Source organism: Arthrobacter sp. 001422645, assembly GCF_059816125.1.
This window is the reverse complement of record NZ_JCBANT010000004.1, coordinates 115034-172233: the sequence shown is the minus strand read 5'-3', so window position 1 is coordinate 172233 and position 57200 is coordinate 115034. Positions and strand designations below refer to the sequence as shown.

Below are 57200 nucleotides of genomic sequence, written 5' to 3'. Positions count from 1 at the left end.
CATCGAAGGCGTAGATGCCTGAGTTGATCTCGCGGATTGCACGTTCGGCGTCCGTGGCGTCCTTGTGCTCCCGGATGCCGGAGACCGATCCGTCCGCGGCCCGGAGGATGCGTCCGTAGCCCGTCGCGTCGTCCAGGACGGCGGTGAGGACGGTCACGGCGTTGTTCCCGGCCTCGTGGCTGGCGACGAGTTCGCCGAGCAGCTGCCCGGTGAGCAGGGGCACGTCGCCATACGTGACCACCACCGTGCCGCTGACCTGCTGCTGGGGGTGAAGCGCGTCGAGGGCGTCGAGGGCGGCTTCAACGGCACGGCCGGTTCCAGGCACCTCGTCCTGGTCGACAATCAGGGCTGCCGGGTCGACGGCGGCGACGTGGGCGGCCACGAGGTCGCGCTCATGCCGGACGACGAGGGCCAGCTCCTGCGGCCGGATGGTGCGGGCAGCATGCAGCGCGTGGCCGACGAGGGACCGGCCGCCGATCTCGTGCAGGATTTTGGGGGTACGGGACTTCATCCGGGTACCGGCGCCTGCAGCTAGGACGATTACGGCGGCTGGGCCTGTGTTCTCGGGGCTCACGTACGGGCTCTCCTTGCTCTGCGGCTTAGCTCATGCCGCTGCTTGGTGTATCTGGGTGGCCGGCGGCTGGGGCCTGGTGATGCGCCTTGGTTGCCGGATCCGTGCGGCCTGGGCCGCCCGGACACCGGTCACGGCGCCAGATTCATCCTACTGGACTCATCGCGGGCCGCGCCCGCCGGGTGCCGTTTTACGGTGCCACGACGCGCAACAGTTCCGCCCATAGGACTCGAACCTATACTCCACGGCTCCAAAGGCCGGGGTGCTGCCATTACACCAGGGCGGACCATGCCAAGGCGCTGAGCCTGTGGCACGAGAGTCAATTCTGCCATACTGCGTTGCCGCCCAGTGCGGCGGGGACGACCGGAGCGCGGCCGCCCGTCTCCCCCCGGGTGATCTGGGGCATGATGGAGCGGTGAGCAACAGCACAGGGGTATCCGAAGGGGCGGAGGGTCGCGGCGGCCGGCCTGCACGGGCCGCCGGCTACGTGCCGCGGATCCGGATGACAGGGCCCCAGCGCCGCAGCCAGCTCATCGGCATCGGCCGCGGGCTCTTCGCCCTCCGCGGACTGGACGGAACCACCATCGAGGAAATCGCCGCGGCCGCGGGGGTCTCCAAACCGGTGATCTACGAGCACTTCGGCTCCAAGGAAGGCCTGTACACCCAGGTTGTTGAGTATGAGTTCCGGATCCTGCTGAGCTCCATCACCGAGGCACTGTCCGAGGAAGCCAAACCGCGCGTCCTCGTGGAGCGGGCCGCCCTGGCCCTGCTGAGCTATATCGAGGAGCGCACCGACGGGTTCCGCATCCTCATGCGCGATGCCCCGCCGACACAGCCCGAAGGCGCGTTCTCCACCCTGCTCTCGCACGTCACGGCCCGTGTGGAGTACATCCTGGCCGACGAGTTCGCCCGCCGCGGCTTTACCTCGGCCGACGGGGCCATGTACGCGCAGATGCTGGTCGGCATGGTGGCCATGACGGGCCAATGGTGGCAGGACAGCCGGACCCCGGATAAACGCGAGGTGGCGGCCCACCTGGTCAACCTCGCCTGGAACGGCCTCACAGGCCTGCAAAAAGACCCGGAGCTCCGCAGCGAGGATTAGTCCTCAAGAAAACGCCCCGGGCACGGGCACCGACCCGGCCAACGGACATGCCCTCCCCCGGCGGCGAACAATGGACATTTGGCCAATATGCCCATTCCTGGACCTCGCCGTTGGACATGCCCGGGAGTCCTGCACCACCCGAGTGGGCATGCCCATCCTTTGAGGGCGCGTGGAACGGCCTCACCGGCCCCGATTTGAAGTCCGAGGGGTAGTTTGCCCGTGCGGTCACCTACGCGGCGCAGCCAGCCCAGGCTGGCCGGCCTATTCGCCGAGGACTTCCAGGGCTCCCAGCCATTCGAGTTCGAGGGCTTCGCGTTCGACTGCGAGGTCCTTGAGCTGCTTGTTGAGCTCCGCGAGCTTGCCGACGGCGGACGGGTCCGCGGCCGCGGCGGTCATCTGGGCGTGGATCTTGTCCTCCTGCTGCGTGAGCTTGCCCAGCTGGCGGTCGATGCGGTTCTTGGCCTTGCGGGCATCGCGCTTTTCCGCTTCCGAGGGACCGGCGACGGCGGGGGCGGAACTGCCGCTGGCGGCGGTGACGGGGTTGCCGCCGCCGGTGATCGTGGAGCCGGCCATCGCCGCTTCGCGCAGTTCCAGGTACTGGTCCACTCCCCGCGGCAGGGCCCGGATCTTGCCGTCGCCCAGGAGCGCCATCTGGTGGTCCGTGACGCGTTCGAGCAGGTAGCGGTCGTGGCTGACGACGACGAGCGTGCCCGGCCAGCCGTCCAGGACGTCCTCGACGGCGGCCAGGGTGTCGGTGTCGAGGTCGTTGGTGGGCTCATCGAGCATCAGCACGTTCGGCTCCCCCACCAGCAGGCGCAGGAGCTGGAGGCGCCGGCGTTCGCCGCCGGAGAGGTCCTTGACCGGGGTCCACTGCTTCTCGTTGGTGAAGCCGAGCTGCTCCACGAGCTGGCCGGCGGTGAATTCCTTGCCGCCGACATTGAAGGAGCGCTTTTCGCGCTCGATCACTTCGATCACGCGCAGGTCCGAGACGTCGTCGAGCTCCTTGACCTCCTGCGACAGGACCGCGGTGACCACCGTCTTGCCGCGCTTGACCTTCCCGGAGCTGGGCTGGATTTCGCCGTTGAGGAGCTTCAACAAGGTGGTCTTGCCGGCGCCGTTGACGCCCACCAGGCCAAGCCGCTCACCGGGAGCAAGCCGCAGGGTGATGTTGTCGAAGAGCTTCTGCCCGGCATCGCCCCCGAGGAAGTCGAGGGAAACGTTCTCGAGGTCCAGGACGTCCTTGCCGAGCCGGGCGGTGGCCATCTTGCTCAGTGCCGTCGAGTCGCGCGGCTCGGGAACATCGGCGATCAGGGCGTTGGCCGCCTCGATCCGGAATTTGGGCTTCGCGGTGCGGGCCGGGGCCCCGCGGCGGAGCCACGCGAGTTCCTTCTTCACGAGCTGCTGGCGCTTGCCTTCCGTCACGGAGGCGGCGCGGTCGCGTTCAGCGCGGGCCAGCACGTAGGCGGCATAACCGCCGTCGAACGGGTCCATGATGCCGTCGTGGATTTCCCACGTCTTGTTGCAGACTTCGTCGAGGAACCAGCGGTCGTGGGTGACCACGAGGAAGGCGCCCTGGTTGGCCCGCCAGCGGGTCTTCAGGTGCCGGGACAGCCACGCGACGCCTTCGACGTCGAGGTGGTTGGTGGGCTCGTCGAGCATGATGACGTCGTGGTCTTCGATCAGCAGCTTGGCCAGCGCCACGCGGCGCTTCTGCCCGCCGGAAAGGGCGTGCACGTTGGCGTGCCAGTCGACGTCGGACACGAGCCCGCCCATGACCTCGCGGATCTGCGGGTTGCGGGCCCATTCGTAGTCGGCCTGGTCGCCGACGATGGCGGCGCCGACCGTGAGGTCGCCGTCGAGGACGTCGCTCTGGTCCAGGTAGCCGATGTTGACTTCGCTGCGTTTGGTCACGCGGCCGGAGTCCGGGGTGGCCCGCATCGCCAGCAGGCGCATGAGTGTCGACTTGCCGTCGCCATTGCGGCCGACCATGCCGATCCGGTCGCCCTCTTCGAGTCCGAGGGTGATGCCGTCAAGAACGGTACGGGTTGCATACGAGACGGTGAGGTTCTCGCCGCCGAGCAGGTGTGCCACTGGGAACTGCTTTCCTAGAGAAAATTTATGCCAAGCAAATGTGCCGGATCGGTTCGACCCGGGCCGACTACGCCGTGGAGGGGACGGCAGTCCTATTAAAGGAGCGTATCGGAGATGATGCGTGCCCCGTGAACCGGGCCGTGCACCGCCATGGCCTCAAGGCCGTGGTGCCGGAGGTCTTCGGCCAGGCCCTCGGCTGCCGCCGGGCTGTGCGACAGCAGCGCCACCGTGGGCCCCGAGCCGGAGACAATCCCGGCGATCGCCCCCAGCGACTCGCCGAGTCCGAGCGTGTCCCGGAGGCTGGGCGCCAGCTCGATCGAGGCGCGCTGCAGATCGTTGACCAGCACCCTGCTCAGGGAATCGGCGTCGCCCGCCCGGAGGGCCTGGAGGATCATCGGGTCCACGGCAGTGGGTTCGTCGATCACCGCCTCATCGTCAGCGCGCAGCCGGTCCAGGGTCCGGTACACCTCCGGGGTGGGCAGCCCGAAGTCCGCTGTCACGAGGACCCAGTCGGTCTGGGCCTTGACGAGGGCGGGCGAGAGGTCGTCGCCAAGACCGAGCCCGACGGCTGTGCCCCCGAGCAGGGAGAAGGGCACATCGGCGCCAAGTTCTGCGGCCAGGTGGGAGAGCTCGTCGCGGGAAAGCCCGCTGTTCCACAGCGCGTCACAGGCCAGCAGGGTGGCCGCGGCGTCGGCCGAACCGCCGCCCATTCCTCCGGCCACGGGCACCCGCTTGGTGATCTCGAGGTGGACGCCGGTGGAGTGCTCCGAGACGTCTGCCATGATCGCTGCCGCCTTGTAGGCCAGGTTGCGTTCGTCGAGGGGAATGTCCACGCCGTCGAGGTCCAGGGTGCTGGCCGGGCTGATGCTGACGGTTATTTGCCCGGTGTCGGTGCTGGTTGCGGCGACTTCTTCGTAGAGGGACACCGCGAGGTAGACGCTGGCCACCGAGTGGTAGCCGTCCGGGCGCAGGGGCCCGACATCCAGTGAGACGTTAACCTTGCCGGGAGCCTTGACCCGGACAGTCCTCGCGGCAAAGCGCCCTCTCACTGCGTTCATGGCTCCACGCTATGGCATGGCGGGGTCCGGCTCCAAGCACGGCGCCCGGGGCCTGCACGTTGCGGGCCGCCGCCCGGGTTATGGCGCCGGCGTCGCGCGGGCTTCCGCGATCCGGGAAAAAGCCGCGATGTCGATGACCTCACCGCGGGCGGTCGGATCGACGCCGGCCGCGCGCAGGCACCGTTCGGCCTCCGCCGCGCTGCCGGCCCATCCGGCCAGCGCTGCGCGCAGGGTCTTGCGGCGCTGGGCGAATGCGGCATCGATGACGGCGAACACCTGTTCCCGGGTGGCGGTGGTGACGGGCGGCTCCCTGCGTGTGAACGCCACGAGGCCGGAGTGGATTTTGGGCGCCGGCCAGAAGACGTTCATGCCGATGACGCCGGCCTTGCGCATACTGCTGTACCAGGCGGCCTTGACCGAGGGAACACCGTAGGTCTTGGATCCCGGCCCGGCGGCAAGCCTGTCGGCCACCTCGTCCTGGACCATGACCAGCCCGTGGCGAAGGCTCGGGAAGTGCTGAAGCAGATGCAGGACCACCGGCACGGCAACGTTGTATGGAAGATTCGCCACGAGTGCGGTGGGTTCCGCGGGGAGTTCGGTGACCCGCATGGCATCGGCGAGAACCAGATGGAAATCCCCGACGGCGTCCGGCCTCCACCGGGCGACGGTTTCCGGAAGTTTGCCGGCGAGGACCGGATCGATCTCGACGGCGACAACCGACCGGGCGGCGTCCAGCAGGCCCAGGGTGAGGGACCCGAGCCCCGGCCCGATTTCAAGTACCGTCTCGTCCGGGTGGATGTCCGCGGCGGCGACGATCCTGCGGATGGTGTTGCCGTCAATGACGAAGTTCTGCCCGAGGGTCTTGGTGGGCCGGACCCCGATCTCCTCGGCCAGCCGGCGGATGTCAGAGGCCCCCATCAAAGGTGCGGGCGCACCGGCCGGCGTACTGATCGGCTCAGCCATCGGCGCACTGGTTGGAGTACTGCCTGGCGCGGAGGAGGTCGGTTCAGTCACCTAGGTATCCTATCCCGCCGGCGGCCCCGGGCATGGCAAAGGCCGGGTCCGGGGAACCGGACCCGGCCTGGGCCGGGCGTCCGCTGCCGTGGTCAGCCGCTGCGGAAACCGTGCGAGTTCTTGGCGACGTCACCTGACCGTCAGCCGGAGCTGAGGGGCCGGTGCGGCTCCTTTAGCTTGAGGCTGCCCAGCCGCAGCCCCACGGCTGCAGGCCGCGCTGGGCGTAAACGCGGTTGGCGATATCGATCTGCTGGGCCTTGGTGGCCAGGCTGGCGTTCGGGGCGTACGCGCCGCCGCCGGATCCGAGCCAGGTCTGGATGTCGAACTGGAGTCCGCCGTAGTAGCCATTGCCGTTGTTGATGGACCAGTTGCCGGTGGACTCGCACTGCGCGATCTTGTCCCACATGGCTTCGTTCATCATGGCGGGGGCTCCGGCGCCGGTGTTCCCACCGGTCTGGGCTTCCGGCTGCGGCTTTTCCTTGGTGCCGACGGTGACCTTTTTGGTGACCGGCTGCGTGCTGACGGACTGCGACACCAGGGTGCGGGAGGCTTCGCGGCCGTCGACGAGGACAAGCTTGAACTTCTTCTTGATGGAGCCGGCCGCGCCCGCCTGGGTCACCTTTTCTTCGCCCTTGAGCATGCCGGCGTCCTCCGTGGTGAGGGTTTTGAATGGCACGGCTTCGGTTGCTTCCGCCGTCTTGCTGACGTCCACGCGGGAAACCTTGATCACCATGTTGTTGACCACGGGAGCGTTGCCCGGCTGGGAGACGCGGTCGCTGGCCCCCAGTTTGATGCCGGCGTCGGCGAGGAGCTGGCCGACGTTGGCGGCTGTCGTCGTGGTCTTGGCGGCTTTTCCGTCGGCGACGAGGCTCACGGCCTTCGGCGTCGAGATGGAAACGAACGAACCGGAGACGGAGAGCTGGGCGTCCTTCGGGACGGACAGCTCGGAGGCGCTGGCCACGCCGAGTTCCGTCACAAGCTCCCCCACGGTGGGCGAGGTGGTTTTGATGGTCCGCTCCGCGCCGTCCAGACTGACCTTGACGGCCTTGGCGAGGTTGACGTTGATCACGGACCCGTCCTGGACATGGGAATCCGCAGCAGGCGTGATCCGGTCGGCGGACTTGAGTTCGAGGTTGGCGCCCTTCACGACCTGGCCGACGGTGCCGCCGAAGGTCTGGACCGAACTCACTTTGCCGTCCACGTTGAGGGTGACTGTCTTATTGTTTCCGACGAACGCCACCAGCCCCAGCACGAGCGCCACAAGCACCACAAGCTGCGTGCCCACCTTGACGAAGCTGAACTTGCCATCCGATGTGAAGAACTTGACCACGATTGCCCATATCTTTCGGACCATCCGGGCACGGGGAAAAGCGCACACGTCGACCCTCCGCCGACAGCCCGGAGGCAGCACCGGAAGGGGTGCGTTTTGTCCGCGGCAGGCGTGTGCACTGCCACACTCACAAACGAGAGCGCGCATATGGTTCGTTGGCCACGATGCGCGCCCTGCAGGAGTGAAATTATCCGAAGGCCTTCCCCGACCCCGGCTAATAGTTGTCCACTGTAACCGGAGCGTTATAAAGCATCCAACAAATTATGCATACCCGATATCTAACCGAGTGGATGTACTCTCGTCACATCAGTCCCAGGATCCGTATGCCTGAACGGTATTTTCGGCGATCCGCGCGCACAGTTCCGAGAGCTCCCATCCAGTCAATTCGGCCATCGCCCGGACGGTATAGGGGACCATGTAGCTTGCGTTTGGACGCCCCCGGTGTGGATGCGGGGTGAGGAACGGGGCGTCGGTTTCGACGAGGATCCGTTCCGGTTCGGCGATGGCCAGGGCGGCGCGGAGGTTGGCGGCGTTTTTGAAGGTCAGGGTCCCGGCGAAGGACATGTACCAGCCCTCGCTGTTGCAGATCCTGGCCAACTCCTCCCCGCCGGAGAAACAGTGGAACACCACCCGGTCGGGGGCGCCCTCCTCCCGCAGCACCTGGACGACGTCGTCATGGGCGTCCCGGTCATGGATCTGCAGGGTCAACCCGAGGCGTTTGGCAATATCGATGTGGCGGCGGAAGGAATGGCGCTGATGGGCCAGTCCTTTCCCCTCGGTGCGGAAGAAATCCAGGCCGGTCTCTCCGATAGCCCGGATGCGCGGGTGCGCCGCGAGCGCTTCGATCTCAGCCAGGGCCTGTTCCAGTTCACCGCGGGCGGCGTAGGCCGGCGCGTCATTGGGGTGAAGGGCGACGGCACCCAGCAGCCGCGGGTCCAGATCCACCGCCTGCACCGTGAACCGGGACGATTCGAGGTCGCACCCCACCTGCACGGCCCCCTGCACCCCGACGGCGGCTGCGGCATCGAGGGCGTCGGCAATGCCGACCTTCAGCTCGTCGAAGGGGAAATCCAGGTGCGTGTGGTTGTCCATGACCGGCACCGGAAGCGGTTCCGGCGCCGGCGGGTATCCCTGCCTGCCGGCGCCATCGCTGCCGGGCGCACGGAACGGGACGGGAGTCAGGGATTTGTGCATCTTCCCAGCCTATCGGGGCACCCCGGGACGGATGCACCGGGAGCGCCCCGGGGAGTTAACCCGCCCGCGCCATTTCCCGCGCTATGTCCCGCGCTATGTCCCAACCGGGGCACGGCAGATATTTCCCCGGAACTCTCTGTCAGGTCCGGCAGTTGTGTTAGTACGCTGTTAGGAAGACTGGCTATACAAGGAAAATGGAACAACGATATAAACAAAGCTCCGGAACAGACGGCCAGGCACTTATGGCCAGGAAATAAACGGCTAGGAATAGACGGTCAGGAACACAGGCACACACCCGACAAGTGGCCCGGCAGGCTCCATGCCGGGCCACCGGGAACCACCAGGGCTGAAAGGCTACCGATGGACTACCACCGCACCTCCCTAGACGAAGCCCTCCCTGAAGGCCAAAGCCTCCGGGAAGGGTCCGCCGTCGCCGGGCTCCCCGGGACCCGGCGCGCGGCCCAGCCACCGGCGGCCATGGACGCGGAATCGTTCAGTTCCGCCAGCGAGCGCATCCTGACCGCCATCAACACGGTGATCGATGGCAAGGCGGAAGCGGCCAAACTGGCCTTGACCGTGCTGCTGGCGCAAGGCCACCTGCTGCTGGAGGACGTCCCCGGGGTGGGCAAGACCCTCCTCGCGAAGACTCTTGCCCGCACGATCGACTGTTCGGTGAGCCGCATCCAGTTCACCCCCGACCTGCTCCCTTCCGATGTGACGGGCGTGTCCATTTACAACCAGGCATCCCGTTCCTTTGAGTTCCGGCCCGGGGCGGTGTTCGCGAATATTGTCATCGGAGACGAAATCAACCGCGCCTCGGCCAAAACGCAGTCGGCCCTGCTGGAATGCATGGAAGAACACCAGGTGACCGTCGACGGCAAGTCCTACAAACTCGATGAGCCTTTTATGGTGGTGGCTACGCAGAACCCGATTGAAATGGAAGGGACCTACCCGCTCCCGGAAGCGCAGCGGGACCGTTTCATGGCGCGAATTTCCATGGGCTACCCGGACAAGGACGCCGAGATGGAAATGCTGGAAACACACCAGGCGACGTCCCCGCTGACCAAGGTCACCGCCGTCGTCACCGCCGGCGAGGTCGCCTCCATGATCGCCACGGTGAGGCAGGTCTACGTCTCGCAGTCGATCAAGGAGTACACCGTGTCCCTGGGCCGCGCGACGAGGGAAAGCGGGATGCTCCGCCTCGGCGCGAGCCCCCGGTCCATGCTCCAACTGCTGCGCGCGGCCAAAGCCACAGCGGCCTTGGAGGGCCGGGACTATGTGCTGCCGGACGACGTCGTCAGCGTCGCCGAAGCCGTCCTGGCCCACCGGATCATCCTGGACCGCAAAGCCGCGAGCACGGGCGAGACCGCCCAGAGCGTCATCCGCGCCGTCCTGGCGAAGATCCCGGTCAGCCCTGACATGGCGGCGGCGCCGGCAACATCCGCCGGACATGCCGCTGGACATGCCGCCGGCGGCGGGGTTTCCACCCGGGCTGCCACACTGCCGGACCGCCGCTAGGGGTGGCCCGGCCGTGGCGCTGATGGACCGGTTCCCGAGGCACATGTTCACGAGCCGCGGCTGGGGCTTGCTGGGTTCTGGTGCCGTCTTCCTCCTCGCGGCCCAGGTGATGGGACGCCGGGACCTGCTGACGCTGGCCGTCCTGCTGCTTGTCCTGCCGTTGCTCGCGCTGGCCGGAACCCGGGTGCTCAAACCGAATTTCCAGGTCTACCGGGAGTTCAGCCCCGCCAGCGTCGAGACGGCGGCCACGACGACGGTCTGGCTAGCCGTGGCCCGGACCGGCCTGGGATCCGGCCACGCCCTCATGGAGGAGCGCCTGCCCGCGCGGTTCGGGGAGTCCCCGGTGTTCCGGTTCCCGGCGCGTTCTGCCACGGGCGGGACGAGCCGCTATGAATACCATCTGCGCTCCACGAAACGCGGCCAGTTCATGATCGGGCCGGTCACGGCCGAGTTCAGCGACCCCTTCGGGCTGTCCCTGCACCGCCACGCCATCGACGACGGCGACATCCTCACCGTGACGCCCGCCGCCGTCGAACTTCCCGTCACCGGGCTGGCGGGGGCCAGGGGACACGACGGCGTCACCGCCACGCGCATCCGCGCCAACCCGAGCGACGACGACGTTATGACCCGGGAATACCGTCATGGTGATCCGATGCGCCGGGTGCATTGGGCTGCGACGGCACGGCACGGGCAACTTATGGTCCGCCAGGAGGAGTCCGTCACCACCCCGGAAGCCACCATCATCCTGGATCAGCGGCTGGCTGCCTTCACCCGCGGCGCATTTTCCGGCGGCGGAACCGCCCACCGGGGCACCGCCGGTCCCGACGGCCACGAGCTCGTCACCAGCGACACGTTCGAGTGGGCGGTGACGGCCGCAATGTCCATCGGGGCCCATCTCGCCGAACGCAACTATGGGCTGCGCTTCCTTGACGCGGCCGGCGAGCCCGCATTCCAGCACTCGCCCTCCGCGCCCGAGCCGGAGGCCGAAGAGTACATCGGCACGTCCGGTCTGCAGTCCATCGCCGAGAGCCTCGCAGCGATCCAGCTCACCGGCCACCACCACAGCCGCAGGGATACGAGGGTGGCCGTCCCCTCCCGGGGTCCCGGCCGTCACCCCTCCGGAGCGGAGGCCGGCCCGCAGCCGTTCGACGACCGGCTCTTGGACAAACTGGCGGCCCACCGCATGCGTGGGCCCATCCTGGCGGTCCTCGGAAATCTCACGCCGGCCGAGGCCCGGGCGCTGACCCCGGCTGCCGGCTTCACAGCGAACGCCTTTGCCCTGGTCATTGCGGAGCGCCTCCAGGAACTCGACGGTGTGCTCGAAACACTCCGGCTCGGCGGCTGGCGGGCCGTCGCCGTCACCCCCGCAACGCCGCTGCCCGCTGCGTGGGCGTCGTTCGACTCGGACGGCGCCGCGCCGCTGGCAACCGCGGCCGATGTGCGGCGCGGATCAGGGGCCCGGCGATGACACTGACACCGCAGCGCAGCGCGGGCCCGCATTCGGCACAGTCCGGGACGTCCCCGGGAGGCTCCCCCGTCCCGCCGCAGGGTTCCTTCCCAGGTACCCGGAAGGCACCGACGAAGGTCGGCGCACAGCCGTGGCTCATGGCCCTCGCGGTGGCACTCGCCGTCGCCGGTGCCGCGCTGAGCCTCAACGGCGTGCTGCGCGGGTGGGCCTGGTACTCCCCCGTCCTGTCGACGGTCCTCACCGTGGCCCTTACGATGGCCGGGCTCCGGGCGCTCCGTTGGCGCAGCGCGTTCGTGACGGCCGGTGCGCTGGCTGCGCTCGTGCTGATCCTGACGTTCACCTTCTTCCGCGCCAGCAGCATCCTGGGCTTCCTTCCATCCGGCGACACCCTGGCGCAGCTGGACCGTTACGTGCTCCGTGCCAGTGAAACCGTCCTGGCGGAAAGCGCCCCGGTGGCCCCCAACGCCGGAATCGTCCTGCTGGTCTGCGCCGCCCTGGGGCTGCTGGTGATCCTGGTCGATGCCCTCGCCTTTCCCCTGGCCCTGCCGGCCACGAGCGGCCTCGGGATCCTCGCCATCCTCATCGTTCCCGCCATGATCAAGCCGCAGAGCGTCGGCGCGGCCGGTTTCGTTGCGGCCACGGCAGGCTACCTCCTGATCCTCGGCTGCAGCCACTGGTTCGCCCCCGACCCGCGGACGGGCGCCGACACCGCCCGGAACCCGGGCCAGTTCCGGCGCGGCGCCCTGACCGGCGCCGTCGCGCTGACACTCACCCTGTTAGTGCAACTCGTGATCCCGGGATTCGACCAGGGAACGTTCCCGCAGGGCTCGCGGCTGAATCCCTTCGGCACGGCCTCGGGGCTCAACCCGATGATCAGCCTCGGCAACAGCCTCCGGGCCCCCACCGGGGACGGCCGGATCACCTTTGCCACCAATGCGCCGAGCACACCGTACCTGCGCTCCGTGACCGTGGACAGTTTCAACGGCGACAACTGGGCGCCGGATGACCGTAATGACACCCGGCGGCTGGGCACGGGGCGGATGGATTCGGGCTACGAATCCGCCGCCACCGAGGTCCGGGTGGTCACCGCGGTCAACACCGGCCAGTTCACCAGCCCCTATCTGCCCGTGCCCTACGCCCCGGAAGCCGTCAACGGCCTCAACGGCCGCTGGAGCTGGGACCCGGCCACGCTGAGCATCAAGGGCGTCGACACGAACTCCCGCGACCAGCAGTATGTGGTGCTCTCTGCCTCCCCGCAGCTCACCCCGGAGCTGCTGGCCGGGGCCACCGGGCCGGTGCAGGGTGTCCCCGAGCAGTTCATCCGGACGCCGGCCAACGTCCCGGAGATCGTGCAGCGGACAGCCGAGGCCGTGACTGCCGGAAGCTCCACTCCCTACGCCCGGGCCCTGGCCATCCAGCGTTACCTGCGCTCGGTGGAATTTTCCTATTCGCTGCAGTCCCCGGTGCAGGGTGGCTATGACGGCAACGGATTGTCCGTGCTGGCGGACTTCCTGAACCAGAAGAGCGGATACTGCATCCATTTCGCGTCGGCCATGGCGGTGATGGCCCGGCTGGAAGGCATCCCCAGCCGGATCGCCGTCGGTTATGCCCCGGGACGGGCCACCGGCGCCACGGTTTCGATTGGGGGCCAGGGTGCCCTGCCGGAGTACGAGGTGGATGCGCGTGACGCCCACGCCTGGCCGGAACTGTATTTCCAGGGACTGGGCTGGGTGCCGTTCGAACCGACCCCGTCGCGCGGTGTGGTGCCGTCCTATGCCACGGATGCCCAGGTCGCCGGCGGCGCCAGCACGAACGAAAACAACGACGGCCTCCTGCCGAGCGTCAGCCCCAACCCCGCGCCGCTGCCCACAGCGGCGCCGCTGCCGCTTCCGGGCGCTGACGCCACGGCGGACGCGGCCAGCCGGTGGCTGCCCGTGCTGTACTCCGCCGGCGGCCTGCTGCTCCTCGGTCTGCTGCTGGCATCCCCGCAGCTGGCGCGGACCGCCCTGCGCCGCCGCCGGCTGAACGGCGCCCGGGGCGACAGCGCGGCGGCATTGCAGGCCTGGGCCGAACTGCGTGACCTCGCCATGGACTATGGCGTAGCGCCGCGGACCAGCGAGACTCCCCGCCATTTCTCCGACAGGCTGCGCCTCTCGGGCGCCCTCGGGGAACCGCACGGCATCGATGCAGCCGGCCACCAGGCCGTCAGGGCCCTCACGGCGGACTTCGAACAACGGCAATATGGCCGTCCGTCGTCCGGGGGCGACGGCGCCGGCGTCCCGGGCAGTGCCGACAGAGCTGCGGGCAGTGCCGCTGCTGCGGGAAGCGCGGGGTCACCGGCCGCTCACCGGATCGAAGCGGTCCGTTCCACGCTGCGCGCCCATGCCGGGCCGCTGGTGCGGTTCCGCGCGGCATGGCTGCCGCCCTCCATCATGGCCGCCTGGCGGCGTGCCGCCGCCGCCCCGTTCCGCGCCGCCCGCCGCGCAGCACAGCGCACCCGGCGCGGCCTCGCGGGTACTTGGTTGATGACCCGCGGGGCGGCGCACCGGGTGCGTCGGGGAAGCTGGCTGCGCCGGGGCTGAAGCCGGTCCGGCGCAGCCGGTGGTGTTCCTAGCCGGCGTAGGGGTCGGCGATGCCGATGTACTGGGTGTAGAGGTATTCCTCGATGCCTTCGAGGCCACCCTCCCGGCCCAGTCCTGACTGCTTGACCCCGCCGAAGGGTGCCGCGGCGTTGGAGACCACACCGGCGTTCAGGCCCAGCATGCCGGTCTCCAGGCGTTCGCCCATCCGGATGCCCCGGTTGAGGTCCCTCGTAAAGACGTAGGCGACGAGTCCGTACTCGGTGTTGTTCGCCAGCCGGACCGCCTCATCCTCGGTGTCGAAGGTGATGATCGGCGCGACGGGACCAAAGATCTCCTCGGACAGGATCCGGGTGCCCTCGGTGACGCCTTTGAGGATGGTCGGCTGGTAGAAGTAGCCGGGACCGTCCACTGCGGCGCCGCCGATCACCGCGACCGCGCCGGCGGATACGGCGTCGGATACCAGTTCATGGACCTTGTCCCGGCTCTTGGCATCGATCAGCGGGCCCACCTTGGACTCGGCCTCGGTGCCGCGGGCCGTGGTCATACCGGCCATCTTGGCAGCGAACTTCTCCGCGAACTCATCCGCAACGGACTCGTGGACGATGAACCGGTTCGCGGCGGTGCAGGCCTCGCCCATGTTCCGCAGCTTCGCCAGCATCGCCCCGGCAACGGCGGCATCGACGTCGGCGTCCTCAAACACGACGAACGGGGCGTTCCCGCCAAGCTCCATCGAGGTCCGCAGGACCGTCTCGGACGCATCCGAGAGCAGCCGGCGGCCGACCTCCGTGGAACCGGTGAAGGAAAGCTTGCGGAGCCGGGAGTCCTTGATCAGCGGACCCGTGGTGGCTCCCGCCGTGGAGGTCGGGATCAGGTTCAGCACACCGGCCGGCAGTCCGGCCTCCACCATCACGGCCGCGAACAGCTGGGACGTCAGCGGGGTCAGGTTCGCGGACTTCAGCACCATGGTGCAGCCCGCGGCGACGGCGGGGGCGACCTTGCGGGTGGCCATGGCCAGGGGGAAGTTCCACGGTGTGATCAGCAGGCACGGGCCCACCGGCTTCTTCGTGACCAGCAGCCGGGACTTCCCGTCCGGGGACACCGAGTAGCGGCCGAAGGCGCGGACGGCCTCTTCGGAGAACCAGCGCAGGAACTCTGCACCGTAGGTGACCTCGCCGCGGGCCTCGGCCAGCGGCTTGCCCATCTCCAGTGTCATCAGCAGCGCGAAGTCCTCCGCACGCTCGGTCACCAGCTCAAAGGCACGGCGCAGGATCTCTCCGCGCTCACGGGGCGGAACCTTCGCCCAGGAGTCCTGCGCGGCGGCCGCGGCATCCAGTGCCGCCGCCCCGTCTTCCGGTCCGGCATCGGCAAGGCTCAACAGGACTTTGCCGGTCGAGGGATCCTCCACGTCGAAGGTCTTGCCGGACGCGGCCGGACGCCACTCGCCGTCGATCAGCAGGCCTGTCGGAACAGAGGCAAGCAGGGCGCGCTCGCGCTCCGCGGTAACAATGGGCTGGGCAGTTACAGTCACGGTTGACTCCCTCGTCAGCGGTTCGGGTGAATGGGATGGGATTCAGCACTGTCCAAATGACCATTCGGAAGCGCTGGATTTACTGCCACGGTACTGCTGTATTCTCCGCACTGTCTACGCATCCCCGCACTACGCGGCGGGGGGTGCGCTGTGCAGCTGCACAGCGCACGTTCAGCGGGCAGCCCGGCGCGCCTACCGGGCCGCGAGCACGGCGGAGTACAGCTCCCGCTTGCTGACCTTGGCGTCCTCCGCCACGGCCGCGACGGCCTCCTTGAGCCGGATTCCCTGCGCAATGAGCGCGTTGACGTCCGCCACGTGGTCCTCCGGCTTGCCCGGTTCCCGTTCCGGGGCGCCGCCCACAACGACGGCGATCTCGCCGCGCACCTCATTGGATTCAGCCCACTCCAGCAGTTCGCGCAGGGTGCCGCGGATGACCTCCTCATAGGTCTTGGTCAGCTCCCGGCATACGGCGGCGCGCCGGTCCGCGCCGAACCGCTCGCGGAGCGCCCGAAGCATCGGCTCCAGCCGGTGCGGTGCTTCAAAGAAGATCATGGTGCGGCGTTCGGCGTCGAGATCCGCCAGGCGGGAGGACCGTTCTCCGGCCTTGCGGGGCAGGAACCCCTCGAAGCAGAACCGGTCGGTCGGCAGCCCCGAGAGCGCCAGGGCGGTAAGCACCGCGGAAGGTCCGGGAGCGGCGGTGACCGTGAGACCGGCGGCCACGGCCCCTTCAACCAGGCGGAAGCCCGGATCCGAGACGGACGGCATGCCGGCATCGGTCACCATCACAAGAGTCTTGCCGCCGCGAACTTGGTCCAGGAGTTCGCCGGTCTTGGCGGCCTCGTTGTGCTCGTGGTAGCTGATGATCCGGCCGGCCACGGTGACACCCAGGTTCTGGACCAGGCGGTGCAGCCGCCGGGTGTCCTCGGCGGCGACGATGTCCGCCGTCGTCAGCAGCTCGATCAGCCGGTACGTGGCGTCTCCGGCGTTGCCAATCGGGGTTGCCGCCAGCACGATCCGTCCGGGTCCGCCGCCCTGGGGAACGGGCCCCGCCCCGGGGCCTTCGCCGGGCCCCGGACCGGCGCCGTCCTCGACGTCGTCCGCTGCGCCCAGGTTGTCGCCGGACAGGTTCGGGGAAGTGCTGAGTTTAGGGTCCACACGACCAGCCTACTGCTGGCACGGGCCGCGGGCCGACGAACCCGGCGACGGGCGACAGAGGACCCGGCGACGAACCGGACGGAGGACCACAGCCGCAAAAGGTAGCATGGGCAACGTGACGCAGACCCCCACCCGGGACGTCGAGGCCGGTTCCACCGGATCGGCGCCCCCAGCCACCCGCACCGGACGCAACCTGGAGGGGCACCGCTGGGTCAGCCGCCCGGAGGAGGCGTTCACCCCCGAGGCCCTCACGGACCGGCTGATCGGAAACATCCGGAGCTGGCGGGACTACCCGCCCTCGCTCCGGCTGTGGTTCTGGCTCATTCCGGCCATCACTGCGGGCCTCGGCGGAGTCCTGCGCTTCGTCCGGCTGGATTCTCCCCGCACCCTGGTCTTCGATGAGACCTACTACGTCAAGGACGGCTACTCGTTCCTGGTCAGCGGCTATGAACGGGCGTGGCCGGACAAAGCCAACGAAGCCTTTGTCGCCGGGAATCCCGGGGTGCTCCTGGACAGCCCCGAGTATGTCGTCCACCCGCCGGTCGGGAAGTGGATGATCGCCGCCGGCATGTGGCTCTTCGGCCCGGACAATCCCTTCGGCTGGAGGTTCGGGGCTGCCTTGACAGGCACGCTGTCCATTTTCCTGCTGGTCCTCATTGCCCAGAAGCTCTTCCGCTCACTGACCCTCGGGGCTGTGGCGGGCGTGCTGCTGGCGGTGGACGGCCATCACCTGGTGATGTCCCGGACGTCCCTGCTGGATATCTTCCTGATGTTCTGGGTCCTTGCCGCGTTCGGCGCCCTGCTGATGGACCGCGACGACGGCCGGCGCCGGCTCGCCGTTCGGCTCGGGCGGCAGGCCGCGGCCTCCCCGGACGGACGCCCCGGCCTGCTCCAGCTGGCCTCCGGCCCCTGGCTGGGGATCCGCTGGTGGCGGCTCGCCGCCGGAGTATGCCTGGGCCTGGCCGTGGGCACAAAGTGGTCAGCGCTGTTCTTCCTGGCCGGCTTCGGGCTGCTCACGGTCTTCTGGGACCTCAGCGCACGCCGGATCGCCGGCATTCACGGCTGGATCAGCGGCGGAATCCTCAAGGACGGGATTCCGGCGTTCCTCAGCATCGTCCCGGTGGCCGCCCTCGTGTACGCCGCCAGCTGGACCGGCTGGTTCCGGTCCCGGGACGCGTACTTCCGGAACTGGGCCGCAACAGTCCCCTCGGCGGAGTGGGGCTGGCTACCGGATGCCGTCCGGTCCCTGGCGCACTACCACCTGGAAGCCTACAAGTTCCACCAGGGGCTCAGCTCGGACCATCCGTACGAGGCCAGCGCCTGGAGCTGGCTGGTGCTGGGCCGGCCGACGTCCTTCTTCTACGAATCCCCCGAGCAGGGCAGCCCGGGGTGCGACACGGCCAGCTGCACAACGGCGATCCTCTCCGTCGGCAACCCTGTGATCTGGTGGGGCGCCGCCGTCTGCCTCGGCGTCTTGCTCTTCTGGTGGGCCGGGCGGCGCGACTGGCGCGCGGGGGCAGTCCTCGCGGGCGTGGCAGCCGGATACCTCCCCTGGTTCCTGTACCCGGAACGCACCATGTTCTTCTTCTACGCCGTGTCCTTCGAGCCCTTCCTGGTCCTGGCCCTCGTCTACTGCATGGGGCTCGTCCTGGGCCAGCGCACGGATCCCCTGTGGCGGCGGCGTTCCGGCCTGTTCCTCGTGACCCTCTTCGTGGCCACGGCCGTGCTCGTCTCGGCGTTCTTCTATCCGGTCTGGACCGCCGAGACCATTTCCTACCAGGATTGGCGGTTCCGGATGTGGATGCCGTCCTGGATCTAGGGGAGGATTGCAGGGGACGTCCGCCGGCACGAGGCGGACCCGGAATGGAGAAACGGCTGTGAGAGAAGCAAGCACCGGACTGCTCGTCGAGCTCGACCCGGGCAGCAACGTAACGGACCTGCTCCTGGAGCAGCACGCCAAGGATCCCGTGCACGCCCTCTACGCCCGCAAAGGGCAGGCCGGCTGGGCCGATGTTTCCGCGCAGCAGTTCCTGGACCAGGTCCGGTCGCTGGCCAAAGGGCTGATCGCCGGCGGCCTCACACCGGGGGAAACCGTGGCGGTCATGTCCGGCACCCGCTACGAGTGGACCGTGGTGGACTTTGCCATCTGGTTCGCCGGCGGCGTCCCCGTTCCCATCTATGAGACGTCCTCCGCCAGCCAGATCGAGTGGATCCTGCACGACTCCGGAGCCCGGCGCATCTTCGCTGAAAACGAGGCCAAGGCGGCCCTGGTCCGCGAGGTGCTGGACAGCTCCGGCCTGCTCGCTGACTCTGTGCTGCCTGTGGTGCGGATGGATTCCGACGGCGCAGCCCCCAACCTCGCCAGCCTGGCGGCCGCGGGCACCGGCGTCGGCGACGCCGAGCTGGAACGGCACCGGTCCGCGGCCGGCCTCGCGGACGTTGCGTCCCTCGTCTACACCTCCGGCACCACCGGCCGGCCCAAGGGCTGCGAAATCACGCACGGGAATTTCGCCCTGGTCGCCAAAAACATCGTGCCGTTCCTGCCGGAGATCCTGATGCAGCCCCGCACCCGGACCCTGATGTTCCTTCCGCTGGCGCACGTACTCGCCCGCGCCGTCCAGGTGATCTGCCTCAGCGCCGGGACCACCGTGGGACACACCGCCAGCGCCAAGGAACTGCTCGAGGACCTGGCCAGTTTCAAGCCCACCTTCCTGCTGGTGGTCCCCCGGATCTTTGAGAAGGTCTACGCCGGCGCCGCCCACAAGGCCGCCCTCGCCGGGAAGGAGCGCCTCTTCGAGTCGGCCGCCGCAGCCGCCATCAACTACTCCAAGGCGCTCGACGCCGCCACCCGGGGCATCGGGCCCGGTCCCGGGCTGGCGGCCCGCGCCCGGCACGCCCTGTTCGACCGGTTGCTGTACCCCAAGCTGCGCCAGGCCTTTGGAGGCCACCTGGGCTACACGGTCTCCGGGGCCAGTCCGCTGAGCCCCCACGACGCCCACTTCTTCCGGGGCGCGGGCGTCCCCGTCCTCGAAGGCTACGGCCTCACGGAAACCACGGCACCGTGCACGGCCAACACACCGGCCCGTTCCAAGGTGGGGACGGTGGGCATCCCGGTGCCCGGAACCACCATCCGCGTGGCCGAGGACGGCGAGATCCTGGTGAAGGGCATTGGCGTTTTCAAGGGGTACCACAACAATGCCGCAGCCAATGCGGAGGCGTTCGTGGATGGTTTCTTCCGCACCGGTGACCTCGGGTCCCTTGACGAAGACGGTTTCCTGACGATTACCGGCCGCAAGAAGGACCTGCTGGTCACCGCCGGCGGCAAGAACGTCGCCCCCGGGCCGCTGGAGGAAAAGATCCGCGAGCACGAGCTGGTCCTGCAGGCGGTGGTGATCGGGGACGGCCGGCCCTTTGTGTCGGCCCTCATCAACCTGGATCCCGAAGGACTGGAAAACTGGTGCGCTGTACACAAGGTTCCCGCGATGACGCCTGCGGAAGCCAGCGGAAACGATCTGGTCCGCGCAGCATTGCAGCACGCCGTGGACCAGGCAAACGCCCTCGTTTCCCAGGCCGAGTCCATCCGCAGCTTCGTTGTGCTGGACGCTGACTTCACGGTGGAATCCGGGCATCTGACGCCGTCGCTGAAACTCAAGCGCGGTGCCGTCGTGCGTGACTTCGAGGCCCAGATCAACCGGATCTACGGCTGACGCCCCGGTTCATGAAGGCATGAAAAAGCGGCCGGCACCGCGGTGCCGGCCGCTTTTCACGCGGTACGGGTTCCAGACGCCCTAGACGGTGCTGGAGTGTCCCCTCGAGGGGGTTTCATGCGTCCCGGTGCCTGCGGGGCCGGCGGCAGCCGTGCCGGGACGGTCCGTTCCCGGAGCAGTGGCGGGGGTGTTCCCGGCAGCCGCGTCCGTGGCGGCAGGTTCATCCGTGGACGTCAGGCCCGCGGCAGGACCCGCGGCGGTGTCGCCGGACTTGCCGGACTTGTCCCGCCGGAAACGGAACCGCTTGGCCGGGACTGCCTCCGCGGGGGCGGCTTCCTGGGGGTCGGCTTCCTTCGAATCCGGGTCCGCGGGATCCGTTCCTGACGGATCCCCTGCTGCCTCCTCGGCAGAATCAGCTGCCGCGGACTTGCGTTTTTTCGGCAGCCCGCGGCGCTTGCGCGTCGGCCAGGTGAGGATAAGAGTGACGAGCGAGGCGAATAGCACCAGGCCGGCGACAACAATCCCGCCGTCAACCCAGAACTGGCCCGGGAAGAGCCTGATCAGGGTGTCCTGCAGCGAGAACGTCCAGGTGCCACTCGCGAAGAAGACACTGTGGAACTGGGCGAAGAACTGCTCCCAGCCAAGCACCGCCAGTACGCCGAGGCTGATGATGATGACGAGGGTGACAATCGAACCGGCAAACAGGCCGCGCCGCACTCCCCCGGGGCTGCGGCGCCGCAGGTAAACCACGGCGATGAGGCTCAGCAGGATCAGCAGGACGCCGGCGCCGAAGGCGGACATGATGACGAGTTTGACGTCCGCCATGTGGCTGACTTCGCCGTCGCCGAAGAGCTTGTCTCCGCTGCGGTTGACGAGTTCACCTAGGTACCGCGGGCCTGACCAGTTGCTGAGGTAGTCCACGGCATAGGAGCCATAGGTCATGCGGTCGTCGGTGCTGAAGCCGTAGCCGTCGCCTGGAAAACCGGGACGGTTGTACTCCACCCACAGGAACAGGGGGCTGGCGACGGCCCGGACGGCCAGCACCAGCAGGATGACGGGGAAGCACACAGCAAGAAGGACCTGCATCACGCGGGGGGCCACCGGTTTGGCGTTCGCGGCGTGTTCCCGTTCGGCGTTCCGCCGCTGGACCTCCTCTTCCGGCGGGCGGATCTGCAGCGCGGAGGTGGGCAACGGCTCGCTGAAGTGCGCGCCATTGCCCTTGGGCGCCGGTTCGACGGCGGCTTCAGCCGCCTTGCGGTCGGCGCGCGACAGCGGTTCCGGGGCGTTGACGGCCCCGGTTCCGGGGGCGCGGTCGGAAGCCGCAGCGGGGCGCTTGTCCGAAGCCGGCTTCATCCAGTCGAACGCTGGTTCGTCAGCGTCATCGGCCGGATCCAGCTGCGGATCCTGTCGTTTCGGAGGGGTGGGACTTGAGTCAGTCACTGGAGCTTCGCTTCCGTAGGCTTTCGCGCCGCCGGCCGGGGCCCGGCAACGCTACGTATCTGTATCCGAGCCTACCGCCAGCGCCTCGCCGCGGGCGAGGTGCCACCCCGTGGGCGTCGGGGATTCGGCAGGCGGTTTGTGTGGCCGCTGTCGTGCGGGCCCGGGCACCCGTGCCACAGGGGCCGGCGGATTCCCGAACGGTCAGCGCTTGGCGTACTGCGTCCAGGGAATGTTCCAGTCGCCGAAGCCTTCGAGTGGTTCCACGGCCGGGGCCCCGGTGTTGAGGGTCCGGACGACGTCACCGGTCTTCATGTTGTTGAAGAACCAGGCGGCGTCCGCCGGGAGCAGCCCGACGCAGCCGTGCGAGACGTTGAACTTGCCCACAGCGCCCCACGCCGATTCCAGGGCCTGGTGGACGTACACGCCGGAGCTTGTCAGGCGGTTGGCGTACTCCACCGTCAGGGGCGGGTAGTAGCCCTTATCCCCGGGTTTCAGCCCGATGCTGCCGGCGTTGAACTTGGACTTTCGCTGCTGCTCCATGATGACCGCGTAGCCGGTTGGTGAGAGCCATTCATCGTCTCCCAGCGTGACCGGAGCGGTCTTGACGAGCTTGCCGTCGAAATAGACCTTCATAGTCTTGGTGTTGTCATCGACGACGGCGAGGCGCTGCGGCCCCACCTTGAAGGAGACCTTGGTATCGGAGTTCCCGATCATGCCGTTGCCGAAGTCCACGCCAAAGAGTTTCAGGTCCACGGTGACTGCGGTGTTCGAGGCCCAGAATGCCTGGGGGCGGATCCGCACACGACGGTCGGAATACCAGCGCCACGCCACAGCCTGGCCGGAGGAGGCCTTGACGGCGACGGCCTTCTCCATGGCGGCCTTGTTCAGTACCGGCTCGCTGAAGACGATCTCGATGGGCTGTCCGGCGCCCACAGTGGTGCCGTTGAGCGGATAGACGGCGGCGTCCGCTTCATTGGCCGGGGCCACGGTGGTGAACGTCTGGGCCTTCTTCGTCTCGCGGCCGGCCTGGTCCACGATGGTGAAGCTGTACTGGTACTCCGTGTCGAATTCCAGGGGATCCTCGGCGGTCCAGGTCGAGCCGTCAGCGCTGGTGGTCCCCGGGACGCTGTCGCCTCCGGCGGCCGGGACCAGCTCGACGTCCTTCACCACACCGTTGACTGCCTTGACCGAGGGCGCGGCGGCGGGGTTGACGCTGGTAGCGCCGTCGGTGGGGGTGACACCGAGCTCAACGAGTTTCACGACGGGTGCGGCGAGGCCGGACACGTTCCGCATCGGCGTCGAGGCTTCCGAGGGCATGTCCGCATGAGCCCAGCCCGGTGCCGTGGCGACGCCGATGCCTCCCGCTCCGACAGCTGCGCAGATGGCAAGGACGGCCAGCATTTTTCCCGTATTGCGGGGACGGCGCCCCGGCTGCCGGCGTCGACGCCCGCTGTCTTCAGTCATGGCCACTTCCTGTGTTCCCCCGCTGCTCGTGCCTGTGAACCCGCATCAGAGCTCGCGATCTCCTTATGCCAGCATAAGCGAAGCGGCGCGGCGGGCCGGCCACGGTTGCGGCACGATCAGGTCACAAAAGGAGCCCCGGACGGCGGTCCGGGGCTCCTTTGTGACGGCAGCAGTGCACGGGAACGGCGGGTTCTGCGGCGGCGCCGGCCGCTGCGCCGCTGGGCTCCCTAGTAGCGGTAGTGGTCCGGCTTGTACGGTCCGGACACCTCGAGGTCCAGGTAATCGGCCTGCTCCTTCGACAACTCGGTCAGCTCGACGCCGAGGGCGTCCAGATGCAGCCGGGCGACCTTCTCGTCAAGGATCTTCGGCAGCACGTAAACCTGCTTCTCATACTCCCGTTCGCCCTCGGGCTGGTCGCGCTTGGTGAAGAGTTCGATTTGCGCGATCGTCTGGTTGGCGAACGAATTGCTCATCACGAAGGACGGGTGTCCGGTGGCATTGCCGAGGTTCAGGAGGCGTCCCTCGGACAGCACGATGATGGAGCGGCTGCCCTCTCCCGTGGCCAGGTCAGCCGCGAAGACCCACTCGTGCACCTGGGGCTTGATCTCGACCTTCTTGATGCCGGGGATCCTGGCCAGGCCGGCCATGTCGATCTCGTTGTCGAAGTGGCCGATGTTGCCCACGATCGCCTTGTCACGCATCCCGGCCATGTGCTCGGCCATGATGACGTCTTTGTTGCCCGTGGTGGTGATGAAGATGTGGCCCTCGGCGAGGACGGATTCCAGCTTCGCGACCTGGTATCCGTCCATGGCTGCCTGCAGCGCGCAGATGGGATCGATCTCGGTGACGATTACGCGGGACCCCTGGCCGCGGAAGGCCTCCGCGGCCCCCTTGCCCACATCGCCGTACCCGCACACGACGGCGACTTTGCCGCCCATGAGGACGTCGGTGGCGCGGTTGATGCCGTCGGGCAGGGAGTGGCGGATGCCGTACTTGTTGTCGAATTTGCTCTTGGTGACCGAATCGTTCACATTGATCGCCGGGAACAGCAGCTTGCCCTGCTCCGCGAGCTGGTACAGGCGGTGCACGCCGGTGGTGGTCTCCTCCGTGACGCCCAGCAGGCGGGAGCCGATCCGTGTCCACTTCTGCGGATCCGCCTGCAGCGACGCCCGTAGTACCTCGAGGAAGACCCTGCCTTCCTCGGACTCGTCGTCGGCGGCCTCCGGAACAGCGCCAAGCGCCTCGAAGTCGGCGCCCTTGTGGACGAGCATGGTGGCGTCCCCGCCGTCGTCGAGGATCATGTTCGGGCCGAGGTCCGGGTTGCTGTCGGCGCCGGGCCAGGTCAGGATCTGTTCCGCCGTCCACCAGTATTCCTCCAGCGTCTCGCCCTTCCAGGCGAACACGGGGACACCCTGGGGGTCCTCGACGGTTCCGTTGCCGACCACAACGGCGGCGGCGGCCTCGTCCTGGGTGGAGAAGATGTTGCAGGAGGCCCAGCGCACCTCGGCGCCCAGCGCCGTGAGGGTCTCAATCAGCACGGCGGTCTGCACGGTCATGTGCAGCGAGCCGGCGATCCGGGCGCCCTTAAGCGGCTGGCTGGCGCCGAATTCCTCGCGGAGGGACATCAGACCGGGCATTTCGTGTTCGGCGAGGCGGATCTGGTGACGGCCTGCCTCGGCCAGGGAGATGTCCGCAATCTTGTAATCGAGAGTCATGTGAGTCCTTTGTTGTGGCCGGAGGGCCGGTCCGGAACGTGGCTGCCTGCGAAGGCGGTGAACGTGCTTATCGGTGACTGGAAAGTACTTCGGCGCCGAAAGGCGCAGCGATGGGCCGGCGGCCTATCGGTCGGCGGGCCGGGACGCTGCCGGTGATTGGGCAGCATCAGCCGCGGCTGTTTCAGCCGCGAAAGCGTCAGACGGGCCGGCATGGGGCTGGCCGGCGTCGTGCTGGAAACCGGGTGCCGCGGCGGCGGCCGGGAGCAGTTCCGGCGGGAGCAGCAGCGGGATGCCGTCCTCGATCGCGTAGCGCAGCTTCTCTCCGGAGGGGCCGGCCGCAGTGGTGACGAGTTCCTCGCCGTCCTGCGCCAGCGGCGAGCCGGTCACGGGGCATCGCAGGACAGACAACAGTTCGGGACTGATCTTCGGCATGGTGAACGCTCCCAGGTGGACGCCGCAGCAGGCGCCGGTGGCTTACGGATTTTGCAGTTTCCAGCCTACCGCCAGTTGCACGTCAGGAAGGTTCGCGCAGGACGCGCAGATGCCCCCGGCGGGTGCCCTCGGCCGGGGCCGGGGCTTCAAGGGCCGCGTGGACACCGCGCTGGCCTTGGCTGGCGTCCGTGGCGGCGGGCCGTGAAGCTGCTTCCCGGACGGCGGTGGCAAGCGCGAGGAGATCATCGGGACCGGGGCCTGCGGGGGTGGCCGGCATGGCGAGCCTCAGCACTTCCCAGCCCCGCGGGACGGTCAGCGATCCGGCATGCTGCTCGCACAGGTCGTAGCAGTGCGGTTCGGCGTAGGTGGCCAGGGGCCCCAGGACGGCGGTGGAATCGGCGTAGACGTACGTCAAAGTGGCCACCGCCGAATTGCGGCAGGCTGACCTTGAACAAAGACGAATTGCACCCACGACATCACAGACTACTCCCCCGGGCCGCCTGCCGCCGTCCGACGCGCTGACGGCGGGTCGGCCGGCCCGTATCGCGTAAACCATTCGCCGGGTTTAGAGTCGAGATATGCAGTCATCGCACCAAGATCCGGGCTTTACGGTCCGCTTGGCTGAAACCGGCACCGGAAGCCTCGACGCCGGTTCCGCACCAGCCGGTACCGGGCGCGCCATGGCGCCGAGGGGCTTCCGGCAGCGGCGGAGGAACCGGCACGGCCGCGGGCTCCGCGGCGAACTGATGCTGCCCACGCTGCCCGGCTACCGCACACGTTCGGACCGCTTCGACGACTTTGTCCTGGACTCGGCCGAGCGGCTGCACGACATCTGGGGCAAGCCGCTGGACGGCGTCCGCTTCGCCGTCGACGAGATTCCGCCGGGGCTTGAACAGCTCGTGGCGGACCGCGCCCCCGCCCCGCTGGGCGCCTACTCCCCCGCCACACCGGACGAGGGCCCGGTGATCACGCTGTACCGCCGGGTCGTCGAGCAGGCCTGCGGCAGCCGCGAGGAACTCCAGGACCTGGTCCACGACGTGGTGGTGGAGTACACGGCCGAGATGCTCGGTGTGCCGCCCGAGTCGCTGGACCCCGTGTACCGCCGCCGGTACTAGGCCCGCTCCCGGGAATCCCGCCGCCGGGTCAGTAGCCGAGCGTGACCGGGACCTGCTCCTGGCCCGCCGCCGCGGGGGCAATCGCGACCGTTGAGATGTCCTGCCGGCCGTCCTGCTGCAGGAGCACGGCACCGTAGGCGGGGTCCCCCGCGGCGGACACGAGGTAGCCGACGAGCCGTGAGCCGCCGACGTCGGCAGGGACCTTGATGGACGCCGTGGTGCCGCCGGCGATGTCGGCGGCAGCGGCCGGCCGGACCTTGCCGTCCGCCGTGATCGGGGTGTAGGAAATGGTCGCCCGGCCCTCCGGTGCGCCGAAGATCAGGTAACGGTCCCCCGATGCAGGGACGGGAACAACGTGCTGGCTTCCGAGCCGCACCGAGGCTGCGGACCAGGCGAAGTCGGAGGCATCCTCAGTTTTGAGTCCCCTCGTGACGCGGGCCGCGGCGGTGAAGGACACGTCCGAGCTGACGGCCACGGTGTAGGGCCCGGCCGGCACTCCGAACAGCGGGACCTCGGTGACGGTTCCGGCTTTGGCCGTGACAACCCCGCCCCCGGGCAGGGCTTTTTGGCCGTCCCGCCCGTACAGCTTGACCGCGATGACCGCGTCGGCCGACCCGGGCACCGTGATCTGCAGCGCCGGCCCGGCATCCCCGAAACCGGATTTCCCCGTGAGGCCCGCCAGCCCGGCCGGGTCCTGGATATCGACACCTGAGATCACCTGGTGGAGGGCAGGAGCGGTGGCCGGGGCGATGAACTCGACGCCGCCGGGAGTCAGCCCCCGCAACACGCTTTGCTGAATGACCGCGGCGACGGGCCCGCCGGCGCTCCGCACCCGGACGCTGAGCCGCTCCTGTCCCGGGGCGAGCCCGGCCAGGATGATCGAGCGCGTAGTGCCCGGCGCCACCAGGAGCCCGCGGCTGCCCGGCGCCTGGATCTGGCCTTTGGCGCCGAAGAGTTCGAGGCTGACGGTGGCCGCGCTGCCGGACGCGTTGCTGAGGTTCAGCACGGCCGTCCGGCCGAGCGCGGTGTTGGCGCCGACAAGCCAGAGATCGTTGGCGGGTTGCTGGCATGCTACGGCGGCCGAACCGCGGAGGTCCCCGTCTTCGGCCGTGTAGCGCATGACCGCCCCGGCGGAAGCCTGGCGATCGGCCTGTGCATCGGCGCTGAGGACAGTGACGGCGTCGACGCCCCGCTGGGACACCACGCCGGCCCGCGGTACGGCGTTCGCGGGCTTGGCCGCGGCCGAAGGACTGCCGGACGCCGGGGTGGTTTTGGCGAGCTCCAGCAGGGTGCCGCCCTTGAGGGAGGCGAGGCGGCTGCCGGGCAGCCCGTTGGCACTGGATCCCAGCACTATGGCATTGACGTCGGTCTTGGCGGTGGCGGACTCCGGGCTGAACTGCGGATCGGTGCCCACGGGGGCACCTTCGAGCAGCCGCGCCGGCCCCGGGCAGACGCCGATGCTGCTGCCGGCGGGGACCGCCGCCAGCGGCGCAGCGACCGGCCGGCTGCTGCCGGGGCCCTGGGGAGAGAGCGCCGTGGCGGACACCAGCCCGCCGCCGGCGGCTACGAGCACGATCGCCGAGACGACTCCACCCAGCCGCCCGGCGTGCGGCAACGCCTTCCAGCGCGACGGCACCCGTGCGGCCGGCGGGCGCCCGGACCGGCCGGAGCTTTGCGGCCGCCGGCCGGAGGAGTTGCCGGCGCTGTCCGGCGACCCGGCGGCCTCGGGCCTGGCTGCGGCGGCGGGCGTCCCGGCACTGTCCGGCGACCCGGCGGCGTCGGGGGTTTCCGGGGTGTCGGATTCGGGGGTGTCATCCCTGGGCATGTTGATATTCCTTACGGAGGGAGCCTTCGTCCCGGGAGAGGCCGGTGTTCGGCCGGCGGGCAGGCATGGGGACAGCAAGCAGGGCCGTCAGGCCGATGATGACGGCCTGCGCGACACCCGCCCAGACGGCCCAGGGCGCCTCGTAGCGGAGGCGGAACTGGCCGCCCTGCTCGGGCAGGGTGAAGGCCTGCGCCCAGCCGGACGTGGTGGCCGTCAGGCGGCGGCCGTCGAGCCAGGCGCTCCAGCCCGGATCTGCGCGTTCGGCCAGCACCACGAGCCGGCCCTCCGGCCCGTCGGGTATCGCGGCGTCGGCGGACACGGGCTGGGAGTGGACCCGCCCGATGGTGGAGCCCCCGCCGTCGACGATCCGCACGCGGTGCGCGACGTCGGCGGCCTGGACTGCCGCCTCCTTCACCGGGCTGATCCTCCAGAGCCAGCCGACGTCGGTCTTGCCGACGGCCACCAGCCCGGGCACGGCGTCCATGCGGCTCGCCGTCAGCTGGGCCGCAGTATCGGCGGCCCGCAGGACCACAAAGCCGACACCGAGCTGTTCGAGCTCTGCGCGGGGGTCGACGCCCTGACCGGCGACGATGGTGGCCACGATGTTACGCAGCGACGCCACGGCGGCGTCGTCGTCACGGACCGTCTCCTGGCCAGGCTCCCCCATGATCGGGCGGGCCGCGGCGATGGTGGACAGTGCGTCCAGGGTGGTTCCGGCACCGCGCATCAGCGTTGCGTCAAAGGTTCCGTCCTCGCGGGTGGAGATGAGGAGCGTGCGGGACTGTTCCGGTCCTTCGCCGCGGTCGATGGCCGTGGCGGGAAGGGTCCGCGGCTCCACCGGCTGCACGAGCCTCGCCGCGCCCAGTGAGTCGGTGGCGGGCGGCTCACTGTCCCGTGAGTCAGCTGCGGGCAGCCCGGCACCGGCCGGTTCCGTGACGGGCGCGGCGGCGGACGGCGGCAGCATGTTCTGCGCGGCCCACACGGTAAGGCCGGCGAGCGGTCCGGCCAGCAGGAGGACCGTGGCCGCGACCGCGGTGGCGCGGACCAGGACCTTGCGGCCCGCCGTTGCGGCGGCGGCCCGGTCGGCGGAGTCCAGCAGGCCCGCGGCGCCGATCAGCGCCGCTCCCAGAATGGCGAAGGCGGCGGCCGACACGGCCGGTCCCGTGAAGGGCGTGGCCAGGGCGCTGGCGCCGACTCCGGTGGCGATCTGGCTGCTGAGCCACCCTCCGGCCAGCAGCAGGAGGGCGGCGGCCCAGAGGGCGCGGGCAATCCGCGGCGGCCGGCCCGGGAGGAACAGCGCGGCCACGGCGAGGAGCAGGGCCGGGAGGCCAACCAACAGTGCCAGCAGGAGCGCCCACGGCACGGCCGAGTCGGCTCCGAAGACCGGGAGGCCGGTGAGGCCGCCGCCGGCCGTGAAGCGCAGCGGCTGGCCCAGGGCCTGCTGCCAGAGCGGCGCGGCATCAAAGCCCAGCGGAAGGCCGGGGTCCGCGAGCACGGCTCGGGGACGGTCAAGGGTCGAGGCAACGAACGGCACGAACAGGGCAAGGCTGGGCAGCAGCGCCCACCACACGGTGCGGCCGCGGCGGCCCAGGAGCGTGCCGCAAAGCATCACGAGGACGACGGCGGGCAGCAGCAGCGAGGGGGCTGCCGCGGTGACGACGGCCAGCGCCAGCCCGGCCGCGGCGGCGGCTGTCCAGGAGGGTGTGCCGTTGATTCCGGGCTTGGCCGGCGGCACGTCGGTGAAGCGCCGTTCCCCGGGCGCAGGAACCGCGTAACGGCCGCGGCCCGCGGCGGTGCCGGTGGCCCGCAGCAGGGCGAGTACCAGCAGCGGCATCATGACATGGGTGATGAGGGCTCCGACGCGGCCCTGGTTCAGGGCCACCTGCAGGGCCGGCGCGCCGGCCCAGACAAGGGCTGCGGCCAGGCGCAGGCGTCGGCGCTGCGTCAGGGCACCGGCGGCAAACCATGCGCCGAGGGCGGAGAGCGGCATCGCCAGAATCAGCAGCCAGCCAAGTGCACTGTTGGCGTTGCCGGCGCCGAGTACGCCGAGGATCCAGAGCACGTAGGCGAACGGGTCGCCATGGCCGGGAAGTCCCGCGCCGAGGGTAATCCACCAGCCGGAGGCGTGGTCCCAGATCTCGCCCAGCCTCAGCGAGGCGGGAATCAGGGCGCCGCCGGAAACTGCCTCGGCCCGGAACAGGCTGAGCAGGCCGATCAGGGAGGCCGCGGTGGTGATCAGGACGGCGAGCAGCGCACCGTTGCCCACCCAGCCCCGCTCGGAGGTGGTGAGGGCCGCGAAGTCGTCGGCCGAGTCGCCGGTGGGCTGGTCGGCCAGCGGGTGGTTCCCGGTGAGGGGTTCGCCGGAGTCGTCCGCGCCGATGGCCTCCATCAGGGAGCGGCGGTGGGCCCACACCTCACGCCGCGGAGTCTGCAGGCCCTTGATGACGGAACGCCGGATACGGCGGGTCCGGGCGGCGTTGCGCCGGCCCCGGATCACGGCCGCGGGACGGCCGAGGGCGCCGAACGTGGCCAGGAGCTGTGAGAAGCCGTGCCCCGGATCTTTGACGGCAATGCTCAGGACCAGTTTGAAGAGGCTGCCGAGCAGAGCGCCGACGGCGTGCAGCGGCACCTTCCAGGCGGCGGCGTGCTTGAGCCGCAGGTGCACCTGGGCCTTGCGGGCCGCCGACGCGTTGCCCAGGGCGTGCGGGCGGTGCGAGACGTGGAACATCCGGGCGCCGGGAACCACCACCACGCGGTGCCCGGCCAGCCGGTTGCGCCAGCAGAAATCGACGTCGTCGCCGCTGCCCGGCAGGGCCGGGTCAAAGCCGCGGAGGTCCTCCCAGACGTCGCGGCGGATGAGCATGCCGGCGGAGTTGACGGCGAAGGTGTCACTGCGGCCGTCGTACTGTCCCTGGTCGAGTTCGTCGGCGTCGATCAGGGTCAGCCGCTCCGCCCAGCGGCTGGTGGAGAGCCCGACGTCGACCAGCCGGCGCTCGGAGTGCCAGTCCAGCTGTTTGCAGCCCGCCACAGTGACGGACGGTGCGCGTTCCACGGCATGGAGCAGCTCGGCGAGGGCTTCGGGGGCAGGGGCCGCGTCGTCATGCAGCAGCCAGATCCACTCGGCCGCGGGACCGGTGCCGGCCGCGCCGTCGCCGCCGACCCCTCCCGGGGCCAGGGCGCTGAGCCCTGCCTGCACCGCGGCGCCCATCCCGCTGCGGGGGTGGTCGAAGACGGTGACGCGGGCGTTGCCGAAGGCCTGTTGAAGGAGGGCTGCGGAATGGTCGCGGGAGCCGGTATCAACACCGATGCAGGTGTCCGCAGGACGGGTCTGAGCCGCCAGCGCCGCGAGGGTCCTGGGGAGAAAGTCACCGCCGTCGTGGGAAACCACGACGGCGGTGACTCGAACTTCCTGAAGAATTAGATCGCTCGCTTCCTAAGCCGGCGCCGCTCGCGCTCCGAGAGGCCACCCCAGATTCCGAACCGCTCGTCGTTGGACAGAGCGTATTCGAGGCACTGCGAGCGGACGTTGCACGCTCCGCAGACCTTTTTGGCGTCGCGGGTGGAGCCGCCCTTCTCGGGGAAGAATGCCTCCGGGTCGGTCTGTGCACAGAGCGCGTCCGTCTGCCAGCCCAGCTCGCCTTCATCGTCGAAGTCCTGCTGGGAGGGCAATCCGATCCAGACCGGCTGCGCGGTGGTTCCCGCGTGGAGGGTCTGAAGTTCCATCGGCGGATCGTGAAGATCGTTGTCGTGGTCCGGACCGGCCAAAAGTTCGTCATGCGCCGCGAGGAAGGCGGTCGCCTGATCCTGCAGCGAGTCTTTTGTGTGTTCGTTGTACCGGTCTGCCGCGTCCGGATCGGCCGGATCTACATACCAGTCGCTCGGCACCCCGCGTGAACGGTATTTGGCCGTGGCCTGCCCAGCAACGACGGCCTCTTCATGGATACGCTCTGCTAGCCCCATTGGCGTTCCCTCTCTGATTTTTGCAGCCTTTGACTGAACCTCGGACACTCGGTTGTGTGCCGGTTTCTGCGCATTGGCCTTCGATACCTAATTACACGTGTGTAAGTATCCGGGAGTCAAGCCACGGCGGAGATAATAATCAACTTGAGATCCAAATCCGGGGCACGCCACGCCCGGGTTTTTTTGGCCCCGCCCCGGAGAACCCGCGGAATAATCAGGGTACTGAGCACTTTAACGAGTTTTTGCCGAGTTCCCGCGAATCTTCCCGCGGCAGTTCGGGCGCGCTGGCCAACGTACGCTGGCGGCGTATGACGGAGATCACAGTCGCCCTCTCCGTGGCAAGATGAAGCCATGAGCATCCCGGCAATCGAACTGATGACAGCCCTGCGTTCCGGCCAGGCCACCTCCCCCCGGCTGACCTGGTACGGCCCCGATGCCGAGCGCGTGGAGCTTTCCGGCCGGGTGTTGGACAACTGGGTCGCCAAAACGAGCAACCTCCTGCAGGACGAACTCGATGCCGAACCCGGGACGCGGCTGAGACTGGACCTGCCGGCGCACTGGAAGTCGGTGATCCTCGCCCTGGCGGCCTGGCAGCTCGGCATGGAGGTGGTCTTCGGCGACGCCGGGGCCGAACTGCTGGCGACAGCCGACCCGGCCCCCGGAGCAGCGCAGGGGGCGTTCGACGCCGTCGTCGCGGTGGCGCTGCCGGCGCTGGCCATGCGGTGGCCGGGCGAGCTGCCCACCGGCGTCGTGGACTACGCAGCCGAGGTGCGCTCCCACGGCGATGTTTTTATGGCGCATGTGGATCCGGAAGGGTCGCGGCGTGCCGTGCTGGACGCCACCGGGGCCGAATACACCCACGCCGGACTGCTGGACGGCTTCGCGGCCACGCACGACGACGGCATCAGGCTGCTGGTGCCCGCCATCGAGGGACTGGAATCTGCCCTGGCCCAGTCCCTCGGCGCTTGGCGCAGCGACGGCTCAGTGGTGCTGGTGCACCCCGACGTCGTGGTGACAGAGAAGCTGCTCGCCGACGAGCGCGTCAACGGCAGCTGACCTAGGCCTGCGGGCCGGGCAGTTCCGGATCCTTGACGGCAACGCCCTCGACGCGGACGCCCTCCCTGGTGTGGGGGTGGCGTTCGATGATCTCGTGGTCGTGGGAGAACTCCGGCTCTTCGTCGAGTTCCTTGTTGAACACCAGGAAGCGGTACGCAAAGAAGCGGACGACGGTGGCGACGAGGATGCCTACCACTCCGGCAGCGAACAGCATGTTCTTGTCCGTAACACCGAAGCCGTATTTGGCGAGGGCGGTCAAGCCGGTGGAGATGCCGATGCCGATGCCGTTGATCAGGATGAACATCAGGAACTCACGGACCACGTTGTCCTGGCGCCGGTGGCGGAAGGTCCAGAAGCGGTTCGCGATCCAGGAAAAGATGGTGGCGATGGTGGCGCCGACGAAGCGGGCCTTGGCCTCGCTGTCGGTCATCGGGCCGTGCATCAGGTAGTACGTGAGTCCGTTGTCGATGATGAACGCAACACCGCCCACCGCACCAAACTTGGCCACTTCGCGCCAGAAGAGCGAGGCGAGCCCGCGCAAGCGCTCCGTAAGTGTAGTAATCATGACCCTCCGTGGCCTTCGTGAACTGTCGGCCTTTGGGCCAACTGCCCATTTTAGCGCTGAATGCCGGGAGCTCCCCCCGGCGCGCGGTCCGCGTATCCCGGCTGCGCCCGCCCCGGAATTTCAAAAAGCCGGGATATGGCATGGCTTTCGGTAGGCTGGGACTTGTGACTTTTCCTGTGATCGGTGTTGTTGGCGGCGGCCAACTCGCCCGAATGATGGCCCCGGCGGCCACCGCCCTGGGCTTCGAGCTCCGTGTCCTTGCCGAAGGTGAGGACGTCTCAGCCGTCTCCGCCGTGGCCAACGCCCCGGTCGGTGATTACACGGATCTGGACCACCTCCTGGAGTTTTCCCGCGGCCTCGACGTCCTGACGTTCGACCACGAGCATGTGCCCACGGAGCACCTCCGTTCCCTGCAGCGCGCCGGCGTCAACGTCCACCCCGGACCGGATGCCCTGGTCAACGCCCAGGACAAGCTTGTGATGCGGGCGGCCATCGACAGGCTGGAGCTGCCCAATCCGCGCTGGGCCTCCGTGGACGACGTCGCCGGGCTGATCGCATTTGGCGATGAAACCGGCTGGCCGGTGGTCCTCAAGACCCCGCGCGGCGGCTACGACGGCAAAGGCGTACGGATCGTGGACTCCGCAGCGGACGCCGCGGACACAGCCGACTGGTTCGCCGCAATGTCGCCGCTGCTTGCCGAAGCCAAGGTGGAGTTCAGCCGCGAACTCTCGGCCCTGGTGGCCCGGACCCCCGACGGCGAAGCTCGGGCCTGGCCCGTGGTGCACACGATCCAGGTCGACGGCGTCTGCGATGAAGTCATCGCCCCGGCCCTGGACATCCCGCTGGAGGTCGCGGCCGCGGCCGAGAACGCCGCCCTCCGGATCGCCAGCGAACTTGGTGTCACTGGCGTGATGGCCGTCGAACTGTTCGAGACCCCCGGCGTGGGAGCAGGCTTCCTGATCAACGAACTCGCCATGCGTCCGCACAACACCGGCCACTGGACCCAGGATGGCTCGGTGACCAGCCAGTTCGAACAGCACCTCCGGGCCATCCTCAACCTGCCCCTCGGTGCCACCGACCTGCTCGGTCCGGTGGTCGTCATGAAGAACTTCCTGGGCGGCGAGAACCAGAATCTGTTCTCCGCCTACCCCTCGGCCCTCGCCAGCGAGCCCGCGGCGAAGGTCCACTGCTACGGCAAGGCCGTCCGCCCGGGCCGCAAGATCGGCCACGTCAACCTCGTCGGCGGCTCCGTGGCCGACGTCGACTCCGTGCGCGAACGCGCCACCACGGTCGCCAACATCATCCGCAACGGAAGGGCGCAGCCCCGCAACGCTGCGGGAGCCCACGAGGAGAACCCATGAGCGCCAGCAACACAGCCCCCGCCACCGACGCCCAGTTCCCGGCCGCGGCGGATGCCGGGGCCGATGCCCCCCTCGTCGGGCTCGTGATGGGCTCGGACTCCGACTGGCCGGTGATGGAGGCTGCTGCCGAGGCCCTCGCCGAGTTCGGCATCCCCTTTGAGGCGGACGTGGTCTCCGCGCACCGCATGCCGCTCGAAATGGTCCGCTACGGCCAGACGGCCCACGAACGCGGCCTGCGGGTCATCATCGCCGGCGCCGGCGGTGCCGCGCACCTGCCGGGCATGCTCGCCTCCGTCACGCCTCTGCCGGTCATCGGCGTCCCGGTGCCGCTCAAGACCCTCGACGGAATGGACTCCCTGCTCTCCATTGTCCAGATGCCCGCCGGGGTCCCGGTCGCGACCGTATCCATCGGCGGAGCCCGGAATGCCGGCCTTCTGGCCGTGCGCATGCTGGCCTCCGGGACGGACCCCCTGGCCGCACAGCTCCGCGCCGCCCTGGTCGATTTCGCCCAGGAGCTCAATGACGTCGCCACCCGGAAGGGCGCGAACCTGCGGCAGAAGGTGAGCGAAGTGTTCGCCGACGCAAACGTCGTCACCCGGGGCAGCCGTTAGGGATCGCCGGATGACCAACAGTTACGCCCCTTCCCGCCAGCCGGCACCGCGGAACCGGACGGCTGCGTCGTCCCTCACCAATCCCGTCCGCTATCCCTCGGGCGCGGCAGCCCCGGTGCTGACCAAGCGGGCGTTCCTGCTGGTCCTGATGACACTCCTGGTGCCCGGCAGCGCCCAGACCGTTGCCGGCAACCGGCGGCTGGGGCGGTTTGCGCTGCGTGTCACCCTCACCGTCTGGGTGCTGGGCATCCTGGCGGCAGTGCTCCTCCTGGTATCCCGGCCGACGCTGATCAACCTGTTCACCAGCCCGATTGCCTCGCTGCTGCTCATTCTCTGCCTGCTGGCGCTGGCCGTCGGCTGGGCAGCCCTGTTCATCAACACACTGCGGCTCATCCGGCCCGCACTGCTGACCCCGAAGGTGCGCCCCGCCGTCGTGGTCACCCTGGTGCTGGCGATGATCCTCAGCAGCGGATCGCTGGGCTACGCCGCGTACCTGCTCAACGTGAGCCGGGACGCCATCGGCAACATCTTCTCCGCGGGACCGGCAATGGAGCCCTCGGAAGGCCGGTACAACTTCCTGATGATGGGCGGCGACGCCGGGTCCGACCGCACAGGCCGCCGGCCGGACAGCCTCTCGGTTATCAGCGTGGACGCCACAACCGGCGCGACCGCCATCATCTCCGTGCCCCGGAACCTCCAGAACGCGCAGTTCAGCGAAGACTCCCCGATGCGCAGCATCTACCCCGACGGCTACGACTGCGGCAATGAATGCCTCATCAACGCCATCAACACCGAGGTCACCAACGAGCACAAGGACCTCTACCCCGGCGTGGAAGACCCCGGCGCGCAGGCCACACTGGAAGCCGTGTCCGGGACGCTTGGCATCAAGGTCCAGGCCTACGTCCTCGTCGACATGGACGGCTTCGAACGGCTCATCGATGCCATGGGCGGCATCAAGATCAAGGCCGGCGGCTGGGTTCCGATCAGCGGCGAGACCGTTGACGAGGCCAACGGAATCCACGGCATGCCGCTGGGCTGGATCCCGGCCGGCGACAATACCCTGGACGGCTACCACGCCCTCTGGTACGGCCGCTCCCGCGAATTCGTGGACGACTACGCGCGCATCGCACGCCAGCAGTGCGTCCAGCAGGCCATGCTGAAGCAGCTCGATCCGGCGACCCTGCTGGCAAAGTTCGAGGACATCGTCAAGGCCGGCACCAAGGTGGTCGACTCCAACATTTCCGCCAGCCAGCTGGGGAGTTTCGTGGACCTTGCGATGAAGTCGAAGGGACAGGAAATGCGCCGGCTCACCATCGGGCCGCCCGATTTCGACGCGTCCTTCTCGACGGTCCCGGACTTCGACCAGATCCACCAGAAAGTCGACGCCCTCCTCGCTCCGGCACCCGCGGCGGGTGCCGCCGACGACGTGATCCTCCAGCAGGACCAGGTACCCGGCCCGCTGTCGGCAGCCGGCAGGACACCGGGCGCGCAGCCCGGCACCCAGCCCGCACCGTCGCCGTCGTCGTCGGACTTCACCCCGGTGACCACGACGCCGGACGGCGAACCGATCACCGAAGAAATGCTGAACGAGTTCAAGCGCAATGGCGACGAGCAGTCGATCCGCAACCTGGTCGCCACAAACGGCCAATGCGCTCCACTGTAGTTCCAGTGACCGTTCTTTCCTTTACCAGGCTTCCGCAACGGAGCTTCCGCAACAGATAGGGACACCCAGGCCGTGTACGAACTCGAAAATGTCCTCCGGCCCTATGCCTGGGGCTCCACCACAGCCATCGCCGGGCTGCTCGGCAGGCCTGCTTCCGGCGGTCCCGAGGCTGAGCTGTGGATCGGCGCGCACCCTGACTCACCCTCGGTGGCGCTGAGTCAGTCCGGTTCGGCGGGCGCCCATGCCGCGGTCGCGGACCATGGCGGACGCCGGCCCCTGGATACGCTGATCGCGGAAGACCCGGAGCACCACCTGGGCCGCGAGAGCGTCGCCGAATTCGGCCCCCGGCTTCCCTTCCTGCTCAAAGTCCTGGCCGCCGACAGCCCCCTCTCGCTCCAGGTGCACCCGACACTTGACCAGGCCCGGGACGGGTTCGCCCGCGAGGAGGCCGCCGGGGTGGACCGCGCCGCGGCGGAACGCAACTACAAGGACGACAACCACAAGCCCGAGATGATCTTCGCGCTGACGCCGTTCGAGGCGCTGTGCGGCTTCCGGCCGGCGGTCGAAGCGCGTGCCGTCTTCCAGCTGCTGGCGGCGGATTTTGACCTCGCCGGCCTCGAACTGCCTCCACTGGTCCCGCTGCTGATGCAGGATCTGGCGCAGCCCGAGGAACAAACCGCCCTGCGCTCGGCCTTCGAGCGGCTGATCAACGGCGGCGCCGACGTCGCGGACGCGACGTCGGCCATCGTGGCCGCCCTCGTCTCCGGCGCCCCGACGGCGCCGTACCAGGCGGAGCTTTCCACCGTCGTGACACTCAACGAGCGGTACCCGGGCGATCCGGGCGTGCTGATTTCGCTGCTGCTCAACCGGATCTCGCTGGCACCGGGCGAGGCTGTCTACCTCCCGGCCGGCAACGTCCATGCTTACCTGCACGGACTCGGCATCGAGGTCATGGCCTCCTCGGACAACGTGCTGCGCGGCGGGCTGACACCGAAGTTCGTGGACGTGCCCGAACTGCTCCGCACCGTGTCCTTTGACGCCGTCGGCCTGCCCATGATCCTCCCCGAGACCACGATGCTGGGGCAGGAGGTCTTCCGGCCGCCGTTCCGGGAGTTCCAGCTGCAGCGCGTCGAGCTGGAGCCCGGCGCGGACCCTGTTCCGCTGGCACAGGAGGGCCCCGCCGTCATCATCGTGGTGTCAGGCGCCGTGCTCCTGGACTCCCCCAAGGGCGAGCTGCGGCTGGAGCGCGGCGGAAGCGCCTTCCTGCCCGCGGCTGAGGCCCCGGTCAACGCACACGCCGTGTCCGGTGCCACCGGGACCGCCCTGGCCTTTGCCGTCACCACCGCCCTGAAAGGCTGAGACCGTGGACCACTTCCTGCAGAGCCCCCCGTGGGCCGCGTTCCAGCGCAGCCTTGGCCGGACCGTGCACCAGCGTTCGGGCCCCGGCTGGAGTTTCCTGGCCATCGAGGAAAGCAACCCGGCCGGTAAGCTCCTCTACGCACCCTACGGTCCGGTGGCAGCTTCCCTCACCGCGTTCGACGCCGCGCTGGCGGCACTCACGGACCTGGCCCGCAGCTGCGGGGCCGTGTTTGTCCGGATTGAACCCGTGGATGCCGGCTTCGCGGCCGCCAAAGCCGACGCGCTCCTGCGCACGCGCGGCCTCCGGCCCGCCCCGGCCAACCAGCAGCCCGAACTGAGCTGGATCGTGGACGTGGACCGCGACTTCAAGGATGTCCTCGCGGACATGAAGCCGGTGAACCGCAACCTGTACCGGAACATCCACAAGAAGGGCGTGACGTTCCGGTCCAGCCAGGACCCGGATGACATATCGGTGCTGTTGACGTTCCTGCACCTGACGGCGGCGCGCAACGGATTCAAGCCGCAGAGCGACGAATACCTGACCCAGGTTGCACGCTCGCTCATGCCGGCCGGCGCCGCGACGCTTTTCGTCGCCGAGCTTGAGGGCGAGCCGATCGCCGCCGCCCTGGCCTACGACTCCGCGGATACCCGCACTTATGCGCACGCCGCGCTGGATGACGCGCACCGGAAACTCAGCGCCGGCATTCCGCTGCTGGTCACGCTGATGGCGGATGCCAAGGACAAGGGTTTGAAGCACGTGGACCTCTGGGGTGTGGCCCCCGCGGACCAGCCCGACCACAAATGGGCCGGCTTCACGGCGTTCAAGAAGTCCTTCGGCGGGCGCGAGGTGGTCTATCCCGGAACCTGGGACCTGCCGGTGAACAAGCTGCGCTACAGCGGGTACCAGCTGGCCCGGAGGGGCGCGCAGGCCGCCCGCCGCGGCGTCCGTGCGGCCCGGACGGCGCCTGCCCGGGTGCGAGGCGCGCTCCGACGCTAGCTGTACTGCCGCGCCAGGGCTCCACCACTGGACATGGTCCGCCGTCGCACCCCGCGCTGCCCACCCTCCGCGGCTGGGCATGCCCCACGCTGGACATGGCGGATGGACATAGACCCACCATGTCCAATCCCGGGCCCGACCACTGAGCATGTCCCCCGCTGGACCCAGCTCTGGGCATCCCTCCCCCGCTGGGCATGCCCCGCGCTGGACATGGCGGATGGACATAGCCCCACTATGTCCAATCCCGGACCCGACCACTGGGCATGTCCCCCGCTGGACCCGGTCGCGGCCAGCGCGGCCAGCCTGGCCATCCCGCAAACTAGCCCGGAAACAGCAGATCCCGGGGCGCGAAACGCACCCCGGGATCCGGATGTTCTGGCTCGTGCTGCGGATGCTAGCCCTTGCGGGCGTAGCCCTCCCACTTGCTGGCCTGGTGCTCGCCATCAACGAAGCGGATGGTGCCGGACTTGGAACGCATCACGATGGACTGGGTGAGGACCTTGTCCTTCGAGTAGCGCACACCTTTGAGCAGGTCGCCGTCGGTGATGCCCGTGGCCGCGAAGTAGCAGTTGTCGCTGGAGACGAGATCGTTGGTGGAGAGCACGCGGTCCAGGTCGTGGCCGGCGTCGATCGCCTTCTGCTTCTCTTCGTCGCTGGTGGGCCACAGCCGGCCCTGGATCACGCCGCCCAGGGACTTGATGGCGCAGGCAGCGACGATGCCTTCCGGCGTTCCGCCGATGCCCATCAGGGCGTCCACCCCGGTACCGGAGCGGGCCGCGGCGATGGCGCCGGCGACGTCGCCGTCCATGATGAACTTGGTCCGGGCACCGGCCTCGCGGATCTCCTCCACGAGCGGGCGGTGCCGGTCGCGGTCCAGGATCATCACGTTGAGCTGGTTGACTTTGACGCCCTTGGCCTTGGCGATCAGGTGCAGGTTCTGCTTGACCGGCAGGCGCAGGTCAACCATGTCGGCGGCTTCCGGGCCGGTGACGAGCTTTTCCATGTAGAAGACCGCGGAAGGGTCGAACATGGAGCCGCGCTCGGCGACGGCGAGGACGGCCAGGGCGTTGTTGATGCCCAGCGCGGTCAGGCGGGTTCCGTCGATCGGGTCGACGGCGACGTCGCACTCGGGGCCGGTGCCGTCGCCGACGCGCTCCCCGTTGAAGAGCATCGGGGCTTCGTCCTTTTCACCTTCACCGATCACCACAACACCGTTGAAGTGGACAGTCTGGAGGAAGGAGCGCATGGCGTCGACGGCGGCGCCGTCGGCCTTGTTCTTGTCCCCGAACCCCACCCAGTGACCGCCGGCGATGGCGGCGGCTTCGGTGACGCGGACCAGTTCCAGAGCGAGGTTGCGGTCCGGCTCGTCGATGCCGACGGCGAGAGACGGGGAAAGCGTGGAGTACTTCTGGGTCATTGGCGCTGGTGTCACGTGAACCTCTTCTTCGAGTGGCGATCATTGAAGCCGCACGGACAGGTCGATCCGTCGCGGTGATTCGTTGGTTAGTGATCTCGTCTGCTACTGATCATAGTCGCGGCGAAAAGCTGCGTCTTGGAATGACCAATCCGTGAAACGGCAGGCACTGCCCCGCCCGGCACCACCGAATGTGAGATCGGCCCGGAATGGGCGACTATAGAGGGGTGAGTGAATTGCAGGAAACGCCCCCCGCAGCCCCAGCCTCCCCTGCCGGGACCACCGGCACGGAAGCCCCCGGCCAACCGCCCGTCAAGCCCGTCCTGACCGCCGGAGCGGCCAAACGTGCGAATGCCTCGGTGATCGGGATGATCATTGCGCTGGTCCTGAGCATCGCCACTTTCCTGCCGATCGTTCTGATGAACCCCTCACCCAAGTCCGACGGCTACCGGCCGGACATCAACGTCAGCGCCGTGGCACGGAACGCCGCGGATGTGGCGGGATTCACACCCGCGGCCCCGGAAACCGGCGAAACATTCCGTGCCAATTACGCCCGCTGGGAATCCGGCACGGGCAGCGGCGTCCCCACCTGGGAGGTGGGCTACCTCACCCCCAAGGAAGCCTTCATCGGAATGGTCCAGACCCGGCAGGCCAATCCCACCTGGCTGCTCCAGCAGGTCAAGAGCGCGCCCGTCACCGGTAGCCGCAGCGCCGGCGGCCGGGACTGGGAACTCCGCGACACCGGCAAGGGCGAGAAGAGCATGGTGCTTGTCGACGCCGGAGGGACCACCGTCATCCTGACAGGCTCCGCCCAGCTGGATGAATTCACGACGCTGGCAACCGCGGTCGTGAAAGCCCTGGACACCAAAGCCGGCGCGTCACCCGGGAGCACGGCGGTCGCAACAGTTTCACCTTCCGCCGCCACTTCGCCGTAAAGTAGGGGCCGTGGCCACCTATCTCACCCCAGCACTTGCCTGGCGCCGCCTCCGCGAAGGCAACGAACGCTTCGTGTCCGGCGCATCGTCCCATCCGAACCAGGACGCGTCCCGACGCTCCTCACTCGTGGAAAACCAGCATCCGTTCGCGGTGATCTTCGGCTGTTCGGATTCCCGGCTCGCCGCTGAAATTATCTTCGACCTCGGCCTCGGGGACGCCTTCGTGGTCCGCACCGCAGGCCAGGTGATCGACGACGCAGTGCTCGGTTCCCTCGAATACAGCGTCAGCGTCCTTGGCGTGCCGCTGATCGTAGTCCTCGGGCACGACAGCTGCGGAGCGGTCACGGCCACCAAGAACGCCGTGGAGACCGGACAGATGCCCGTCGGCTTCATGCGCAGCCTCGTCGAGCGCATCACACCGTCCGTACTGACCTCGCTGCGCAACAACCAGCACGACGTCAACGACATGGTGGTCGAGAACGTCAAACAGACGTCGCAGCGGCTCGTAGACAGCTCGCGGGTCATTTCCGATGCCGTCGGCGGCGGCCGGGCGGCAGTGATCGGCCTGGCCTACAGCCTGGCCGAGGGCAGGGCGGACCTCGTGTCCGGAATCGGCGAGCTCTAGCGTCCTGCAGCGCGGGTAGCAAGCCGTTCACGGTTTTCGGTGGAACGCCTCCGCCCAATAAGCTAGCCCCATGACTTCCACAGAAGAGTTGAACACCAAAGAGTTCCGCATTGAACACGACACGATGGGCGAAGTCCGCGTCCCCGTGAACGCCCTGTACCGCGCCCAGACGCAGCGTGCTGTCGAGAACTTCCCCATCTCCGGTAAGACACTGGAACGCGCCCACATCGAAGCCCTCGCCCGGGTCAAGAAGGCCGCGGCCCAGGCCAACGCAGAACTGGGAGTGCTCGACGGCGAGCTCGCCCAGGCGATCGCGGACGCCGCCGATGAGGTCGCGACCGGAAAGTACGACGGCGACTTCCCGATCGACGTGTTCCAGACCGGTTCGGGCACCTCGTCCAACATGAACACCAACGAGGTCCTCGCCGAACTGGCCACCCGCGCGCTCAAGGCCGGCGGCAGCGACAAGGTGGTCCACCCGAACGACCACGTCAACGCCTCGCAGTCCTCCAACGACGTCTTCCCCACTTCCGTCCACGTGGCCGCCACGTCCGCCCTGATCAACGACCTCATCCCGGCACTGGGCTACCTCGCGGAGTCCCTGGAGCGCAAGGCCGTCGAGTTCAAGGACGTCGTCAAGTCCGGCCGCACGCACCTGATGGATGCCACGCCGGTGACATTGGGCCAGGAGTTCGGCGGGTACGCGGCGCAGGTCCGATACGGCGTCGAGCGCATCAATGCCGCCCTCCCCCGCGTCGCGGAAGTTCCGCTGGGCGGCACCGCGGTCGGCACCGGCATCAACACCCCCGCCGGTTTCCCGGAGCGTGTCATTGAACTGCTGGCCGCCGACACCGGCCTGCCGCTGACCGAGGCCCGCGACCACTTCGAGGCACAGGCGAACCGTGACGGCCTGATCGAGGCCTCCAGCCAGCTGCGCAACATCGCGATCTCGTTCATGAAGATCAACAACGACCTGCGCTGGATGGGCTCCGGCCCCAACACCGGCCTCGGCGAAATCGCGATCCCTGACCTGCAGCCGGGCTCCTCGATTATGCCCGGCAAGGTCAATCCGGTCATCTGCGAAGCCTCCATCATGGTCTGCGCCCAGGTAATCGGCAACGACACGGCCATCGCCTGGTCCGGCACCAACGGAGCCTTCGAGCTCAACGTCGGCATCCCCGTGATGGCCGCCAACCTGCTCGAATCCACGCGCCTGCTGGCCAACACCAGCCGCGTCATGGCGGACAAGATGATTGACGGCATCACCGCCAACGTCGAGCGCGCCCGCTTCCTCGCCGAGGCCTCGCCGTCCATCGTCACCCCGCTGAACAAGTTCATCGGCTACGAAAACGCCGCGAAGATCGCCAAGAAGTCCGTCGCCGAGGGCCTCACCATCCGCGAAACCGTGGTAGCAATGGGCTTCCTGGACCGCGGCGAACTGACCGAGGAGCAGCTGGACACGGCCCTGGACGTGATGTCCATGACCCGTCCCCCGCACAAGGCCTGACACCCGCGCCCAGCCGCCGCGCCTTCCCGGCGCGGTAGCGTCCGACGGCGGCCGGAACCTTTCCCGCGAAAGGCGCCGGCCGCCGTTTCCGTTGCTGCCTGCGCCGGCTCAGGGCGCCGGGGTCCCTCCCCCGGCTGCGTCCCGTTCGTCCGCCGTGTAGGCCGCCGCGGCGGCGGCGTCGGCAAGGCTCGCCCCGCCGATCCGCGCTTCCCTCAACCGCCGCGTCTTGGCCGACTGGACGTGGAAGGCCGCATCCACGTTTCCGGCGGCGTACGTCAGGGCGTCCTCGGCCCGGATTCCGAGCCCGTGAGCGGTCAGCACGGCGTCCTGGTTGGCGCCCAGGTACGTGAACTGCCAGCCCCACTGGCTCTGCTGCCGTTCGACCAGCTCTTTAACCATGGCGCCCGTGGCCTCCCGTGAGGAGTTCTCGTGGCCGTCGGTCAGGACAGCCACAAGCACCGTGCCGGGGCGCTGGTCCTCCGGGAGTGCGGCCAGCTCCGCGCCGGCCTCGCCGATCAGCCGGATCATGGCATCGTGCAGCGCGGTACTGCCGCGCGGCTGCAGGTCAAGGGCAGGCACATCCTGGATGTCCACTGAGGCATAGACCCGCTCGTAGCTATCGTCGAACTGGGCCAGCGAGAGCCGGCAGCGGCCCGGAACGGACTGCTGCTCACGGACGAACGCGGCAAAGCCGCCCACGGTATCGTCTGCGATGGTGCTCATGGACCCGGAGCGGTCCAGGAGGACGTAAATGTGCGTCAGCGCGGAATCTGTCATGCTGCCCCATTTCCGGTCCGGGCGCACCCGGGCCAACTTTTATCCAGCGGCTGGCTGGACAGGAGCAGGTTATGCCGGGGCACTGACAAAAAAGGCGCGAAGCCCGCCTCCGGAGGGTGCGGCGTGCCCGTAAGTGTTCCCGCGGTTGGCCCTCAGCGCCGGAAGTGGGCGGCGCCGTCTGCCTGCCGCGCACGTTCTATGCTCTCCAGATGCCCGGTCATCAGCTCCGGGAACTCCTCCGGGCCGAACCAGCCCACTGCGAGGGATTCGTCGTCGTTGACCCGCGCCTCCCCGGAGACATAGCGGCAGCGGAACTCGAGGGTCAGGAAGTGGCACACGTCCCCGTTCGGATACATGGTGGGTCCGACGGCGTCCACCGAGACGAGCCGTTCGGCGGCGGCAACGACCCCGGTCTCCTCCAGGACTTCCCGCAGCAGGCCCGCCGCAGGCTCTTCCCCGGGCTCCAGAATCCCGGTGATCAGACCCCACTGGCCGTTGTCCGCCCGCTGGCCGAGCAGGACCCGGCCGGCGTCGTCGAACACGACGGCCCGGGCACCGGGGATCCAAAGGGCCTCGTGGCCGATCCTGGCGCGGAGCTTGAGAATGAAATCGGGGGTAGCCATCCGGCCAGCCTAGCCAAGGTGCGCCGGGACAGTGCACCGGGGTCCGGGCCGCGCTTCAGGACGCCGGGAGCAGGAGCATGGCAGCGGCGGTGCCGGCCAGCATAAACGGCCCGAAAGGGATGCTTGATTTCAGGGTGCCGCGCCGCGAGGCCAGGAGTGCCAGGCTCCACAGCCCGCCGAAGAGGAACGCGGCGAACGTCCCCGCGAAGACGTGCGGCCAGCCAAGGAAGCCCAGGTACATGCCCAGGACGCCCGCCAGCTTGACGTCGCCGAACCCCATCCCCGGCGGATAGACGGCCCGTAGCAGGAAGTAGAAGAGCCACAGCGCCGCTCCCCCGGCCACAACGCGGAGCCCGGGGACCCCGAAGAGCCCCGCGCCGCCGTCGGGCAGCGTTGCCGAAGCGGTCCCCGACACAGTGTGGACCGCCGCGGCGCCCAGGAGCAGCACTCCGGCGACGGCGTAGGACGGAAAGACGATCCGATCCGGCAGCAGATGGTGCCGGACGTCAATCACCGTGAGCCGTACGGCCACGACCGCCAGATAGGCGCACGCCAGCAGCACCAGCCAGAAGGCCAGCGGGGTCGCTTCACCCAGTGCGCCGAGTCGTTGGATCACCCTCGGATGCTACTGGAAATTCCGGCCGCCGGAGCAGGGCCCGCGCGTAAACTGTGGATATGGCCGCATGGGACACCTCGAACCGGCGCGAGCCGCGCCCGCCCCGGGACGCCGCGGAACAGGCGGCCGCCTTCCGGGACCTGTGCCGCTCCTCACCGTGGAAGTGGCATTCGCTGCGCTTTGAGTACCTGGACCGGCCACTCGCCGCCGAACCAGGTTCTCCGGGAGCAGCACCGCATCCGGACCTGGTCCGCGCGTGGCTGCGCCGTCCGGGAGCCCTGCGGCTGGAAACAGCGGACGGGCTGGTCCTGCAAAGCACCACCGGGATCAATGATTCCCGTGACGTGTTCTACACCCGCTCCACCCGGAAAACCTGGCTGCTGCCGCCCCACCTCGTCACCCCGGTCTACGACGACCACGGGCTGGTCCGCCGCCGGCCCGAGGCAGCATACGGCGAACCCGGATTCGGCAACGGGCGCTTCGCCGCCGCGCTGGACCCCGTGGAACTGGCAGGCAACGCCCCCGTGCCCCTCGAGTTCCCCAACGCCAACCCCGTGGAACTGGGCACCATCACCGACGTCGTCCACGAGGGCCGTCCCGCCCTGGAAGCCACCGTGACACCGAACCCCGGATACCGCCCCAGCGACCCCGGCGCGCCGCTGTGCCGGCCGGGCCGCACGCTCGTGAGGATCGACGCCGGCACGGGCGTATGTGTCGCGAGCCGGTGGCTGGACGGCGGGCAGAAAGATGACGGGACGGACGTCTACGGGCACTGGCTCCGGATCCTGGCCGTGGACGAATACATGCTGGATGACCTGTTCCTCGCCGAGTCCATGAACCTGACGGATGTCCGCCGGCACATCAGCTGGGAACTCCCCGCCGGCTGACCGGGCGTGTGACTCGCTGGGAGTTCCCCGCTCGGCTAGGCTTCCCAAATGACTGAGCTCGCCGCCTACTGGCCGCCCTTCGGCCTCACCCTGACCACACCCCGCCTGGTCCTGCGGCCCATCCGTGACGAGGAGATCCCGGCGGCGGCAGAGGCGGCCATGAGCGGCATCCACGAACCCGGGCACAGCCCCTTCAGCCGGCCGTGGGCGGAGGCCCCGGCGGGCGAACTCGGCCCGAACATGGCGCAGTGGTACTGGCGGTGCCGCGGGAACATGTCGCCGCAGGAATGGACGCTGCTGCTGGGCATCTGGCACGACGGCGCGTTCATCGGCTGCCAGGATGTCGCGGCACAGGACTTCGCCACCCTGAAAACCGTCAGCACGGGCTCGTGGCTCCGGCAGAGCGTGCACGGCCGGGGATTTGGCAAGGAGATGCGGGCCGCCGTCGCCCTCTATGCCTTTGACTGGCTTGGCGCGGAGGCCGCGGAATCCGAAGCGGCAGCCTGGAACCAGCAGTCCCTCGGCGTCTCGCGTTCCCTTGGATACGAACTGAACGGCGTCACCCGCGCGGCCTGGGGCGGCAAACGCCAGGAAGTCCAAAACGTCCGCCTGACCCCCGCAACCTTCAACCGCCCCGACTGGCGGCTGCAGGTTGCCGGCCACCATGCCACGGCGGAATTCCTGGGCATCGGGACGTAGACCTGGCTGAGTACCCCTAGAACCACCGGCACCGGCTTTTCCCAAGCCGGGCGGGCTTGACTGGCCGCATGTCCGCCACCGAGCTGGAAGCCACGCCCGCACCCAGCGCCAGACGACGGCGTCTGGTGCTGATTCCCGTCGCCCTGCTGGGCCTCATCGGACTTGCCCTTACATACCTGTTCCTCACGGCGCAGCCCGAACCGAGCGTTCCCCTGGGCGCTTCGGCCTCCATCCCCGGCGGAATGGCTAGCATCGGCGAGATCGTCCCGGTCGAGGACGACGGCTGGGAACCGGAGGACAACGACGACGCACTGGACGGCGCCCCGGCGGACGGCAGCCACAGGGTCCGGGTCCTGGTCCGGATCACGGCGTTGGAGCCCGGCGGCCTGCGGCTGGATACCGGCGACTTCAGCATTTCCGGGCTGGGCCGGGAGCGGTTCCGGCCGCTCTGGGAATCACCGCCTGTCGTGGACCTCACGCAAGGCACGACTGCCGGCGCCACCCTGATCTTCGAAGTCCCGGACAGGGCCATCGCCCTGGTCCTGGACGGCCCCGGCGGCTCCCGCTTGTCGCTGGGCCTGTCCCACCACACCCCCTAGCAGCTGTCACGTCCTTAGGTTTTTCCAAGTTCCCCCGCCCATGCTGTCGGAAGAATTACCGATGTTGAAAGGAAACTGGTCAACATGTCCCTTACACGGCGGCAAGCACTCATCCTTGGCGGAGTCGGAGTGGTCGGGGCGGGCATCGTGACCGTGCCCCTCTCCGGCGTCAGCGCGAAGTCTGCCAGCAAACTCAGTGACAGCGACATGCCGCGTCCCTACGGGACACCGCTCACCATCCCCCCGCCGCTGGCCTACCAGACAACCGTCGACGCCGACGGCGTCACCACCCGCCACTACACCATGACCCAACGGCTGGGCAGCGCAAAGATCCTGTCCCGCCTGACCACGCCCATCCTGGGCTACAACGGCATCTTCCCCGGCCCCACCATCCGGATCGACAGGGGAACCCGGGCCATCGTGCGCGTCCGCAACCAGCTGCCGGCCAAGCATCCGACGCTCGGGTATGCCCTCCCCACCTCAACACATCTGCACGGCTCCGCGTCGCTTCCGCAGTACGACGGTTATGCGAATGACCTCACGTTGCCCGGGTTTTACAAGGAGTACCACTATCCGAATTTCCAACCGGCGAGATCCCTCTGGTACCACGATCACGCGGTGCACTTCACAGCGCAGAACGTCTACTCGGGGCTGGCCGGTCAGTACCTGATCAGCGATCCGGTCGAGAAAGGCCTGCTGCCGCAGGGCCAATTCGACGTGCCCCTCACCATTAGCGACGCCATGTTCGCGGCCAACGGCGCACTGGGCTTTGACGACCGCCAGCACTCGGGCCTGTGGGGCGACATCATCCTGGTCAACGGCAAGCCCTGGCCGGTCATGAAGGTCCAGAAGCGGGTCTACCGCTTCCGGATCCTGAACGCCTCGGTGTCCCGGTCGTACAACTTCAAGCTCAGCACCGGGGACCCGGTCACCGTGGTGGCCACCGATGCCGGGCTGGTGCCCGTGGCGCAGACGGTCGGGTCCTGGCGCCACGGCGGCGCCGAGCGTTACGAGGTCCTGATTGACTTCCGCAAGTACGCCGCGGGCACCCGGATCGAACTGCGCAATTCGTCAAACGCCAACAACCGCGATTTTGACAACACCGGAAAGATCATGCGGTTCGACGTCGTGGCGGACCCCGTCAACACGTCGGACCCCACGTGGAACTCGATCCCGACCACGCTGGCTACCAGCCATCCCATGGACCTCAAAGCCACCGATGCCATCAAGACCCGCAGGTTCCGGATCAAGCACGACGACGACACCAATATCTGGATGATCGACGACCTGACCTGGGAGGAGGTCATCGCCAGCGGATTCAAGCGGGTGATGGCAGATCCGGCCCTGGACGCCGTGGAAATCTGGGAGCTGGAGAACGGCTCCGGGGGCTGGTTCCATCCCATGCACATGCATCTTGTGGACTTCCAGGTTCTCAGCCGCAACGGCAGGCCCCCGTTCGCGTACGAGAAGGGCCCCAAGGACGTGGTGTACGTCGGCGAGAACGAAACCGTGCGCTTACTGGTCCACTTCGGGCCCCACCGTGGACGATACATGCTCCACTGCCACAACCTGACGCACGAGGACCATTCCATGATGCTTCAGTTCCGGGTGGGGCTCGGCGCCAACGACTCGGACCCGAACGATCCGATCACGGCGGCCCCGGCCGTCTGGGATCCAGTGCAGGGCTGAACCCGGTGCAGAAGCGCACCATGGCCGGCGCTGCCCTTTTCCTGGGCGGACTGCTGGCGCTCCGGCTCTGGGTGGTCGAACCGATCACGGTCAGCTCGGAAAGCATGGAACCGACCGTCGCGGCCGGCGGCATCGTCTGGCTTAACAAGGCAGGCCCGCGCCTGGCCGGGGTCCAGCCCGGCCAGCTGGTCGTCTTCAAGGGACCGGACGACGGCGAGATGCCCAACGAAGCCGTGCTGCTCAAACGCGTCGTGGCAACCGAGGGCCAGACCGTCGCCATCCGGGACGGGGTGCTCTTCGTGGACGGAGCCGAAGCCACAGAACCCTTCGTCGACCAGCGCACCATCGACGGCGTCTACTTCGGCACCGTGACGGTACCGGCAGGCCAGCTCTTCGTCCTCGGCGACAACCGCGAATCCTCAGTAGACTCCCGGGACTTCGGCCCCATCCCCGTCACAGCAGTCCAAGGCACCGTCCTGGGACAGTAAGAATCCAAAGGCGAACGGGGCTGAGGTCGCCCAGCGCTACGACTGCAGAAGCGACCCGCAAGCGTGGCGGCGGTGTCCCGCAAAGGAGCGCATCGCCGACCAAAGCGAAGCGTAGGTCGCCCAGCGACCGCAGCGAAGCGGCGGGAGGTGTCTAAGCGACGGCGGGACGCCGCCGCCCCGCGTAGGTGACTCTCCCGCCGCCCTGCGAAGCCGCCGACGGGCTAGATCTCCGCCCCTTCGAGCAAATCCGTCACGAGCGCCGCGATCGGCGAGCGCTCCGAGCGGGTGAGGGTGACATGGCCGAAGAGCGGATGCCCCTTAAGCGTCTCGACGACGGCGGCAACGCCGTCATGCCGGCCGACGCGGAGGTTGTCGCGCTGGGCGACGTCGTGGGTCAGGACGATCTTCGAGTTCTGCCCGATCCGGCTCATCACCGTGAGCAGGACGTTCTTCTCCAGCGACTGGGCCTCGTCCACGATCACGAAAGCGTCATGGAGTGAACGGCCGCGGATGTGCGTGAGCGGCATGACTTCGAGCATGCCGCGGTCCATCACCTCCTCGACCACTTCCTGGCTGACCAGCGCGCCGAGCGTGTCGAAGACCGCCTGCGCCCACGGGTTCATTTTCTCCGCCTCGGATCCCGGCAAGTAGCCGAGCTCCTGGCCGCCCACCGCGTAGAGGGGCCGGAAGACGATCACCTTGCGGTGTTCCCGGCGCTCCAGGACGGCCTCAAGACCGGCGCACAGGGCCAGCGCGGACTTGCCCGTGCCGGCCCGGCCGCCGAGGGACACGATGCCGACCGACGGGTCCATCAGCAGGTCGATCGCGAGCCGCTGCTCGGCCGAGCGGCCGTGGAGCCCGAAGACGTCGCGGTCGCCCTTGACGAGGCGGACCTGTTTGTCGGCGCCCACCCTGCCCAGCGCTGATCCCCGCTGGGAGAGGATCACCAGGCCGGTGTTCGTCGGCAGCTCGGCCGCTTCCGGGATGAAGACCGGTTCATGGCCGTAGAGGGTGGAAACCTCCTCCTCGGTGGCGTCAATTTCCGCGACGCCGGTCCAGCCCGAGTCCTTGACCAGTTCGTTGCGGTACTCGTCGGCCTGGAGCCCCATGGCCGAGGCCTTGACGCGCATCGGGAGGTCCTTGGAGACCACCGTGACGTCGCGGCCCTCGTTGGCGAGGTTTTTCGCGACGGCGAGGATCCGGCTGTCGTTGTCCCCGCCGCGGAAGCCGGCCGGAAGCACTTCGGCGGAGATGTGGTTCAGCTCCACCATGAGCGTGCCGCCGTCGTGGCCAAGCGGGATGGGGCGGTCCAGTCCGTCGTGCTCCACCCGCAGGTCATCGAGGAGCCTGAGCGCTTTGCGGGCGAAATAGCCCAGCTCGGGGTCGTGCCGCTTGCCTTCGAGTTCGGTGATGACGACGATCGGCAGGATCACTTCATGCTCCGCGAACCGCAGCAGTGCCCGCGGGTCCGAGAGCAGCACCGAGGTGTCGATCACGAAGCTGCGGCCCGTTTCCTTCCCTTCCCCGGAAACAGCAAGACCGGCTGCAGCGTCACTGTCCGCTGCACCGGTCTTTGAGGTGGCTCGCTTGGCGCGAGAGGTAGCTTTCTGTCCCTGGTCGGTCACGACGTCGGGCAGTTGTTCAGAAATAGCCACATCGACTCCAGCCCCGGGGCGCATGCCCGGAATTGTTATTGGTGAGGCGGCTCGGCCACGAGGCCGGACGCGGCCTCCCATACACCCGGTGCGGACTTCCGCTCCATGTACTGGCCTCCCCGATCAGCCGGCGGTTTGCCTGCTGATGGGATTAACGTACGTCCGGGGTGCGGCGTTTCCGCGGCTATTTCTCGGCGATTCTTGTTGCCATCGTGTGAACAGCAGTTGACGCTTCAGGAGCCGTAGCGGCGCTGCCGGCCGGCGTAGTCCCGGAGGGCCCGGAGGAAGTCCACTTTCCGGAACGCGGGCCACAAGGCTTCGCAGAAATAGAACTCGCTGTAGGCGCTTTGCCACATCAGGAAACCGGAGAGCCGCTGCTCCCCGGAAGTGCGGATCACGAGGTCCGGATCGGGCTGGCCTCGGGTGTAGAGGAAACGTGAGATGTCGTCGACGCTCAGCCCGTCGGCCAGTTTCCCGATGTCCGCATTGCGTGCGACGGCATCGTGCAGCAGTTCGCGGACGGCGTCGACGATTTCGCGGCGCCCGCCGTAGCCGACGGCGACGTTGACGTGCAGCTTTTCGTGCGCGGGCGTGCGGGCCGTGAGTTTGTTCAGCCGCTCGGCGAGGTAGTCCGGAAGCAGTTCCGGGGCGCCCATGGCGTGAACCGAGATTTCGGCGTCCTCGTCCAGCCTGTCCAGGGTGTTGGCGATGATCCCCATGAGCAGGTCAAGTTCTTCGCCCGAGCGGTTCATGTTGTCCGTGGAGAGCATGTAGAGGGTGACAACTTTGACACCGAGTTCCTGGCACCAGCCGAGGAACTCGTGGATCTTGTCGGCCCCGGCCTGGTGTCCCTGGCTGGTCGGCGCGTTGAACTGCCGGGCCCAGCGGCGGTTGCCGTCCACCATCACGCCGATGTGCTTCGGGATACGCTCCGGGTCCAGGGAATGCTGGAGTTTGCGCTCGTAGAAGCCATAGAGGAACCCGGGCATTTCCATCCGGAGATTCACCTGGCTTCCTTGAAGTACGACTCTTGTGCACATCCTAGGCTACCTGCCGGAGCGCAGGCCGGAGCCCAGGGACGTCAGCATTCCTGCTAGCACCCCTTGTTACTCGCGGGTAACTTACTGGGCCGTAGGTTATTATTGCGGCATGGAAAGCCACACCCCCGAGCCCCGGCCGGAGCAGCCTGCGGACCGTAAAACCGGCCCGATGGACGACGCGGCGGTCCGGCTGGCGGAACTCCTGATGATCAAGCCGAAATGGCGCGGCTGGATCCACACCGTGACGGCTCCGCTGGCGCTGGCCGCCGGTCTGGTGCTGGTGATTCTTGCGCCGACGCCGGACCTGAAGATCGCCTGCGCCATCTATGCCTTCACCGGGGTGCTGTTGTTCGGCATCAGCGCCATCTACCACCGCGGGAACTGGTCCCCCGGCGTCAAGATCGTGCTGAAGCGGCTGGACCATACGAACATCATGCTGGTGATCGCCGGAAGCTACACGCCGCTGGCCTGGGCCCTCCTGGACCGGCCGAAGGCCGAGCTGCTGTTGTGGGTGATCTGGTCCGGGGCCATCCTGGGCGTGTTGTTCCGCCTGCTGTGGACCCATGCCCCGCGCTGGCTGTACGTGCCGATCTACATCGCCCTGGGCTGCGGCGCGCTGTTCTACTTGCCGGATTTCTTCGCCGCCAACGTGGCCTCCGCCGTCCTGATCTGCGTGGGCGGCGCCCTTTACATCACCGGCGCCGTCTTCTACGCGCTGAAGAAGCCGAACATCAGCTACTCACACTTCGGTTTCCATGAGCTGTTCCATGCCCTTACTGTCTTTGCCTTCGCCGCGCACTACATCGCGATTGCCATCGCCGTCCTGAGCTGAAGTCCCCGAGGGCCGGGGCGCGGCCTGGGCTGTGCATCCGCCGGAACTTGATGCTCCGGGGTGCCGGTGACCCCTCGACTCAGCGCTTGCCGACCGTTAGAGTTCCCGCATCTGTCCCGGACACTTTCTTGGAGGCCACCATGCTCAACGGAATCAGCAGGATGGCAGGCGCTGTGGCGGCGCTGGTGCTTTCGCTCGGCATGATCGGACCATCGGCGACGGCGGTTGCCCCGGGCGCCTACGACATCGACTCAGCCTCCAGCCTGCAGGTGGTGGTTAATAAGCACCGGCCCTTGAATCCGGCCACGTATGTGCCAGGGCAGCTGGTCAGGATCCAAGGCGAACGCTTGCGGTTAGAGGCCGCGGACGCCTACAAGCAGCTGGCCAAAGCCGCCAAAACGGCCGGCGTGAACATCATTCCGGTCAGCGGCTACCGGTCGTACAGCCAGCAGGCCAGCCTCTACGACAGCTACGTGCGCCAGTACGGCCAGGCGACGGCGGATACCCTCGCCGCCAGGCCCGGCTACAGCGAACACCAGACCGGCCTGGCGATAGACATCGGCAACGCCAGCGGAGTCTGCGCCCTGCAGGCCTGCTTCGCAAACACCCCGGCCGGCAAGTGGGCGGCCAATAACAGCCGGACTTACGGTTTCATCATCCGCTACCCAGCGGGGGCCGAGGGCACCACCGGCTACACCTACGAGCCGTGGCATCTGCGGTACGTAGGAAAGGTGGTCGCCCAGGAGATGAAAAACGTCGCCACCCTGGAAGACTACTTCCAGCTGGAAGCAGCCCCGGATTACCTCCCGTAGTGGAATCTCTTCCCCGTGGCGTGGCTGGCCGAGCCCCGAAGGACTGAACGGCCGTCGTCAAGGCCGTCCGGCCCCAATGAGCGCGGGCAGCTGCCGCATGTCATGGAAAACGGTGGTCCCGGGACCGGCCAGCCGTCCCTCCGGGGTCACGCCGCCGGCGTACGCGAAGACGTGCATCCCGGCCGACCGGGCCGCCTGGACGCCGTGGGCGCTGTCTTCGACGACGGCGCACCGCTCCGGTGCGGCTCCAAGCGTCGCGGCGGCATGCAGGAACAGGTCCGGGGCGGGTTTGCCGTTGGCGACCTCCGATGCGCTGAAGATCCGGCCTTCGAAGCGGTGCCAGAGTCCAGTTTGGCCCAGCGTCCGCCGCATCTTGGCGTGGCTCCCGCTGGAGGCCACGCAGTGCGGGTGGACGATCGCGTCCAGCGCCTCCACCACACCGTCCACCGCAGTGAGCTCACGCTCGAACGCCGCCCGGTACCAGGGGACGTACTTCCGGTCCCAGCCCTCCCCCAGTTCGATGCCCAGTTGATCTTCGACCGTGGCAATGAAATCGGCCTCTGACCGGCCGACGAAGAGGTCTACAATCTCTTCCAGCTCCAGCGCCCAGCCGAGGTCCGCGAGCACCAACTGGTCCACCCGGACGGAGATCACCTCGGAATCGACCAGGACACCATCGCAGTCGAAGACAACAAGGTCGAATCCGTGAACAGTCACTGCGCCAGTCAGCGGTTTCCGGGTCCGGTCTCGCCGTTGGCTTCCGGACGGCCGCCGGGCTGGCCGGCGTCGTACCGGACGTCGGGCTGCCCGTCAGCGGCATCCGCTTCGGCGGCGGCGCGTTCTTCCTCCACCTGGGCCCGGTAACGGACCCGCCGGATGCGACGCACCATGTCCACAATCAGCAGGGCCGTCAGCACCACGATGAAGGCGGTCAAGAGGAAACCCAGCAGGCCGGGGGTCACCTGGTCCTGGGACAGTCCGGGGCGCAGCGACGGCGTGGGGGCGGGCGCCGGGGTGGTTGCCAGGGCGAGGAGCAAGGAGTGCACGGTGGGGACCTTCTATGGGGCTGAATGGCGGGCCGGCGGGGGCTGGCCGCCGAGCAGCGTTGAACTGAATCCACAACGTCTTCTACACGTCATAGAAATGGCCTGGGTCTATCTTAGCCCGGCGAAGAAGTCCTTCTCGGGCAGGTCGGCCGGGACCCGGGACTGGATCAGCGAGTAGTCCTCCCAGGGCCACACGCGGCGTTGCATCGCCGGCGACACCGCGAAGAAGAAGCCCTCAGGGTCCACCTGCGTGCGGTGCGCCCGCAACGCGTCGTCGCGGGCTTCGAAGTAGTCCCCGCACTCGATCTGCGTGGTGGTGGCGTGGGTGGGTGCCGGCGGGGTGTGGCCTTCCGCGTCGGTTTCCAGCCAGGCCGCGATCCGCTCGGCGTACGGGGACTGGAGCCCGGATTCCTCCAGCGCAAAATGCAGGGCACGGAACCGCTCGGGGCTGAAGGCACGATCGTAGTAGAGCTTGCTGGGAGCCCAGGGCTCACCGGTTCCCGGGTAGCGGTCCGGATCGCCCGCGGCTTCGAAGGCCTCGACGGCGACGCGGTGCGCCATGATGTGGTCCGGGTGCGGGTAGCCGCCGTTCTCGTCGTAGCTCAGGACCACTTGGGGTCTGAACTCACGGACCAGCCGGACCAGCGGCGCGGCCGCCCGCTCCAGCGGCAGCGTCGCGAAGGAACCTGCTGGCAGCGGCGGCAGCGGGTCGCCTTCCGGGAGCCCGGAATCCACAAAGCCCAGCCAGCGCTGGCTGATGCCCAGGACCTTGGCGGCCTGCTCCATCTCGAGCCGGCGCGCGCCGGCCATGTCGCGTTTGGGGTGTGGTTCCCCCTCCACTGCCGGGTTCTGGATGTCGCCACGGGAACCGTCGGTGCACGTGGCCACCAGGACCTCGACGCCGGCCGCTGCGTACATGGCCATCGTGGCGGCGCCCTTGCTGGATTCGTCGTCGGGATGAGCATGGACAGCCAGCAGTCGAAGCGGCGCTGACGGGCTGGTGGACGCTGTCATCGTGGGACGGCTCCTCTTTCATCAATGGGGTTCATCTTGGGGTACGGATCTTCAGGCGGGT

47 protein-coding genes, 1 tRNA gene and 2 pseudogenes (1 of these 50 cut by a window edge) are annotated in these 57200 nt (G+C 68.4%); 23 read left to right on the top strand and 27 right to left on the bottom strand.

The window, feature by feature from the left end; translation table 11 throughout:
• Nucleotides 1–574: the start of a bifunctional UDP-N-acetylglucosamine diphosphorylase/glucosamine-1-phosphate N-acetyltransferase GlmU gene (glmU, locus tag AC6EUH_RS07050; RefSeq protein ID WP_056433178.1), read on the bottom strand. It extends 917 nt beyond the left edge of the window; 574 of the gene's 1491 nt are visible here — the first part of the coding sequence; the start codon lies at nucleotides 572–574; its stop codon lies off the left edge, out of view.
• A gap of 211 nt (nucleotides 575–785) precedes the next feature.
• Nucleotides 786–857 (bottom strand) — tRNA-Gln (locus AC6EUH_RS07045).
• 216 nt (nucleotides 858–1073) lie between these two features.
• On the opposite strand from AC6EUH_RS07045, the gene AC6EUH_RS07040 reads away from it, so the two are divergent.
• Nucleotides 1074–1673 carry a TetR/AcrR family transcriptional regulator gene (locus AC6EUH_RS07040; RefSeq protein WP_056433286.1) on the top strand — a complete coding sequence of 200 codons (600 nt, stop codon included), beginning with the start codon at nucleotides 1074–1076 and terminating at the stop codon, nucleotides 1671–1673.
• A gap of 261 nt (nucleotides 1674–1934) precedes the next feature.
• Here AC6EUH_RS07040 and AC6EUH_RS07035 read toward each other — a convergent pair whose 3' ends face one another.
• The 5 genes from AC6EUH_RS07035 to AC6EUH_RS07015 all read right to left on the bottom strand — a co-directional run bounded on the left by AC6EUH_RS07035 (nucleotide 1935) and on the right by AC6EUH_RS07015 (nucleotide 8360).
• Complete coding sequence (locus tag AC6EUH_RS07035) at nucleotides 1935–3764, bottom strand: ABC-F family ATP-binding cassette domain-containing protein (RefSeq protein ID WP_056433177.1); 1830 nt, start codon at nucleotides 3762–3764, stop codon at nucleotides 1935–1937.
• 95 nt (nucleotides 3765–3859) lie between these two features.
• Nucleotides 3860–4822 (bottom strand): 4-(cytidine 5'-diphospho)-2-C-methyl-D-erythritol kinase, encoded by a 963-nt coding sequence (locus tag AC6EUH_RS07030; RefSeq protein WP_056433175.1) that lies wholly within the window; start codon nucleotides 4820–4822, stop codon nucleotides 3860–3862.
• 78 nt (nucleotides 4823–4900) lie between these two features.
• Complete coding sequence (rsmA, locus tag AC6EUH_RS07025; protein ID WP_499738217.1) at nucleotides 4901–5785, bottom strand: 16S rRNA (adenine(1518)-N(6)/adenine(1519)-N(6))-dimethyltransferase RsmA; 885 nt, start codon at nucleotides 5783–5785, stop codon at nucleotides 4901–4903.
• 223 nt (nucleotides 5786–6008) lie between these two features.
• Nucleotides 6009–7190, bottom strand: a complete 1182-nt coding sequence (locus AC6EUH_RS07020) for a resuscitation-promoting factor (RefSeq protein WP_499738183.1) — start codon at nucleotides 7188–7190, stop codon at nucleotides 6009–6011.
• A gap of 282 nt (nucleotides 7191–7472) precedes the next feature.
• A complete protein-coding gene (locus AC6EUH_RS07015) occupies nucleotides 7473–8360 on the bottom strand; it encodes a TatD family hydrolase (protein WP_056433168.1) in 888 nt (295 codons plus the stop codon).
• Nucleotides 8361–8720: 360 nt separating this feature from the next.
• Between AC6EUH_RS07015 and AC6EUH_RS07010 the strand changes: the two genes are divergently transcribed.
• The 3 genes from AC6EUH_RS07010 to AC6EUH_RS07000 are packed head-to-tail and all read left to right on the top strand — an operon-like array spanning nucleotide 8721 to nucleotide 13928.
• The gene (locus tag AC6EUH_RS07010; RefSeq protein WP_499738182.1) at nucleotides 8721–9878 is read left to right on the top strand and encodes an AAA family ATPase; all 1158 of its coding nucleotides are present in this window, start codon (nucleotides 8721–8723) and stop codon (nucleotides 9876–9878) included.
• Between the two features lie 13 nt (nucleotides 9879–9891).
• Entirely contained in the window at nucleotides 9892–11346 is a 1455-nt protein-coding gene (locus AC6EUH_RS07005) for a DUF58 domain-containing protein (RefSeq protein ID WP_499738181.1), read from the top strand.
• Complete coding sequence (locus tag AC6EUH_RS07000; RefSeq protein ID WP_499738180.1) at nucleotides 11343–13928, top strand: transglutaminase TgpA family protein; 2586 nt, start codon at nucleotides 11343–11345, stop codon at nucleotides 13926–13928. The genes AC6EUH_RS07005 and AC6EUH_RS07000 overlap by 4 nt, the downstream gene beginning before the upstream one ends.
• Before the next feature lie 28 nt (nucleotides 13929–13956).
• Here the strand turns inward: AC6EUH_RS07000 and AC6EUH_RS06995 are convergent, their stop codons facing one another.
• On the bottom strand, nucleotides 13957–15456 hold the full coding sequence (locus tag AC6EUH_RS06995) for an NAD-dependent succinate-semialdehyde dehydrogenase (protein ID WP_499738179.1): 1500 nt from the start codon (nucleotides 15454–15456) through the stop codon (nucleotides 13957–13959).
• 192 nt (nucleotides 15457–15648) lie between these two features.
• The gene (gene rsmI, locus AC6EUH_RS06990) at nucleotides 15649–16470 is read right to left on the bottom strand and encodes a 16S rRNA (cytidine(1402)-2'-O)-methyltransferase (protein WP_144674508.1); all 822 of its coding nucleotides are present in this window, start codon (nucleotides 16468–16470) and stop codon (nucleotides 15649–15651) included.
• Between the two features lie 247 nt (nucleotides 16471–16717).
• Between rsmI and AC6EUH_RS06985 the strand changes: the two genes are divergently transcribed.
• Entirely contained in the window at nucleotides 16718–18430 is a 1713-nt protein-coding gene (locus AC6EUH_RS06985; RefSeq protein ID WP_499738178.1) for a dolichyl-phosphate-mannose--protein mannosyltransferase, read from the top strand.
• Between the two features lie 58 nt (nucleotides 18431–18488).
• Nucleotides 18489–20318 carry an AMP-dependent synthetase/ligase gene (locus AC6EUH_RS06980; RefSeq protein WP_056433149.1) on the top strand — a complete coding sequence of 610 codons (1830 nt, stop codon included), beginning with the start codon at nucleotides 18489–18491 and terminating at the stop codon, nucleotides 20316–20318.
• A 378-nt stretch (nucleotides 20319–20696) separates the two neighbouring features.
• Here AC6EUH_RS06980 and AC6EUH_RS06975 read toward each other — a convergent pair.
• The 5 genes and pseudogenes from AC6EUH_RS06975 to AC6EUH_RS06955 all read right to left on the bottom strand — a co-directional run.
• Nucleotides 20697–21758, bottom strand: a pseudogene (locus AC6EUH_RS06975) (TIGR01906 family membrane protein); the annotation flags it as partial.
• A 201-nt stretch (nucleotides 21759–21959) separates the two neighbouring features.
• On the bottom strand, nucleotides 21960–23222 hold the full coding sequence (locus AC6EUH_RS06970) for a L,D-transpeptidase (RefSeq protein WP_499738177.1): 1263 nt from the start codon (nucleotides 23220–23222) through the stop codon (nucleotides 21960–21962).
• Between the two features lie 227 nt (nucleotides 23223–23449).
• On the bottom strand, nucleotides 23450–24937 hold the full coding sequence (gene ahcY / locus AC6EUH_RS06965) for an adenosylhomocysteinase (protein ID WP_499738176.1): 1488 nt from the start codon (nucleotides 24935–24937) through the stop codon (nucleotides 23450–23452).
• Nucleotides 24938–25159: 222 nt separating this feature from the next.
• Nucleotides 25160–25369: pseudogene (locus AC6EUH_RS06960) on the bottom strand (Trm112 family protein); the annotation flags it as partial.
• A gap of 82 nt (nucleotides 25370–25451) precedes the next feature.
• A complete protein-coding gene (locus tag AC6EUH_RS06955) occupies nucleotides 25452–25841 on the bottom strand; it encodes a DUF3499 domain-containing protein (protein WP_056433138.1) in 390 nt (129 codons plus the stop codon).
• Nucleotides 25842–25947: 106 nt separating this feature from the next.
• On the opposite strand from AC6EUH_RS06955, the gene AC6EUH_RS06950 reads away from it, so the two are divergent.
• Complete coding sequence (locus tag AC6EUH_RS06950) at nucleotides 25948–26484, top strand: metallopeptidase family protein (RefSeq protein WP_056433136.1); 537 nt, start codon at nucleotides 25948–25950, stop codon at nucleotides 26482–26484.
• A gap of 28 nt (nucleotides 26485–26512) precedes the next feature.
• On the opposite strand, the gene AC6EUH_RS06945 is transcribed toward AC6EUH_RS06950, so the two are convergent.
• From AC6EUH_RS06945 to AC6EUH_RS06935, 3 genes are read right to left on the bottom strand one after another with little or no spacing between them, the layout of a single operon-like run.
• The gene (locus tag AC6EUH_RS06945; protein ID WP_499738175.1) at nucleotides 26513–28309 is read right to left on the bottom strand and encodes a DUF5719 family protein; all 1797 of its coding nucleotides are present in this window, start codon (nucleotides 28307–28309) and stop codon (nucleotides 26513–26515) included.
• On the bottom strand, nucleotides 28296–31697 hold the full coding sequence (locus AC6EUH_RS06940) for a glycosyltransferase family 2 protein (RefSeq protein ID WP_499738174.1): 3402 nt from the start codon (nucleotides 31695–31697) through the stop codon (nucleotides 28296–28298). Before AC6EUH_RS06940 ends, AC6EUH_RS06945 begins: the two co-directional genes overlap by 14 nt.
• 29 nt (nucleotides 31698–31726) lie before the next feature.
• On the bottom strand, nucleotides 31727–32269 hold the full coding sequence (locus tag AC6EUH_RS06935; RefSeq protein ID WP_082492817.1) for a WhiB family transcriptional regulator: 543 nt from the start codon (nucleotides 32267–32269) through the stop codon (nucleotides 31727–31729).
• Nucleotides 32270–32620: 351 nt separating this feature from the next.
• Between AC6EUH_RS06935 and AC6EUH_RS06930 the strand changes: the two genes are divergently transcribed.
• Nucleotides 32621–33325 carry a TIGR03089 family protein gene (locus tag AC6EUH_RS06930; RefSeq protein ID WP_499738173.1) on the top strand — a complete coding sequence of 235 codons (705 nt, stop codon included), beginning with the start codon at nucleotides 32621–32623 and terminating at the stop codon, nucleotides 33323–33325.
• Between the two features lies 1 nt (nucleotide 33326).
• Here the strand turns inward: AC6EUH_RS06930 and AC6EUH_RS06925 are convergent, their stop codons facing one another.
• Complete coding sequence (locus tag AC6EUH_RS06925; RefSeq protein ID WP_499738172.1) at nucleotides 33327–33890, bottom strand: GtrA family protein; 564 nt, start codon at nucleotides 33888–33890, stop codon at nucleotides 33327–33329.
• Between the two features lie 212 nt (nucleotides 33891–34102).
• Here AC6EUH_RS06925 and AC6EUH_RS06920 point away from each other — a divergent pair, with 212 nt between their 5' ends.
• From AC6EUH_RS06920 to AC6EUH_RS06900, 5 genes are all read left to right on the top strand, one after another.
• Nucleotides 34103–35251, top strand: coding sequence for a 5-(carboxyamino)imidazole ribonucleotide synthase (locus AC6EUH_RS06920; RefSeq protein ID WP_499738216.1), 1149 nt, complete (start codon nucleotides 34103–34105; stop codon nucleotides 35249–35251).
• Between the two features lie 86 nt (nucleotides 35252–35337).
• Complete coding sequence (purE, locus tag AC6EUH_RS06915) at nucleotides 35338–35862, top strand: 5-(carboxyamino)imidazole ribonucleotide mutase (RefSeq protein WP_499738215.1); 525 nt, start codon at nucleotides 35338–35340, stop codon at nucleotides 35860–35862.
• Between the two features lie 10 nt (nucleotides 35863–35872).
• Complete coding sequence (locus AC6EUH_RS06910; RefSeq protein WP_056433128.1) at nucleotides 35873–37525, top strand: LCP family protein; 1653 nt, start codon at nucleotides 35873–35875, stop codon at nucleotides 37523–37525.
• Nucleotides 37526–37597: 72 nt separating this feature from the next.
• Nucleotides 37598–38884: a mannose-6-phosphate isomerase, class I gene (gene manA, locus AC6EUH_RS06905; RefSeq protein ID WP_499738171.1), complete on the top strand. Its 1287-nt coding sequence runs from the start codon at nucleotides 37598–37600 to the stop codon at nucleotides 38882–38884.
• Nucleotides 38885–38888: 4 nt separating this feature from the next.
• A complete protein-coding gene (locus AC6EUH_RS06900; RefSeq protein ID WP_499738170.1) occupies nucleotides 38889–39881 on the top strand; it encodes a lipid II:glycine glycyltransferase FemX in 993 nt (330 codons plus the stop codon).
• Nucleotides 39882–40275: 394 nt separating this feature from the next.
• Here AC6EUH_RS06900 and glpX read toward each other — a convergent pair whose 3' ends face one another.
• Complete coding sequence (gene glpX, locus AC6EUH_RS06895; RefSeq protein WP_200913083.1) at nucleotides 40276–41298, bottom strand: class II fructose-bisphosphatase; 1023 nt, start codon at nucleotides 41296–41298, stop codon at nucleotides 40276–40278.
• 224 nt (nucleotides 41299–41522) lie between these two features.
• Between glpX and AC6EUH_RS06890 the strand changes: the two genes are divergently transcribed.
• The 3 genes from AC6EUH_RS06890 (at nucleotide 41523) to AC6EUH_RS06880 (ending at nucleotide 44362) form a co-directional block, all read left to right on the top strand.
• A complete protein-coding gene (locus AC6EUH_RS06890) occupies nucleotides 41523–42230 on the top strand; it encodes a DUF4245 domain-containing protein (RefSeq protein ID WP_442853908.1) in 708 nt (235 codons plus the stop codon).
• Between the two features lie 10 nt (nucleotides 42231–42240).
• A complete protein-coding gene (locus AC6EUH_RS06885; RefSeq protein WP_056433118.1) occupies nucleotides 42241–42855 on the top strand; it encodes a carbonic anhydrase in 615 nt (204 codons plus the stop codon).
• A gap of 70 nt (nucleotides 42856–42925) precedes the next feature.
• Nucleotides 42926–44362, top strand: coding sequence for a class II fumarate hydratase (locus AC6EUH_RS06880; protein ID WP_056433117.1), 1437 nt, complete (start codon nucleotides 42926–42928; stop codon nucleotides 44360–44362).
• A 108-nt stretch (nucleotides 44363–44470) separates the two neighbouring features.
• Here the strand turns inward: AC6EUH_RS06880 and AC6EUH_RS06875 are convergent, their stop codons facing one another.
• The 3 genes from AC6EUH_RS06875 to AC6EUH_RS06865 all read right to left on the bottom strand — a co-directional run bounded on the left by AC6EUH_RS06875 (nucleotide 44471) and on the right by AC6EUH_RS06865 (nucleotide 46378).
• Nucleotides 44471–45139 carry a vWA domain-containing protein gene (locus tag AC6EUH_RS06875; RefSeq protein ID WP_056433116.1) on the bottom strand — a complete coding sequence of 223 codons (669 nt, stop codon included), beginning with the start codon at nucleotides 45137–45139 and terminating at the stop codon, nucleotides 44471–44473.
• A gap of 152 nt (nucleotides 45140–45291) precedes the next feature.
• Entirely contained in the window at nucleotides 45292–45762 is a 471-nt protein-coding gene (locus AC6EUH_RS06870; RefSeq protein WP_056433114.1) for an NUDIX hydrolase, read from the bottom strand.
• 55 nt (nucleotides 45763–45817) lie between these two features.
• On the bottom strand, nucleotides 45818–46378 hold the full coding sequence (locus AC6EUH_RS06865) for a prepilin peptidase (RefSeq protein ID WP_499738169.1): 561 nt from the start codon (nucleotides 46376–46378) through the stop codon (nucleotides 45818–45820).
• A 59-nt stretch (nucleotides 46379–46437) separates the two neighbouring features.
• On the opposite strand from AC6EUH_RS06865, the gene AC6EUH_RS06860 reads away from it, so the two are divergent.
• From AC6EUH_RS06860 to lepB, 5 genes are all read left to right on the top strand, one after another.
• The gene (locus AC6EUH_RS06860; protein ID WP_499738168.1) at nucleotides 46438–47265 is read left to right on the top strand and encodes a hypothetical protein; all 828 of its coding nucleotides are present in this window, start codon (nucleotides 46438–46440) and stop codon (nucleotides 47263–47265) included.
• Between the two features lie 48 nt (nucleotides 47266–47313).
• Entirely contained in the window at nucleotides 47314–47964 is a 651-nt protein-coding gene (locus tag AC6EUH_RS06855; RefSeq protein ID WP_499738167.1) for a GNAT family N-acetyltransferase, read from the top strand.
• Nucleotides 47965–48032: 68 nt separating this feature from the next.
• Nucleotides 48033–48563, top strand: a complete 531-nt coding sequence (locus tag AC6EUH_RS06850) for a hypothetical protein (RefSeq protein WP_499738166.1) — start codon at nucleotides 48033–48035, stop codon at nucleotides 48561–48563.
• 84 nt (nucleotides 48564–48647) lie between these two features.
• A complete protein-coding gene (locus AC6EUH_RS06845) occupies nucleotides 48648–50252 on the top strand; it encodes a multicopper oxidase family protein (RefSeq protein ID WP_499738165.1) in 1605 nt (534 codons plus the stop codon).
• Nucleotides 50253–50257: 5 nt separating this feature from the next.
• Nucleotides 50258–50740, top strand: a complete 483-nt coding sequence (gene lepB, locus AC6EUH_RS06840) for a signal peptidase I (protein ID WP_235500309.1) — start codon at nucleotides 50258–50260, stop codon at nucleotides 50738–50740.
• A 221-nt stretch (nucleotides 50741–50961) separates the two neighbouring features.
• Here lepB and phoH2 read toward each other — a convergent pair whose 3' ends face one another.
• Together phoH2 and AC6EUH_RS06830 are read right to left on the bottom strand one after the other, a co-directional pair.
• Nucleotides 50962–52395, bottom strand: coding sequence for an RNA 5'-3' helicase PhoH2 (phoH2, locus tag AC6EUH_RS06835; RefSeq protein WP_499738164.1), 1434 nt, complete (start codon nucleotides 52393–52395; stop codon nucleotides 50962–50964).
• 233 nt (nucleotides 52396–52628) lie between these two features.
• Nucleotides 52629–53390 (bottom strand): isoprenyl transferase, encoded by a 762-nt coding sequence (locus AC6EUH_RS06830; protein ID WP_056433269.1) that lies wholly within the window; start codon nucleotides 53388–53390, stop codon nucleotides 52629–52631.
• Nucleotides 53391–53604: 214 nt separating this feature from the next.
• On the opposite strand from AC6EUH_RS06830, the gene trhA reads away from it, so the two are divergent.
• Both trhA and AC6EUH_RS06820 read left to right on the top strand, forming a co-directional pair.
• Nucleotides 53605–54267 (top strand): PAQR family membrane homeostasis protein TrhA, encoded by a 663-nt coding sequence (trhA, locus tag AC6EUH_RS06825; protein WP_499738214.1) that lies wholly within the window; start codon nucleotides 53605–53607, stop codon nucleotides 54265–54267.
• Nucleotides 54268–54407: 140 nt separating this feature from the next.
• The gene (locus tag AC6EUH_RS06820; protein WP_499738163.1) at nucleotides 54408–55079 is read left to right on the top strand and encodes a M15 family metallopeptidase; all 672 of its coding nucleotides are present in this window, start codon (nucleotides 54408–54410) and stop codon (nucleotides 55077–55079) included.
• 57 nt (nucleotides 55080–55136) lie between these two features.
• On the opposite strand, the gene AC6EUH_RS06815 is transcribed toward AC6EUH_RS06820, so the two are convergent.
• From AC6EUH_RS06815 to mca, 3 genes are all read right to left on the bottom strand, one after another.
• Nucleotides 55137–55796: an HAD family hydrolase gene (locus AC6EUH_RS06815; protein WP_056433106.1), complete on the bottom strand. Its 660-nt coding sequence runs from the start codon at nucleotides 55794–55796 to the stop codon at nucleotides 55137–55139.
• Nucleotides 55797–55804: 8 nt separating this feature from the next.
• Nucleotides 55805–56125 carry a hypothetical protein gene (locus tag AC6EUH_RS06810; RefSeq protein ID WP_499738162.1) on the bottom strand — a complete coding sequence of 107 codons (321 nt, stop codon included), beginning with the start codon at nucleotides 56123–56125 and terminating at the stop codon, nucleotides 55805–55807.
• A gap of 108 nt (nucleotides 56126–56233) precedes the next feature.
• Nucleotides 56234–57139: a mycothiol conjugate amidase Mca gene (mca, locus tag AC6EUH_RS06805; RefSeq protein WP_499738161.1), complete on the bottom strand. Its 906-nt coding sequence runs from the start codon at nucleotides 57137–57139 to the stop codon at nucleotides 56234–56236.
• Nucleotides 57140–57200 lie beyond the last annotated feature (61 nt).

Bases quoted from the DNA above. Each gene is read 5' to 3' on its own strand.
- AC6EUH_RS06930 (WP_499738173.1), top strand. From the start codon at position 32,621: ATGAGCATCCCGGCAATCGAACTGATGACAGCCCTGCGTTCCGGCCAG.
- AC6EUH_RS06945 (WP_499738175.1), bottom strand. From the start codon at position 28,309: ATGCCCAGGGATGACACCCCCGAATCCGACACCCCGGAAACCCCCGAC.
- AC6EUH_RS07040 (WP_056433286.1), top strand. From the start codon at position 1,074: ATGACAGGGCCCCAGCGCCGCAGCCAGCTCATCGGCATCGGCCGCGGG.
- AC6EUH_RS06870 (WP_056433114.1), bottom strand. From the start codon at position 45,762: ATGGCTACCCCCGATTTCATTCTCAAGCTCCGCGCCAGGATCGGCCAC.
- AC6EUH_RS06850 (WP_499738166.1), top strand. From the start codon at position 48,033: ATGTCCGCCACCGAGCTGGAAGCCACGCCCGCACCCAGCGCCAGACGA.
- AC6EUH_RS06855 (WP_499738167.1), top strand. From the start codon at position 47,314: ATGACTGAGCTCGCCGCCTACTGGCCGCCCTTCGGCCTCACCCTGACC.
- AC6EUH_RS06970 (WP_499738177.1), bottom strand. From the start codon at position 23,222: ATGACTGAAGACAGCGGGCGTCGACGCCGGCAGCCGGGGCGCCGTCCC.
- AC6EUH_RS06985 (WP_499738178.1), top strand. From the start codon at position 16,718: ATGGGCAACGTGACGCAGACCCCCACCCGGGACGTCGAGGCCGGTTCC.
- AC6EUH_RS06820 (WP_499738163.1), top strand. From the start codon at position 54,408: ATGCTCAACGGAATCAGCAGGATGGCAGGCGCTGTGGCGGCGCTGGTG.
- AC6EUH_RS07010 (WP_499738182.1), top strand. From the start codon at position 8,721: ATGGACTACCACCGCACCTCCCTAGACGAAGCCCTCCCTGAAGGCCAA.
- AC6EUH_RS06920 (WP_499738216.1), top strand. From the start codon at position 34,103: ATGATGGCCCCGGCGGCCACCGCCCTGGGCTTCGAGCTCCGTGTCCTT.
- AC6EUH_RS06860 (WP_499738168.1), top strand. From the start codon at position 46,438: ATGGCCGCATGGGACACCTCGAACCGGCGCGAGCCGCGCCCGCCCCGG.
- glpX (WP_200913083.1), bottom strand. From the start codon at position 41,298: ATGACCCAGAAGTACTCCACGCTTTCCCCGTCTCTCGCCGTCGGCATC.
- AC6EUH_RS06880 (WP_056433117.1), top strand. From the start codon at position 42,926: ATGACTTCCACAGAAGAGTTGAACACCAAAGAGTTCCGCATTGAACAC.
- AC6EUH_RS06935 (WP_082492817.1), bottom strand. From the start codon at position 32,269: ATGGGGCTAGCAGAGCGTATCCATGAAGAGGCCGTCGTTGCTGGGCAG.
- rsmA (WP_499738217.1), bottom strand. From the start codon at position 5,785: ATGGCTGAGCCGATCAGTACGCCGGCCGGTGCGCCCGCACCTTTGATG.
- AC6EUH_RS06830 (WP_056433269.1), bottom strand. From the start codon at position 53,390: ATGGAAATGCCCGGGTTCCTCTATGGCTTCTACGAGCGCAAACTCCAG.
- AC6EUH_RS06875 (WP_056433116.1), bottom strand. From the start codon at position 45,139: ATGACAGATTCCGCGCTGACGCACATTTACGTCCTCCTGGACCGCTCC.
- AC6EUH_RS06950 (WP_056433136.1), top strand. From the start codon at position 25,948: ATGCAGTCATCGCACCAAGATCCGGGCTTTACGGTCCGCTTGGCTGAA.
- mca (WP_499738161.1), bottom strand. From the start codon at position 57,139: ATGACAGCGTCCACCAGCCCGTCAGCGCCGCTTCGACTGCTGGCTGTC.
- AC6EUH_RS06910 (WP_056433128.1), top strand. From the start codon at position 35,873: ATGACCAACAGTTACGCCCCTTCCCGCCAGCCGGCACCGCGGAACCGG.
- trhA (WP_499738214.1), top strand. From the start codon at position 53,605: ATGGACGACGCGGCGGTCCGGCTGGCGGAACTCCTGATGATCAAGCCG.
- AC6EUH_RS07015 (WP_056433168.1), bottom strand. From the start codon at position 8,360: ATGCACAAATCCCTGACTCCCGTCCCGTTCCGTGCGCCCGGCAGCGAT.
- AC6EUH_RS06845 (WP_499738165.1), top strand. From the start codon at position 48,648: ATGTCCCTTACACGGCGGCAAGCACTCATCCTTGGCGGAGTCGGAGTG.
- ahcY (WP_499738176.1), bottom strand. From the start codon at position 24,937: ATGACTCTCGATTACAAGATTGCGGACATCTCCCTGGCCGAGGCAGGC.
- AC6EUH_RS07000 (WP_499738180.1), top strand. From the start codon at position 11,343: ATGACACTGACACCGCAGCGCAGCGCGGGCCCGCATTCGGCACAGTCC.
- AC6EUH_RS06925 (WP_499738172.1), bottom strand. From the start codon at position 33,890: ATGATTACTACACTTACGGAGCGCTTGCGCGGGCTCGCCTCGCTCTTC.
- AC6EUH_RS07020 (WP_499738183.1), bottom strand. From the start codon at position 7,190: ATGGTCCGAAAGATATGGGCAATCGTGGTCAAGTTCTTCACATCGGAT.
- AC6EUH_RS07030 (WP_056433175.1), bottom strand. From the start codon at position 4,822: ATGAACGCAGTGAGAGGGCGCTTTGCCGCGAGGACTGTCCGGGTCAAG.
- purE (WP_499738215.1), top strand. From the start codon at position 35,338: ATGGGCTCGGACTCCGACTGGCCGGTGATGGAGGCTGCTGCCGAGGCC.